Source organism: Stutzerimonas stutzeri, assembly GCF_002890915.1.
GTDB classification, from domain to species: domain Bacteria; phylum Pseudomonadota; class Gammaproteobacteria; order Pseudomonadales; family Pseudomonadaceae; genus Stutzerimonas; species Stutzerimonas stutzeri_AF.
Genome location: NZ_POUT01000003.1, coordinates 173,015 through 229,704, shown reverse-complemented (window position 1 = coordinate 229,704; position 56,690 = coordinate 173,015). Strand labels below are relative to the sequence as shown.

53 protein-coding genes, 1 tRNA gene and 1 pseudogene (2 of these 55 running past the window's edge) are annotated in these 56,690 nt (G+C 65.8%); 36 read left to right on the top strand and 19 right to left on the bottom strand.

The window, feature by feature from the left end:
• On the top strand, positions 1-800 hold the 3' portion of the coding sequence (suhB, locus tag CXK94_RS08135; protein ID WP_102893940.1) for an inositol-phosphate phosphatase. 16 nt of this gene lie to the left of the window's left edge; 800 of the gene's 816 nt are visible here — the last part of the coding sequence; the start codon falls outside the window, past its left edge; its stop codon occupies positions 798-800.
• A 77-nt stretch (positions 801-877) separates the two neighbouring features.
• On the opposite strand, the gene CXK94_RS08130 is transcribed toward suhB, so the two are convergent.
• The 6 genes from CXK94_RS08130 to queA all read right to left on the bottom strand — a co-directional run bounded on the left by CXK94_RS08130 (position 878) and on the right by queA (position 6,900).
• Positions 878-1,411 carry a glycine zipper 2TM domain-containing protein gene (locus CXK94_RS08130; protein ID WP_037038430.1) on the bottom strand — a complete coding sequence of 178 codons (534 nt, stop codon included), beginning with the start codon at positions 1,409-1,411 and terminating at the stop codon, positions 878-880.
• Positions 1,412-1,489: 78 nt separating this feature from the next.
• Complete coding sequence (secF, locus tag CXK94_RS08125) at positions 1,490-2,401, bottom strand: protein translocase subunit SecF (RefSeq protein WP_102893939.1); 912 nt, start codon at positions 2,399-2,401, stop codon at positions 1,490-1,492.
• Between the two features lie 12 nt (positions 2,402-2,413).
• Positions 2,414-4,282, bottom strand: a complete 1,869-nt coding sequence (gene secD, locus CXK94_RS08120) for a protein translocase subunit SecD (RefSeq protein ID WP_102893938.1) — start codon at positions 4,280-4,282, stop codon at positions 2,414-2,416.
• A 66-nt stretch (positions 4,283-4,348) separates the two neighbouring features.
• Positions 4,349-4,678 carry a preprotein translocase subunit YajC gene (gene yajC, locus CXK94_RS08115; RefSeq protein WP_037038428.1) on the bottom strand — a complete coding sequence of 110 codons (330 nt, stop codon included), beginning with the start codon at positions 4,676-4,678 and terminating at the stop codon, positions 4,349-4,351.
• A 42-nt stretch (positions 4,679-4,720) separates the two neighbouring features.
• A complete protein-coding gene (gene tgt, locus CXK94_RS08110) occupies positions 4,721-5,836 on the bottom strand; it encodes a tRNA guanosine(34) transglycosylase Tgt (protein WP_180984405.1) in 1,116 nt (371 codons plus the stop codon).
• A 14-nt stretch (positions 5,837-5,850) separates the two neighbouring features.
• Positions 5,851-6,900: a tRNA preQ1(34) S-adenosylmethionine ribosyltransferase-isomerase QueA gene (gene queA, locus CXK94_RS08105; RefSeq protein WP_102893936.1), complete on the bottom strand. Its 1,050-nt coding sequence runs from the start codon at positions 6,898-6,900 to the stop codon at positions 5,851-5,853.
• A gap of 114 nt (positions 6,901-7,014) precedes the next feature.
• Between queA and CXK94_RS08100 the strand changes: the two genes are divergently transcribed.
• From CXK94_RS08100 to CXK94_RS08090, 3 genes are all read left to right on the top strand, one after another.
• Positions 7,015-7,101 (top strand) — tRNA-Leu (locus CXK94_RS08100).
• A 491-nt stretch (positions 7,102-7,592) separates the two neighbouring features.
• Positions 7,593-7,805, top strand: a complete 213-nt coding sequence (locus CXK94_RS08095) for a cold-shock protein (RefSeq protein WP_003246255.1) — start codon at positions 7,593-7,595, stop codon at positions 7,803-7,805.
• Between the two features lie 96 nt (positions 7,806-7,901).
• Positions 7,902-8,399 carry an RDD family protein gene (locus tag CXK94_RS08090; RefSeq protein WP_102893935.1) on the top strand — a complete coding sequence of 166 codons (498 nt, stop codon included), beginning with the start codon at positions 7,902-7,904 and terminating at the stop codon, positions 8,397-8,399.
• Positions 8,400-8,451: 52 nt separating this feature from the next.
• Here the strand turns inward: CXK94_RS08090 and lptG are convergent, their stop codons facing one another.
• A complete protein-coding gene (gene lptG, locus CXK94_RS08085) occupies positions 8,452-9,513 on the bottom strand; it encodes an LPS export ABC transporter permease LptG (protein WP_037038423.1) in 1,062 nt (353 codons plus the stop codon).
• Complete coding sequence (lptF, locus tag CXK94_RS08080) at positions 9,506-10,627, bottom strand: LPS export ABC transporter permease LptF (protein ID WP_102893934.1); 1,122 nt, start codon at positions 10,625-10,627, stop codon at positions 9,506-9,508. Before lptF ends, lptG begins: the two co-directional genes overlap by 8 nt.
• A 267-nt stretch (positions 10,628-10,894) precedes the next feature.
• Here lptF and CXK94_RS08075 point away from each other — a divergent pair, with 267 nt between their 5' ends.
• The 9 genes and pseudogenes from CXK94_RS08075 (at position 10,895) to rlmF (ending at position 21,111) form a co-directional block, all read left to right on the top strand.
• Positions 10,895-12,382, top strand: coding sequence for a leucyl aminopeptidase (locus tag CXK94_RS08075; protein WP_102893933.1), 1,488 nt, complete (start codon positions 10,895-10,897; stop codon positions 12,380-12,382).
• Positions 12,383-12,451: 69 nt separating this feature from the next.
• A complete protein-coding gene (locus CXK94_RS08070; protein ID WP_102893932.1) occupies positions 12,452-12,871 on the top strand; it encodes a DNA polymerase III subunit chi in 420 nt (139 codons plus the stop codon).
• A gap of 73 nt (positions 12,872-12,944) precedes the next feature.
• The gene (locus CXK94_RS08065; RefSeq protein ID WP_037038419.1) at positions 12,945-13,316 is read left to right on the top strand and encodes a hypothetical protein; all 372 of its coding nucleotides are present in this window, start codon (positions 12,945-12,947) and stop codon (positions 13,314-13,316) included.
• A 118-nt stretch (positions 13,317-13,434) separates the two neighbouring features.
• On the top strand, positions 13,435-16,269 hold the full coding sequence (locus tag CXK94_RS08060; RefSeq protein WP_102893931.1) for a valine--tRNA ligase: 2,835 nt from the start codon (positions 13,435-13,437) through the stop codon (positions 16,267-16,269).
• Positions 16,270-16,641: 372 nt separating this feature from the next.
• Complete coding sequence (nhaD, locus tag CXK94_RS08055) at positions 16,642-18,024, top strand: sodium:proton antiporter NhaD (protein ID WP_037038418.1); 1,383 nt, start codon at positions 16,642-16,644, stop codon at positions 18,022-18,024.
• Positions 18,025-18,096: 72 nt separating this feature from the next.
• Positions 18,097-18,393: a winged helix-turn-helix domain-containing protein gene (locus CXK94_RS08050; protein ID WP_102893930.1), complete on the top strand. Its 297-nt coding sequence runs from the start codon at positions 18,097-18,099 to the stop codon at positions 18,391-18,393.
• A 5-nt stretch (positions 18,394-18,398) separates the two neighbouring features.
• Positions 18,399-18,704, top strand: a pseudogene (locus CXK94_RS08045) (SLC13 family permease); the annotation flags it as partial.
• A gap of 169 nt (positions 18,705-18,873) precedes the next feature.
• Complete coding sequence (locus CXK94_RS08040; RefSeq protein ID WP_102893929.1) at positions 18,874-20,049, top strand: YbfB/YjiJ family MFS transporter; 1,176 nt, start codon at positions 18,874-18,876, stop codon at positions 20,047-20,049.
• Positions 20,050-20,112: 63 nt separating this feature from the next.
• Entirely contained in the window at positions 20,113-21,111 is a 999-nt protein-coding gene (gene rlmF, locus CXK94_RS08035; protein ID WP_102893928.1) for a 23S rRNA (adenine(1618)-N(6))-methyltransferase RlmF, read from the top strand.
• Here the strand turns inward: rlmF and CXK94_RS08030 are convergent, their stop codons facing one another.
• Together CXK94_RS08030 and CXK94_RS08025 are read right to left on the bottom strand one after the other, a co-directional pair.
• Complete coding sequence (locus tag CXK94_RS08030) at positions 21,112-21,537, bottom strand: GNAT family N-acetyltransferase (protein WP_102893927.1); 426 nt, start codon at positions 21,535-21,537, stop codon at positions 21,112-21,114.
• Positions 21,537-21,728, bottom strand: a complete 192-nt coding sequence (locus CXK94_RS08025) for a hypothetical protein (protein WP_037038412.1) — start codon at positions 21,726-21,728, stop codon at positions 21,537-21,539. The genes CXK94_RS08030 and CXK94_RS08025 overlap by 1 nt, the downstream gene beginning before the upstream one ends.
• 337 nt (positions 21,729-22,065) lie before the next feature.
• Here CXK94_RS08025 and CXK94_RS08020 point away from each other — a divergent pair, with 337 nt between their 5' ends.
• Positions 22,066-23,400 (top strand): TAXI family TRAP transporter solute-binding subunit, encoded by a 1,335-nt coding sequence (locus CXK94_RS08020; RefSeq protein WP_037038411.1) that lies wholly within the window; start codon positions 22,066-22,068, stop codon positions 23,398-23,400.
• Here the strand turns inward: CXK94_RS08020 and CXK94_RS22615 are convergent.
• Positions 23,371-23,493, bottom strand: coding sequence for a hypothetical protein (locus CXK94_RS22615; protein ID WP_256046184.1), 123 nt, complete (start codon positions 23,491-23,493; stop codon positions 23,371-23,373). The two genes, CXK94_RS08020 and CXK94_RS22615, sit on opposite strands and share 30 nt — an antisense overlap.
• Entirely contained in the window at positions 23,493-24,707 is a 1,215-nt protein-coding gene (locus CXK94_RS08015; RefSeq protein WP_037038410.1) for an MFS transporter, read from the bottom strand. The genes CXK94_RS22615 and CXK94_RS08015 overlap by 1 nt, the downstream gene beginning before the upstream one ends.
• Positions 24,708-24,832: 125 nt before the next feature.
• Here CXK94_RS08015 and yejK point away from each other — a divergent pair, with 125 nt between their 5' ends.
• Genes yejK through CXK94_RS08000 form a run of 3 tightly spaced genes read left to right on the top strand, consistent with a single transcriptional unit; the run spans position 24,833 to position 27,513 of the window.
• Positions 24,833-25,840: a nucleoid-associated protein YejK gene (gene yejK, locus CXK94_RS08010; protein ID WP_102893926.1), complete on the top strand. Its 1,008-nt coding sequence runs from the start codon at positions 24,833-24,835 to the stop codon at positions 25,838-25,840.
• Between the two features lie 18 nt (positions 25,841-25,858).
• Positions 25,859-26,677 carry a hypothetical protein gene (locus CXK94_RS08005; protein ID WP_102893925.1) on the top strand — a complete coding sequence of 273 codons (819 nt, stop codon included), beginning with the start codon at positions 25,859-25,861 and terminating at the stop codon, positions 26,675-26,677.
• Positions 26,674-27,513 (top strand): DUF4344 domain-containing metallopeptidase, encoded by an 840-nt coding sequence (locus CXK94_RS08000; RefSeq protein WP_037038409.1) that lies wholly within the window; start codon positions 26,674-26,676, stop codon positions 27,511-27,513. Before CXK94_RS08005 ends, CXK94_RS08000 begins: the two co-directional genes overlap by 4 nt.
• A 9-nt stretch (positions 27,514-27,522) precedes the next feature.
• Here the strand turns inward: CXK94_RS08000 and CXK94_RS07995 are convergent, their stop codons facing one another.
• Positions 27,523-28,461 carry a glutathione S-transferase family protein gene (locus tag CXK94_RS07995; RefSeq protein ID WP_037038408.1) on the bottom strand — a complete coding sequence of 313 codons (939 nt, stop codon included), beginning with the start codon at positions 28,459-28,461 and terminating at the stop codon, positions 27,523-27,525.
• Between the two features lie 100 nt (positions 28,462-28,561).
• A complete protein-coding gene (locus CXK94_RS07990) occupies positions 28,562-28,837 on the bottom strand; it encodes a GIY-YIG nuclease family protein (RefSeq protein WP_102893924.1) in 276 nt (91 codons plus the stop codon).
• 208 nt (positions 28,838-29,045) lie between these two features.
• Here CXK94_RS07990 and mltF point away from each other — a divergent pair, with 208 nt between their 5' ends.
• From mltF to guaD, 9 genes are all read left to right on the top strand, one after another.
• Positions 29,046-30,506 (top strand): membrane-bound lytic murein transglycosylase MltF, encoded by a 1,461-nt coding sequence (gene mltF, locus CXK94_RS07985; protein ID WP_102893923.1) that lies wholly within the window; start codon positions 29,046-29,048, stop codon positions 30,504-30,506.
• 82 nt (positions 30,507-30,588) lie between these two features.
• The gene (locus tag CXK94_RS07980; protein ID WP_037038405.1) at positions 30,589-31,269 is read left to right on the top strand and encodes an SDR family oxidoreductase; all 681 of its coding nucleotides are present in this window, start codon (positions 30,589-30,591) and stop codon (positions 31,267-31,269) included.
• A gap of 156 nt (positions 31,270-31,425) precedes the next feature.
• Positions 31,426-32,781, top strand: coding sequence for an 8-oxoguanine deaminase (locus CXK94_RS07975; RefSeq protein ID WP_037038404.1), 1,356 nt, complete (start codon positions 31,426-31,428; stop codon positions 32,779-32,781).
• A 348-nt stretch (positions 32,782-33,129) separates the two neighbouring features.
• Positions 33,130-34,221, top strand: coding sequence for a BMP family ABC transporter substrate-binding protein (locus tag CXK94_RS07970; RefSeq protein WP_102893922.1), 1,092 nt, complete (start codon positions 33,130-33,132; stop codon positions 34,219-34,221).
• Between the two features lie 139 nt (positions 34,222-34,360).
• Entirely contained in the window at positions 34,361-35,335 is a 975-nt protein-coding gene (locus CXK94_RS07965) for a 2-oxoglutarate and iron-dependent oxygenase domain-containing protein (protein ID WP_102893921.1), read from the top strand.
• A gap of 162 nt (positions 35,336-35,497) precedes the next feature.
• Positions 35,498-36,946, top strand: a complete 1,449-nt coding sequence (gene xdhA / locus CXK94_RS07960) for a xanthine dehydrogenase small subunit (RefSeq protein WP_102893920.1) — start codon at positions 35,498-35,500, stop codon at positions 36,944-36,946.
• Positions 36,939-39,335 carry a xanthine dehydrogenase molybdopterin binding subunit gene (gene xdhB, locus CXK94_RS07955; protein WP_102893919.1) on the top strand — a complete coding sequence of 799 codons (2,397 nt, stop codon included), beginning with the start codon at positions 36,939-36,941 and terminating at the stop codon, positions 39,333-39,335. The genes xdhA and xdhB overlap by 8 nt, the downstream gene beginning before the upstream one ends.
• 101 nt (positions 39,336-39,436) lie before the next feature.
• Entirely contained in the window at positions 39,437-40,297 is an 861-nt protein-coding gene (gene xdhC, locus CXK94_RS07950) for a xanthine dehydrogenase accessory protein XdhC (RefSeq protein WP_102893918.1), read from the top strand.
• Positions 40,298-40,409: 112 nt separating this feature from the next.
• Positions 40,410-41,717 carry a guanine deaminase gene (gene guaD, locus CXK94_RS07945; RefSeq protein ID WP_102893917.1) on the top strand — a complete coding sequence of 436 codons (1,308 nt, stop codon included), beginning with the start codon at positions 40,410-40,412 and terminating at the stop codon, positions 41,715-41,717.
• A gap of 263 nt (positions 41,718-41,980) precedes the next feature.
• Here the strand turns inward: guaD and CXK94_RS07935 are convergent, their stop codons facing one another.
• From CXK94_RS07935 to CXK94_RS07920, 4 genes are all read right to left on the bottom strand, one after another.
• Positions 41,981-42,853: a metal ABC transporter substrate-binding protein gene (locus CXK94_RS07935; protein WP_102893916.1), complete on the bottom strand. Its 873-nt coding sequence runs from the start codon at positions 42,851-42,853 to the stop codon at positions 41,981-41,983.
• A gap of 11 nt (positions 42,854-42,864) precedes the next feature.
• Positions 42,865-43,683, bottom strand: coding sequence for a metal ABC transporter permease (locus CXK94_RS07930; RefSeq protein ID WP_043942349.1), 819 nt, complete (start codon positions 43,681-43,683; stop codon positions 42,865-42,867).
• Positions 43,684-43,724: 41 nt separating this feature from the next.
• Positions 43,725-44,399, bottom strand: coding sequence for a metal ABC transporter ATP-binding protein (locus CXK94_RS07925; RefSeq protein ID WP_102894070.1), 675 nt, complete (start codon positions 44,397-44,399; stop codon positions 43,725-43,727).
• Between the two features lie 199 nt (positions 44,400-44,598).
• Positions 44,599-45,354 carry a GntR family transcriptional regulator gene (locus CXK94_RS07920; RefSeq protein ID WP_037038398.1) on the bottom strand — a complete coding sequence of 252 codons (756 nt, stop codon included), beginning with the start codon at positions 45,352-45,354 and terminating at the stop codon, positions 44,599-44,601.
• A gap of 369 nt (positions 45,355-45,723) precedes the next feature.
• On the opposite strand from CXK94_RS07920, the gene CXK94_RS07915 reads away from it, so the two are divergent.
• Positions 45,724-47,070 carry an NCS2 family permease gene (locus tag CXK94_RS07915; RefSeq protein ID WP_102894069.1) on the top strand — a complete coding sequence of 449 codons (1,347 nt, stop codon included), beginning with the start codon at positions 45,724-45,726 and terminating at the stop codon, positions 47,068-47,070.
• A gap of 78 nt (positions 47,071-47,148) precedes the next feature.
• Positions 47,149-47,775, top strand: a complete 627-nt coding sequence (locus CXK94_RS07910) for a LysE family translocator (RefSeq protein WP_102893915.1) — start codon at positions 47,149-47,151, stop codon at positions 47,773-47,775.
• 386 nt (positions 47,776-48,161) lie between these two features.
• Here the strand turns inward: CXK94_RS07910 and uraH are convergent, their stop codons facing one another.
• Positions 48,162-48,515 (bottom strand): hydroxyisourate hydrolase, encoded by a 354-nt coding sequence (uraH, locus tag CXK94_RS07905; RefSeq protein WP_102894068.1) that lies wholly within the window; start codon positions 48,513-48,515, stop codon positions 48,162-48,164.
• Positions 48,516-48,793: 278 nt separating this feature from the next.
• On the opposite strand from uraH, the gene puuE reads away from it, so the two are divergent.
• From puuE to CXK94_RS07865, 8 genes are all read left to right on the top strand, one after another.
• Positions 48,794-49,726, top strand: coding sequence for an allantoinase PuuE (gene puuE, locus CXK94_RS07900; protein WP_102893914.1), 933 nt, complete (start codon positions 48,794-48,796; stop codon positions 49,724-49,726).
• Positions 49,723-50,238 carry a 2-oxo-4-hydroxy-4-carboxy-5-ureidoimidazoline decarboxylase gene (gene uraD, locus CXK94_RS07895; RefSeq protein ID WP_102893913.1) on the top strand — a complete coding sequence of 172 codons (516 nt, stop codon included), beginning with the start codon at positions 49,723-49,725 and terminating at the stop codon, positions 50,236-50,238. The genes puuE and uraD overlap by 4 nt, the downstream gene beginning before the upstream one ends.
• A gap of 79 nt (positions 50,239-50,317) precedes the next feature.
• Positions 50,318-51,313, top strand: a complete 996-nt coding sequence (alc, locus tag CXK94_RS07890) for an allantoicase (protein WP_102893912.1) — start codon at positions 50,318-50,320, stop codon at positions 51,311-51,313.
• A 135-nt stretch (positions 51,314-51,448) separates the two neighbouring features.
• Positions 51,449-51,961, top strand: coding sequence for an ureidoglycolate lyase (locus CXK94_RS07885; protein WP_102893911.1), 513 nt, complete (start codon positions 51,449-51,451; stop codon positions 51,959-51,961).
• Positions 51,962-52,049: 88 nt separating this feature from the next.
• Positions 52,050-53,255, top strand: coding sequence for a urate hydroxylase PuuD (locus CXK94_RS07880; protein ID WP_102893910.1), 1,206 nt, complete (start codon positions 52,050-52,052; stop codon positions 53,253-53,255).
• A 139-nt stretch (positions 53,256-53,394) separates the two neighbouring features.
• A complete protein-coding gene (locus tag CXK94_RS07875; RefSeq protein ID WP_102893909.1) occupies positions 53,395-54,741 on the top strand; it encodes a nucleobase:cation symporter-2 family protein in 1,347 nt (448 codons plus the stop codon).
• 138 nt (positions 54,742-54,879) lie between these two features.
• A complete protein-coding gene (locus CXK94_RS07870) occupies positions 54,880-56,430 on the top strand; it encodes a cation:proton antiporter family protein (protein WP_037038393.1) in 1,551 nt (516 codons plus the stop codon).
• A gap of 115 nt (positions 56,431-56,545) precedes the next feature.
• A protein-coding gene (locus CXK94_RS07865; protein WP_102893908.1) for a cation-transporting P-type ATPase crosses the window boundary here: on the top strand, positions 56,546-56,690 show its 5' end (the start). It continues 2,600 nt past the right edge of the window; 145 of the gene's 2,745 nt are visible here — the first part of the coding sequence; the start codon lies at positions 56,546-56,548; its stop codon lies off the right edge, out of view.

Below are 56,690 nucleotides of genomic sequence, written 5' to 3'. Positions count from 1 at the left end.
ATATCGCGCTGCGCGCCGCCCGCAGCGCCGGCGAACTGATTGTCCGCTCCACCGACCGCCTGGACGCAATCTCGGTCAACGAGAAAGACGCCAAGGACTATGTCACCGAGATCGATCGCGCCGCCGAGCAGAGCATCGTCAACGCGCTGCGCAAGGCCTATCCGACTCACGGCATCCTCGGCGAGGAAGGCGGGCTGCTCGAGGGCAGCGGTGAAGGCGCCGATTACCTGTGGATCATCGACCCGCTCGACGGCACCACCAACTTCGTGCGCGGCATCCCCCACTACGCCGTGAGCATCGCCTGCAAATACCGCGGGCGCCTGGAACACGCGGTGGTTCTCGACCCGGTGCGCCAGGAAGAATTCACCGCCAGCCGCGGTCGTGGCGCAGCCCTCAATGGCCGCCGCCTGCGCGTCAGCGCACGCAAGAGCCTGGAAGGCGCCCTGCTCGGCACCGGCTTCCCGTTCCGCGACGGACAGCTGGACAACCTGGACAGCTACCTGAACATGTTCCGCAGCCTGGTCGGCCAGACCGCCGGCCTGCGCCGCGCCGGCGCCGCCAGCCTCGACCTGGCCTACGTCGCGGCGGGCCGCTTCGACGCCTTCTGGGAATTCGGCCTGTCCGAATGGGACATGGCGGCCGGCGCGCTGCTGATCCAGGAAGCCGGTGGCCTGGTCAGCGATTTCAGCGGCGGCCACGATTTCCTCGAGAAGGGGCAGATCGTCGCCGGCAATACCAAGTGCTTCAAGGCGGTCCTGACCACCATCCAACCGCACCTGACGCCATCGCTCAAACGCTAAGGGCGCACAGCGACGGCTGCCAGGATGGCGGACCATAAAAAAACGCCCCATTGGGGCGTTTTTTTATGCCGCGAATCTCACTGCTGCGTCAGCACCAGCTCACCATCGCGCACCGGAATCTGGCTGCCCGGATCGCGATCCATCCGCACCCGGCCGACCTTGCCATCCAGATCGTACTTGACGTCGTAGCCGACGATCTTGTCATGGCTGTCGGTCACCGTATCGCAACGCGTCTCGGTGGTGGTATAGGTGCTGTTGGCCTGCATCCGCTCCTGCACCTGATTACCGGCATAGCCGCCGCCTACCGCGCCGGCAACCGTGGCGATCTTCTTGCCGGTGCCGCCGCCGACCTGATTGCCGAGCAACCCACCGACCACCGCACCCACCGCGGTACCGGCGATTCGATGCTGATCCTGAACGGGTTTTTGCCGGGTGACCGTCACATCCTTGCAGACTTCACGCGGCGTCCGGATCGTCTCCTTGACAGGCTCGACCGCAAGCACCTCGGCAAATTTCGGCCCCCTATCGACCAGGGTGTAGGTGGCGAAAGCCCCACCAGCCGTGGCGACCACCACGCCCAACGCCGTACCGACCAACATGGACTTGTTCACTGCGAAATCCTCTTCCTTCGGGCTGCGCCCGTTCCACGACCTTGGACCCGCCAAGGCCGTGAAAGTTGCGAGGATTAATCAGGGACGTTCGTCCGCCTCCTCCTCGACCGCCGGAGGAATCAGGTCTTCGCGGGTCAGCTTAAGCCAGACCAGCAGGATCCCGGCCACATAGATCGATGAATAGGTACCCGTGCCCACACCGATCAACAGCGCCAGCGAGAAGCCCCACAGGTTTTCGCCACCGAAGACCATCAGCGCGCCGACCGCGAGCAAGGTGGACACCGAGGTCGCCATGGTGCGCAGCAGCGTCTGGCTGGTGGAAATATTGATGTTCTCCAGCAACTCCGCCTTGCGCAGCATACGGAAGTTCTCGCGTATGCGGTCGAAGATGACGATGGTGTCGTTCAGCGAATAGCCGATCACCGCCAGCACGGCCGCCAACACCGTCAGGTCGAAGGAAATCTGGAAGAAGGAGAACACCCCGAGCACTACGATCACGTCGTGGAACAGCGACAACACGGCGCCGAGGCCGAACTTCCACTGGAAGCGGAAGGCCACGTAGACCAGGATGCCGCCCAATGCCAGCAACATGCCCAGGCCGCCCTGGTCGCGCAGTTCCTCGCCGACTGCCGGCCCGACGAACTCGACCCGCTTGACGCTGACCTGGTTGTCATCGCCGCCGTTGCGCAGCGCCTCGGCGATGCGCTCGCCGAGCAGCGGATCATCACCCGGGATGCGCACCAGCACATCGGTGGTGGCGCCAAAACTCTGCACCACCGCATCGCCGAAGCCGGACTGAACCAGCTGGCCACGCACCTGCTCGAGCTCGACCGGGCGCTCGTAGCCCAGTTCGATCAACGTGCCGCCGGTGAAATCGAGGCCGAAGTTCAGCCCTTTCACCGCCAGACTCGCCAAGGATGCGACCGTCAGCAGCACGGTGAGGGCGAAGGCCACATGGCGAACGCCCATGAAGTTGATTACGCGTTTCATCGTGCTAGCCCCTTAAATCCACAGCTTCTTCAGATCGCGGCCACCGTAGATCAGGTTGACCATGCCGCGCGTCACGATGATTGCGGTAAACATCGACGTCAGGATGCCGATCGACAGGGTGACCGCGAAGCCCTTGATCGGCCCGGTGCCCATGGCGAACAGGATGCCACCGACCAGCAGCGTGGTCAGGTTGCCGTCGACGATCGCCGAGAAGGCCCGATCGAAGCCCTCGTGAATGGCCCGCTGGACCGACATGCCGTTGGCGATTTCCTCACGAATACGCGAGAAGATCAGCACGTTGGCATCCACCGCCATACCCATGGTCAGCACGATACCGGCGATACCCGGCAGGGTGAGCGTGGCATTGAGCATCGACATCAGCGCAGTGAGTACCACCATGTTGAACAGCAGCGCGATGGTCGCCAGCACGCCGAAGAACTTGTAGATCAGCACCATGAACAGGGCGACGAAAAGGAAGCCCCACATGGCCGCCTCGACACCCAGCTTGATGTTTTCCGCGCCCAGGCTCGGACCGATAGTGCGCTCTTCGGCGAAGTACATCGGCGCCGCCAGACCACCGGCACGCAGCAGCAGGGCCAGCTCCGAGGATTCGCCTTGGCCGTCGAGACCGGTAATGCGGAACTGGCTGCCGAGTGGCGACTGGATGGTCGCCAGGCTGATGATCTTCTTCTCTTCCTGGAAGGTCTCGACCCGGACCTCCTGCTCGACACCCTCGACCACCTGGCGCACATAACGCGTCAGCGGCCGCTGCTCGATGAAGATCACCGCCATGCTGCGCCCGACATTGTTGCGCGTGGCGCGGTTCATCAGGTCGCCGCCGTGCCCATCGAGACGGATATTGACCTGCGGCCGGCCGTTCTCGTCGTAGCTGGCCTGGGCATCGGTCACCTGGTCACCGGTGATGATCAGCGTACGCTCCAGTTGGACGGGCGGACGCCCCGCCTCGCGGAACTCGAAGCTCTCGGTGGACGCACGCGCCGCATCGGCCTCGGCAGCCAGGCGGAATTCGAGGTTCGCCGTCTTGCCGAGAATGCGCTTGGCCTCGGCGGTGTCCTGCACGCCGGGCAGCTCCACGACGATGCGGTTGGCACCCTGGCGCTGGACCAGCGGCTCGGCCACACCCAGCTCGTTGACGCGATTGCGCACCGTGGTCAGGTTCTGCTTGATCGAATACTCGCGAATCTCCGCCAGCTTGGCCTCGGTCAGCGCCAGGCGCAGCACCTGCTGCCCGTTGCGCTCGCTGGCGGTCAGCTCGAAGTCGTTGAAGTTCTTGCGGATCAGCGACTGCGCCGCGGCCAGGGTGGCCTCGTCGGCGAAGCCCAGCTGCACGGCATTCTTCAGGGCGGGCAGACTGCGGTAGCGTACGCGCTCCTTGCGCAGCAGGCTCTTCACCTCGCCTTCGGAGACGTTCAGCCGCGTTTCGACCGCCTTCTCCATATCGACTTCCAGCAGGAAGTGCACACCGCCGGAAAGGTCCAGGCCGAGCTTCATCGGGCTCGCAGCGAGGTTGCGCAGCCAGTCCGGGGTCGTCGGCGCCAGGTTGAGCGCGACGACATAGGCGTCGCCGAGCGTGCGCCGGGCGATGTCCTTGGCCGGCAATTGATCATCCTGGCTCGCCAGGCGCAGCAAGCCGCCGCGGCCCTGTTCGTCCAGCGAGGCGGATTTCACCGGGATGCCGCCATCCTCGAGCGCCTTGCTGAGCCGGTCGAGATCGGCCTGCCCGATCTCCTGCGCCGTACTGGCGCCGGTGATCTGGATCGCCGGGTCATCGGGATAGAGGTTGGGCGCCGAGTAAACGAAGGCAATCGCGAGCACTGCCAGTATCAGCAGGTATTTCCAGAGAGGGAATCTATTGAGCATGACGCAGCCCGTTTAATGACGCGGGGCGCCTTGCGCGCCCCGTCGTTGGTGTTGAATGAAGTCAGCTCAGATGGCTTTCAGAGTGCCCTTGGGCAACGTTGCGGCAATCGCCACTTTCTGGAACTTCAGTTCAACGTTGTCGGATACTTCGATCACCACGAATTCATCGGCAACCTTGGTGACCTTGCCGGCGATGCCGCCGGAGGTAACCACCTCATCGCCCTTCTGCAGGCCGGCGACCAGGTTCTTGTGCTCCTTGGCACGCTTGGACTGGGGACGCCAGATCATCAGGTAGAAGATGACCAGGAAACCGACCAGGAAAACCCACTCGAAACCAGTGCCGGCAGGACCAGCGGCAGCCTCCTGGGCATAGGCGGCGGGAATCAGAAAGCTCATGTAGCACTCCTGTTGCAGAAAGGATTGTTTTGTACTGGCACGTCACGCAAGCGGCGGCGTTGGCAGACCGCGCTTGGCATAAAAGGCGTCGACAAAGGCCGCCAATGTACCCTGTTGAATGGCGTCGCGTAAACCAGCCATCACCCGCTGGTAATGCCGCAGGTTATGAATGGTATTCAACATGCTACCCAGCATTTCGCCGCATTTATCCAGATGATGCAGATAGGCCCGGGAGAAGTGTTTGCAGGTGTAACAATCGCAATCCGGGTCCAGCTGGGAATTGTCGTGCTTGTGCACCGCGTTGCGGATCTTGATCACCCCGCTATCGGTGAAAAGATGGCCGTTACGGGCATTGCGCGTCGGCATCACGCAGTCGAACATGTCGACCCCGCGCCGCACGCCCTCGACCAGATCCTCGGGCTTGCCCACGCCCATCAGGTAGCGCGGCTTGTCGGCCGGCATCAGCGGCGGGAGGAAATCCAGCACGCGGATCATCTCTTCCTTGGGCTCGCCCACCGAAAGCCCGCCGATCGCCAGGCCATCGAAGCCGATCTCGCACAACCCTTCCAGCGAGCGCATGCGCAGTGACTCGTGCATGCCGCCCTGGACGATACCGAACAGTGCCGCCGGATTGTCGCCATGGGCGACCTTCGAACGCTTGGCCCAGCGCAGCGACAGCTCCATGGAGCGCCGCGCCACCTCCTCGTCGGCCGGATAGGGCGTGCACTCGTCGAAGATCATCACGATGTCCGAGCCCAGGTCACGCTGGACCTGCATCGACTCCTCCGGCCCCATGAACACCTTGGCGCCATCGACCGGCGAAGCGAAATAGACGCCCTCCTCCTTGATCTTGCGCATCGCCCCCAGGCTGAACACCTGGAAACCGCCCGAGTCGGTGAGGATCGGCCCTTGCCACTGCATGAAATCATGCAGATCGCCATGCTGCCGGATCACTTCCGTTCCGGGGCGCAGCCAGAGGTGGAAGGTATTGCCGAGGATGATCTGCGCGCCGATGGCCTCGACGTCGCGCGGCAGCATGCCCTTGACGGTGCCGTAGGTGCCCACCGGCATGAAGGCCGGCGTCTCCACGGTGCCACGCGGAAAGGTCAGACGCCCCCGGCGCGCCTTGCCATCGGTGGCAAGCAGCTCGAAGGACATATGGCAGGTGCGACTCATTGGGTTTCCTCGGGTCCGCGCGGGGCGGGATTGCGCGTGATGAACATGGCATCGCCGTAGCTGAAGAAGCGGTAGCCCTGCGCCACGGCTTCGGCGTAGGCCGCCATCGTCTCGGGATAACCGGCGAAGGCGCAGACCAGCATCAGCAGGGTCGACTCGGGCAAATGAAAATTGGTCACCAGGGCATCGACCACATGGAACGGCTTGCCCGGGTAAAGGAATATGTCGGTATCGCCACTGAACGGCCTGAGCACGCCATCGCGCGCGGCCGTCTCCAACGAGCGGACGCTGGTGGTGCCCACCGCGATCACCCGGCCGCCACGGGCGCGACAGGCCGCGACCGCATCGACCACATCCTGGCCGACCTCGAGCCATTCGCGATGCATATGGTGTTCTTCGATGCACTCCACGCGCACCGGCTGGAACGTGCCGGCACCGACATGCAACGTGACATAGGCCGTCTCGACGCCCTTGTCGCGCAGCGCCGCCAGCAACGCCTCATCGAAGTGCAGCCCGGCGGTCGGCGCGGCCACGGCCCCGGCGCGCTGCGCATAGACCGTCTGGTAGCGCTCGCGATCGGCCGCCTCGTCCGGCCTGTCTATATAAGGAGGCAATGGCATGTGCCCGATGCGCTCGAGCAGCGGCAACACCTCGTCGGCGAAGCGCAATTCGAAGAGCGCATCGTGGCGGGCGAGCATCTCGGCCTCGCCTCCGCCCTCGAGCAGGATCTGCGTTCCCGGCTTCGGCGACTTGCTCGAACGCACGTGCGCCAGTACGCGATGACCATCCAGCACCCGTTCGACGAGGATCTCCAGCTTGCCGCCGCTGGCCTTGCGGCCGAACAGCCGCGCGGGGATCACCCGGGTATCGTTGAATACCATCAGGTCGCCGGGGTGCACCTGCTCGAGCAGGTCGGCGAAACGCCGGTGCGACAACTCGCCGGACTCGCCTTCGAGCACCAGCAGACGGCTGGCCCGGCGCTCGGCCAGGGGGTGCCGGGCAATCAGGGCATCCGGCAACTGGAAGGAAAAATCGGCGACTTGCATGCGAGTCATTCAAGGGATACGAAAAGGGCGCAAAGCTTATCCGAAAGACGTCGGCCTGACCACGCCAAACGATTGACCGCCCAGCCACGCATCCCTATACTGCGCCGCCACTGTGCCTCGATGGCGGAATCGGTAGACGCAGCGGATTCAAAATCCGCCGTTGGTAACAACGTGAGAGTTCGAGTCTCTCTCGGGGCACCATCAGTGAATCGCTACGACGCAGCGAGCTGTGCGCCTCAGCAACGAGGCAATCGCGTTGCGAACGAAGCCGGCACGCCGTAGCGCAGTTTCGTCGACACCAGGCGCAGCCGAATCGGCGATCGCCTGACTCGAACGCTTCATTCGCAAGACGATCTGGCATCACCGCGTTTTTCGCAGGCTGTCGCAGCGATATCGACACAGCCGACCCATGGCATCGACCGCTCGAATCAGCGGGTCGCAGCCACCTAAAATGCGCCGAAATGGCGCCGCCCGGACAGGGCAAATTCTATGGCTCCGAGGGGTTGGCATTCCCCGGCGAGTTATCGTAGAGTGTGCCCACTGTGTTTGCATGGGTCGCTGTTGAATCGTGACCTGGTGCAGTAGATCTTCAGATCCGCTACTCCGCTCGACTCTCTTACTCTTTGCAACCAGTTCCAGCTTCCTGCCATTGCAGGGGCAATTCTACTTTTGAGTTTCAAGGATACAAAGACATGTCGAATCGTCAGAACGGTACCGTCAAGTGGTTTAACGACGAGAAAGGTTTTGGTTTCATCACTCCCGAGAGCGGTCCGGATCTGTTCGTGCACTTCCGCGCGATCGAAGGCAACGGCTTCAAGAGCCTGAAAGAAGGCCAGAAAGTCAGCTTCATCGCCGTGCAAGGTCAAAAGGGCATGCAGGCCGACCAGGTTCAGATCCTGGGCTAAGCGCCGCTCCGAAAAGCCCCTGATGGCAACATCAGGGGCTTTTTTATGCGCGCAATTCCGTAGAATGCCCACCCCGCCCCATCATCGAGACACGCAATGCGCAAACACCTGCTGAGCCCGCAGGGGCAATTTCCCGCCGCCGGCCTGGTGCGCCGATTCGCCGCCATCTTCTACGACAGCCTGCTGTGCATCGCCCTGATGATGGTGGTGACACTGTTCTACCAGCAGGTCCTGCTGCGCCTGCTATATGGCAGCGATCAGCTGAAGACCCTGGCCGAGACCGGCGGCCTGGACATCGACCCCCTTCTCTCGACGCTGCTGCTGTTCAGCCTGTTCGGCTTCTTCGCCAAGTTCTGGACCCACAACGGCCAGACCCTGGGCATGCAGGTCTGGGGCATCCGCATCCAGAACGCCGACGGCAGCGCCATCGATCTATGGCAGGCATTGCTGCGCTTCCTGATCGCCATCCTCTCCTGGCTGTGCCTGGGACTAGGCTACTGGTGGATGCTCTGGGACAAGCGCAAGCGGACCTGGCACGACATCTATTCCGAAAGCCAGGCCGTGCAGTTGCCGAAGAACATCCACAAGAAATAGCGACAGACCACAAGCCGGGATGCGCTCCCGGCGTTGCAGCTTGCTGCTGCCCTTAGCCCGCCCGCCGCAGCAGCCAGACGCCGATCAGCGCACAGACACCCGCCGGCAGCACCACGGCGAGCAGCGGCGAGAAGCCGAACACCTGGCTCGCCGGCCCGAGCAGATCCTGGATGATGCGGAAGACGAAGCCGACCACCACGCCGGTGAAGATCCGCTGCCCGAGCGTGACCGAACGCAGCGGCCCGAAGATGAACGATATCGCCAGCAGCACCAGCGCGACGGTCACCGCCGGCTGCAGGACCTTGGTCCAGAAGGCGAGCCAGTAGCGACCGTTGTTCAATCCCTGCTCACCCAGGTAGTGGATATAGCGCCACAGCCCGGTGATGGACAACGCCTCCGGCTCCATCACCACGGTGCCGAGCAATTGCGGCGTCAACTGCACGTCCCAGCGCTCCTCCGGCGCCCGCACCACCTCGGTGTGGTCGCCGCGAAAATGCGTGGTCGACAGGGTTTGCAATTGCCAATGATCGCCCTGGTAGCTGGCGCGTCGGGCGAAACTGGCCGACAGCAGCCGACGTTCGTCGTCGAAGCGGTAACGGGTCACCCCCACCAGCACGCCGCCCGGCTGCACCGCATTGACGTGCACGAACTCGTTCTCCTGCCGATGCCACAGGCCGCGCTTGCTGCTCTGCGCCTCACCGGCGCCCTGCGCCAGCGAGCGCTTGGCCTGGGCGATGTCCTCGGTCCAGGGGGCGACGTATTCGCCGATCAGGATGCCCGCCACCAGCAGGATCAGCATCGGCTTCATCACCGCCAGGACGATGCGCCCCAGCGAGACCCCGGCCGCGCGCATGATGGTCAGTTCGCTGCTGCTGGCCAGCGTACCGAGGCCGATCAGGCAGCCGATCAGCGCCGCCATCGGCAGCATCTCGTAGAGCCGGCGCGGCGAGGTCAGCAGCACGTATTGCAGCGCGTCGAACAGCCCATAGCTGCCCTCGACGTCGCCCAGCTCGTCGATGAAGGCGAACAGCAACGCCAGCCCGACGATGATGCCCAGCACGCTGAGGATGGCGAGAAAGACATGGATACCGATGTAGCGATCGAGCTTAACCACGGGCCACCTCCAGCTGCGCGCGGCGCCTGTTCATTCGCAGCCTGATGGGCTCCCAGAACAGCATCAACAGACCGATCGCCAGGAACAGCCCGTGCACCCACCACAACCCCAGCGCCATCGGGATGCGCCCCTTGTCCAGCGCGCCGCGGGCCGCGATCAACAGGGCGAGATAGGTCATGTACAGCAGGATCGCCGGCAACAGCTTGAGAAAACGCCCCTGCCGCGGATTCACCTTGGCCAGCGGCACGGCGAGCACGGTGACGACGAACACCAGCAACGGCAACGAGAGGCGCCACTGCAGCTCGGTCCGGTAGCGCAGGTTGTCGCTGCCCAGCAGTTCGCGGGTCGGCAGCGCCTCACGCTCGCTCAGCTCCATGCTCACTTCCGGCTTGGGCAGCAGCACGCCATAGGTGTCGTACTGGATCGCCCGGTAGTCCGCTTCCCCGGGATTGCCGTCGTAACGGTAGCCGTTCTCCAGGATCAGGTAGCGGCTGCCGTCGGGCTGGATTTCCTGCCTGCCACTCTCGGCGACCAGCACCGAGAGGCTGCCCTCCTTGCCGGTCTGCCGCGACACGTTGGTCTCGGAAATGAACACCCCGGCCAGTTCGCTGCGGTCGGCCGACAGCTCGCGGGTATAGGTCACGCGCGAGCCGCCGCGCAGGGTCTGGAAGCGCCCCGGCACCAGGGTGTCGAACTCGGTCAGCGAATCCTGCTGGTTGAGGATGCGGTCCACCTCGGCGATGCCCTGCGGCGCCAGGCCAAGGCTCAGCCAGCCGACCAGCGCGGCGACCAGCGCCGCCGGTGCCAGGCTGTAGGCCAGCAGGCGGCGCTGGCTCATGCCGGTGGCGGAGAGCACGGTCATCTCGCTTTCCAGGTAGAGCCGCCCATAGGCCAGCAGGATGCCGAGGAACAGCCCGAGCGGCAGGATCAGCTGCAGGAAACCCGGCAGGCGGAAGCCCATGATCAGCAGCAACACGCCCGGATCGAGCACGCCTTGGGCGGCCTGGGCCAGGTATTTGATGAAACGGCCGCTCATGATGATCACCAACAGCACGGCGCTGACCGCGCTCATGGTGATCAGCAGCTCTCGGGACAGGTAACGAAAGACGATCAAACCAGACACTCCAGGGTTGTCAGGCTCCGGCGGCAACGCTCAAACTAACCGCCAGTTGCCGGCCCGCCGCAGCAGACCGATGAAAACAGGTATCGACGAACCGGTCGGCCGCGGCGGGCCGCGTCGAAGCGATCGCCGGCAGACGCGGTCGATTGCAACGTTTCCAGCCTGGCGCAGTCGTTAGCAACGACCGAACAGGCGAGCCACCGGAAAACAAGCCCGGCATTATCCTGCAAACCCGACTCTTTGTCTTGGGGACACCACGTCATGGAATTCGTTGTCAAAAGCGCCAAAGCAGCCACCCAGAAGACCGCCACCCTGATCCTGCCGCTGGGCGAGGACCGCAGCCTCGACAGCGTCGCCCAGAGCGTCGACAGCGCCAGCGGCGGCGCCCTCGGCGCGGCGCTCAAGCGTGGCGACATCCAGGGCAAGGCGGGCCAGACCCTGCTGCTGCACGGCCTGCCCAATCTCAAGGCCGAGCGCGTGCTGCTGGTCGGCATCGGCAAGGCGGACGAGCTCGACAGCCGCCAGTGGCGCAAGGTGGCCAATGCCGCACTGGCGGCGATCAAGAACCTCGGCGGCGGCGACGCCGCGTTCGCCCTGCAGGACGTGCAGGTCAAGGGCCGCGACAGCTATGCCCGTACCCGCCTGCTGGTGGAAATCCTCGCCGACGGCCAGTACGTGTTCGATCGTTTCAAGAGCAAGAAGGCCGACCCGCGCGCGCTGCAGAAGATCGTCCTGCTCTGCGACAAGGCCGAGCAGGCCGCAACCGAACGGGCTACGCGCGAAGCCACGGCAATCGCCACCGGCATGGCCTTCACCCGCGACCTGGGCAACCTGCCGCCGAACGTCTGCCACCCCAGCTACATCGCCGAGCAGGCCAGGCAGCTGGGCAAGGCCTACAAGGGCCTCAAGGTCGAGGTGCTCGACGAGAAGAAACTGCGCGAGCTGGGCGCCGGCGCGTTCCTCGCCGTCTCCCAGGGCAGCGACCAGCCGGGCTGCATCGTCGCCCTGCAGTACAACGGCGGCAAGAAGGGCGACAAGCCCTACGCGCTGGTCGGCAAGGGCATCACCTTCGACACCGGCGGCATCAGCCTCAAGCCGGGCCTCGGCATGGATGAGATGAAGTACGACATGTGCGGCGCCGCCAGCGTGCTCGGCACCCTCAAGGCCGTGCTCGAGCTGCAGCTGCCGATCAACCTGGTGTGCCTGCTGGCCTGCGCCGAGAACATGCCCGGCGGCGGCGCGACCCGCCCGGGCGATATCGTCACCACCATGAGCGGCCAGACCGTGGAGATCCTCAACACCGACGCCGAAGGCCGGCTGGTGCTGTGCGATACCCTGACCTACGCCGAGCGCTTCGAGCCGCGTGCGGTGATCGACGTGGCGACCCTGACCGGCGCCTGCATCGTCGCCCTGGGCAGCAATACCTCGGGTCTGCTGGGCAATAACGACGAACTGATCCAGCAGTTGCTGCAGGCTGGCGAAAGCACCACCGACCGCGCCTGGCAACTGCCGCTGTTCGACGAATACCAGGAACAGCTGGACAGCCCCTTCGCCGACATCGCCAACATCGGCGGGCCGAAGGCCGGCACCATCACCGCCGCCTGCTTCCTCTCGCGCTTCACCAAGAAGTTCGCCTGGGCCCACCTGGACATCGCCGGCACCGCCTGGATCAGCGGCGGCAAGGAGAAAGGCGCCACCGGCCGCCCCGTGCCGCTGCTGACCCAGTACCTGCTGGACCGGGCCAACTGAGATGCGGGCGATCGTCGCACATGCACCCCATGGCCGGCGCAGACTGCCCGGCCATGACGAGGCCCGGCGATGACGCGCGTCGAGTTCTACGTGCTGCCGGACACCAATCCGCTCGGCCGCCTGCGGGCGGCCTGCCAGCTCGCGGCCAAGGGCTGGCAGCACGGCCTGCGGGTCTTCGTCCGCTGCAGCGACGAGGCCCAGGCCAGCCAGCTCGACGAACTGCTCTGGTGCTTCCGTGACGAGCGCTTCATTCCCCACGAGCTGCACGCCGACGATCCGCAGGCGCCGGTGGTCATCGGCCTGGAACAGACACCGCAGGCCCCCCAGGGCCTGCTGGTCAACCTGGCGCCGACACTCTCGCCACACATCGACCAGTTCAGCCGGATCATCGAAATCGTCAATCAGGAACCGCAGCTGCTGACCGCCTGCCGGGACAATTTCCGCCTCTATCGGCGCCAGGGCTATGATCCACAAAGGGTCGAGCTCTAGCCGCTCCAATCTTTAGACAGCAAGGGATACCCCCTGGCAAACAGCCGGGATGCACCAGCCCGGAACCACACAGATGACACCGAAAACCCCGAACAAGCCCGCCGAACTGCTCAGCGACCTGGAATCCATCCGCGCCCTGCTGGGTGACGATTTCCCGGATGCCAGCGAGGCACTGGACCCCGATAGCATTCCGCTGCTGTCGGATATCGTCGAGCCCGCCCCGGCCGTCTCCACCGGCACCCCGGCCGACGGCGAGCCGCGCGAGCCCAGCGTGCGCACCGCCTTCCGTTCTCTGGCCGAACGACACATCGACCACGAACTGCGCACCGCGGCCAACCTGATCCTGCAGGAAGTGATCGACGACTTCGTGCCGCAGATCGAGGCCGAGCTCAAGCGCCGCCTGGAAAGCCGGCTCGACAAGCTGACCCGCTCACCCCGGCCCTGAGGCCGCAGGCCGATCGGCAGAACCATTCGCAGTAAAAATGCGCCGCCGTAAAACCTTGCGACCGTTTGCCTTTATACTTGCCCGTTTTTCCGACCAGCCGTTCTAAGGGTCCCGCCGCATGGACAAGACCTACCAGCCGCACGCCATCGAGACTTCCTGGTACCAGACCTGGGAATCGAACAACTATTTCGCCCCGCAAGGTGCCGGCGAGCCCTACACCATCATGATCCCGCCACCGAACGTCACCGGCAGCCTGCACATGGGCCATGGTTTCAACAACGCCATCATGGACGCGCTGATCCGCTTCCGCCGCATGCAGGGCCGCAATACCCTCTGGCAGCCGGGCACCGACCACGCGGGGATCGCCACGCAGATGGTGGTCGAGCGCCAGCTGGCCGCCCAGGGTGTCAGCCGCCACGATCTGGGCCGCGAGAAATTCCTCGAGAAGGTCTGGCAATGGAAGGAAGAATCCGGCGGCAACATCACCCGGCAGATTCGTCGCCTGGGCTCCTCGGTGGACTGGTCGCGCGAACGCTTCACCATGGACGAAGGCCTCTCCGAGGCGGTCAAGGAAGCCTTCGTACGCCTGCATGAAGACGGGCTGATCTACCGCGGCAAGCGTCTGGTCAACTGGGACACCAAGCTGCACACCGCCATTTCCGACCTGGAAGTGGAGAACCACGACGAGAAGGGCCACCTCTGGCACCTGCGCTATCCGCTGGCCGACGGCTGCAAGACCGCCGAGGGCCTGGATTACCTGGTCGTCGCCACCACCCGCCCGGAAACCATGCTCGGTGACGCCGCCATTGCCGTGCACCCCGAGGACGAGCGCTACAAGAGCCTGATAGGCCGCCACGTCATGCTGCCGCTGGTCAACCGCCTGATCCCGATCGTCGCCGACGACTACGTCGACCGCGAGTTCGGCACCGGCTGCGTGAAGATCACCCCAGCCCACGACTTCAACGACTACGAGGTCGGCAAACGCCACCACCTGCCGCTGATCAACATCTTCGACCAGAACGCCTGCGTGCTGGCGCGCGCCCAGGTGTTCAACATCGACGGCTCGCCGAACGACAAGGTCGACGGCCGCCTGCCCGACGGCTACGCGCACATGGACCGCTTCGACGCGCGCAAGGCCATCGTCGCCGAGTTCGAGGCCATGAGCCTGCTGGAGAAGATCGACGACCACGCGCTGAAGGTGCCGCGCGGCGACCGTTCCGGCACCGTCATCGAACCCTGGCTGACCGACCAGTGGTACGTCTCCACCAAGCCGCTGGCCGAGAAGGCCATCGCCGCGGTGGAAAGCGGCGAGATCCAGTTCGTGCCCAAGCAGTACGAGAACATGTACTTCAGCTGGATGCGCGACATCCAGGACTGGTGCATCAGCCGCCAGCTCTGGTGGGGCCACCGCATCCCGGCCTGGTACGACGAGGCCGGCAACGTCTACGTCGGCCGCGACGAGAGCGAGGTGCGCAAGAAGTACGACATCCGCAACGACGAATCGCTGCGCCAGGACGAGGACGTGCTGGACACCTGGTTCAGCTCCGGCCTGTGGACCTTCTCCACCCTCGGCTGGCCGCAGCAGACCGAGTTCCTCAAGACCTTCCACCCCACCGACGTGCTGGTCACCGGCTTCGACATCATCTTCTTCTGGGTCGCCCGGATGATCATGCTGTCCACCCACCTGACCGGGCAGATCCCGTTCAAGACCGTCTACGTCCACGGCCTGGTGCGCGACGGCCAGGGCCAGAAGATGTCCAAGTCCAAGGGCAACGTGCTCGACCCGCTGGACATCGTCGACGGCATCACCCTCGACGAACTGCTGGACAAGCGCACCAGCGGCATGATGCAACCCAAGCTCGCCGAGAAGATCGCCAAGCAGACCCGCGCCGAGTTCCCCGAAGGCATCGCCAGCTATGGCACCGACGCCCTGCGCTTCACTTTCTGCTCGCTGGCCTCCACCGGCCGTGACATCAAGTTCGACATGGGCCGGGTCGAGGGCTACCGCAACTTCTGCAACAAGCTCTGGAACGCCGCCAACTTCGTCTTCGAGAACACCGAAGACAAGGACACCGGTGCCAACGACGAGCCGGTGGAGCTCTCGTCGGTGGACCGCTGGATCATCTCCGCGCTGCAGCGTACCGAGGCCGAGGTGACCCGCCAGCTGGAAGCCTTCCGCTTCGACCTGGCCGCCCAGGCGCTCTACGAGTTCATCTGGGACGAGTACTGCGCCTGGTACCTGGAGCTGGTCAAGCCGCTGCTGTGGGACGAGAGCGCCAGCGTCGAACGCCAGCGCGGCACCCGCCGTACCCTGGTGCGGGTACTGGAGACCACGCTGCGCCTGGCGCACCCGTTCATGCCGTTCATCACCGAGGAAATCTGGCAGCGCGTCGCGCCGCTGGCCGGCAAGTCGGGCCCGACGCTGATGCTGCAGCCCTGGCCGGAGTTCAACCCCGAGCGTCTCGACGAGGCCGCCGAGGGCGACATCGAGTGGGTCAAGGCCTTCATGCTCGGCATCCGCCAGATCCGCGGCGAGATGAACATCTCCATGGCCAGGCGCATCGACGTGGTGCTGGGCAACGTCTCGGCGCTCGACCAGCGTCGCCTCGACGAGAACGAGCCACTCCTGAAGAAGCTGGCCAAGCTGGAAAGCGTACGCATCCTCGCGGGCGGCGAAGAGGCACCGCTGTCGGCCATCGCCCTGGTCGGCGACATGCAGGTGCTGGTGCCGATGGCCGGGCTGATCGACAAGGATGCCGAACTGGCACGTCTGGACAAGGAAATCGGCCGGCTGGACGGCGAGGTCAAGCGCGTCGGCGGCAAGCTCGGCAACGCCGCCTTCGTCGACAAGGCGCCAGCCGAGGTGATCGACAAGGAACGCGCCAAGCTGGCCGAAGCCGAACAGGCCAGGGCCAGGCTCCTGGAACAACGCGAGCGTATCGCGACGCTGTAAACGAAAAGGCCAGCATCCAAAGATGCTGGCCTTTTTGCTGATGCGTCTCCTCTTGATTGATGACAAGTTATTGCCGTCAACGCTGATACACTATGTCGCACACGAAACACCCATTTACAAACTGGCAGGCCGTTAGAAGCCAACACGAACAGCTCGACGATACGAAATGAGCCCCCTGCAGCGAAGCGGAATGCCCGTTGGCATCCCCGCCGTACGCGCAACCGTCCCCTTGCGGCAGGCAACTGCCGCGCCCTGCGGTTCCCGACTTGTTTCACCTCGCACAGCCAATCGTCCTCGGCAGCCTGCCAGCCGCTGAGCCTGCGTCATCGCGCCCGCAAGCCCGGCAAGATTCCCCAAGATGGAGTCCCTCCGATGTATGCACTCATGGCTGTCGTGTTCGTCATAGGCTACCTATGCATAGCCTTCGAACATCCCCTGAAAATCGACAAGGCCGCCGCCGCGATCCTCACCGCGGTACTCACCTGGACCATCCTGGTGCTGGGCGCCGACCATATCCTGCCGCTGCTGCAACATGGCAGCCATGACCCGGCCGACTCCTCTGCGGTGGTGGTCGAAGCGCTGCGCCATCACCTCGGCGAAGTCTCGGAAATCCTCTTCTTCCTGCTCGGCGCGATGACCATCGTCGAGCTGATCGACTCCCACGAAGGCTTCAAGGCGATCACCGATCGCATCCAGACGCGCAAGCGCGTGCACCTGCTGTGGATCGTCGGCTTCCTGACCTTCTTCCTCTCCGCGGCGCTGGACAACCTGACCACCACCATCGTCATGGTTTCCCTGCTGCGCAAACTGATCCGCGGCCGTCCGGAGCGCTGGCTGTTCGTCGGCGTGGTAGTGATCGCCGCCAACGCCGGCGGCGCCTGGTCGCCGATCGGTGACGTGACCACCACCATGCTCTGGATCGGCAACCAGATCAGCGCCTCCGGCGTGATCACCGGGCTGTTCCTGCCAAGCCTGGTGTGCCTGCTGGTACCGCTGCTCATCCTCAGCCTCCGCCTGCACGGAGAAGCCCCGCGGCCCCGGGCACGGGCGCACCTGGCGGAAAAATACCCGCCGGCTACCACGCCGTTCGAACGCAACCTGGTGCTGTGCCTCGGGCTGGGCTCGCTGCTGTTCGTCCCGGTATTCAAGACCATCACCCACCTGCCGCCCTACATGGGCATCCTCTTCGGCCTCGGCGTGCTCTGGGTAACCACCGAGTTCATCCACCGCAACAAGAATGCCGAAGACAAGCACCCGCTTTCGGTGGTCGGCGTCCTGCGCAAGGTGGACACGCCCAGCGTACTGTTCTTCCTCGGCATCCTGCTGGCCGTCTCCAGCCTCGCCACCGCCGGCCATCTGACCCAGGTCGCCACCGCGCTGCGCGAATCGCTCGGCAACATCTACGCGATCAACTATGCCATCGGCCTGCTTTCGGCCGTGGTCGACAACGTGCCCCTGGTAGCCGGTGCGATGAAGATGTATCCGCTGGTCAGCCAGAAGATGCTCGCCGCGGCGGCCGCCGAAGAAACCGGCTGGCTGACGCAGTTCATCGTCGACGGCAATTTCTGGGAGATGCTCGCCTACTGCGCCGGCACCGGCGGCAGCACGCTGATCATCGGCTCGGCAGCCGGTGTGGCCGCCATGGGCATGGAGAAGATCAGCTTCACCTGGTACGTCAAGCGGGTCAGCCTGCTGGCCTTCCTCGGTTACACTGCGGGCGCAGCGACCTACATCGGCATGCTCGCCCTGCGCTGATCGGCATCGGCCGTCCTGCCAGGTCGTCGAAGCCCGTGCGGCGCTTCCCAATGACCTGGCAAGGACTCCGGCATGACCATCAGCAAGACCAAAACCAGCTTCTACCGTCGGCTTTACGTCGCCTGGCTGATCGATAGCGGCAGCGCCACCAGCGTTCCGGCGCTGATGGCCGCGACCGGCATGCCGCGGCGCACCGCCCAGGACACCCTCGCCGCCCTGGCGGAACTGGATATCGACTGCGCCTTCGTCCAGGATGACGGCGAGCGGCACAATGCCGGCCACTACGCCATTCGCGACTGGGGCGCCATCGACAAGGGCTGGATCGAGCGCCAGCTGCCGCGGATCAAGTCCACTCTCGATTACCCCTGATCGCCATGAACGGCGACCTGCTGCTGGTGCTGGCGCTGCTGGCCGGCTGCGTCGGCCTGTTCATCGCCAACCGGCCGCGCATGGACGTGGTCGCGTTGCTGGCGATGGTCGCCCTGCCGCTGTCGGGCGTACTCAGCGTGCAGGAAGCCCTGGCGGGCTTCAGCGACCCGAACGTGGTGCTGATCGCCGCGCTGTTCGTCATCGGCGACGGCCTGGTACGCACCGGCATCGCCTATCGCCTGGGCGACTGGCTGCTGCGCACCGCCGACAGTAACGAAACCCGCCTGCTGATCCTGCTCATGCTCTCGGTGCTGCTGATACCGCTGCTGTTCCCGTTCTAGCGCCGGCGGCCGATCCCGCAGAGAGAACGCGGCGACGCCCCATCGAGGAGGCAGGCGAGGCGGGCCCCGGCTAAAAGTGGCATGGTCGCGAACGGCACCAGCGGCTAAGCTCGGGCCCTCATTCCAAAAAGAACTTACCATGTCCCACCGCCCTGCCTTGTTTCCGGTCCTGCTGGCCGGCGCCATCCTGCTGCTGGTCGTCCACGGCCTCGGCCGCTTCGTCTATACCCCGCTGCTGCCCTGGCTGGTCGAGGACGGCCTGCTCAACGTGCAGCAGGGCGCCAGCATCGCCAGCTGGAACTACCTCGGCTATCTGCTCGGCGCGCTGCTCGCGCTGCGCTGGCACCGCGTCACGCAAATCCGCCGCAGCCTGCCCTGGGCGCTGGCGCTGCACGTGCTGAGCAGCCTGCTGCAGACCCAGGCCGAATCCGCCGACGCCCTCGCCGCACTGCGCCTGCTCAACGGCATCAGCAACGGCCTGGTGTTCGTCCAGGCGCCGTCGCTGATCCTCGAATGGCTGGCGCGGCACCAGCGCGTCTCGTCCAGCGGCCTGGTCTATCTCGGCGTGTGCGTGGGGTTGATCCTCTCCAGCCTGCTGGTCAGCCTGAGCGACGGCATGCTGCAGGGAGCCGATCGCTGGTGGCCAGCGGCGATCCTTTCGCTACCGCTGGCCTGGTGGGGCTGGCGCCAGCTGGCACGACTGGACATGCCGCCCGAAGAGCCCCACGGGACACCGGCGACCCCGCCCAGCGGCCGGCTGTTCGATCGCGCCAGCACCCCGCTGTTTCTCTCCTATGCCGGCGCCGGCATGGGCTACATCCTGCCGATGACCTTCCTGCCGATGGTCGCGCGCCTGCAGGTCGAACCCGGCGACTTCCTGGTCGGTGGCAGCTGGCTGGTGGTGGCCCTGGCGACACTGCCCTCGCCCTGGCTGTGGAACCGGCTCGGCGTGCGCATGGGCGACGACATCGCCCTGCGCCTGAGCTATCTGGCCCAACTGATCGGCGTGCTGGCCGCACTGCTGCTGCCCGGCGCCAGCGGCATCCTGCTCTGCGCGGTGCTGGTCGGCGGCACCTTCCTCGGCACGGTGTTGCTGACCCAGCGCCTGGCGCGCACGCTGCATCCGCACCAGGGCCCGCGCCTGTCGGCGGCGCTGATTGCGCTCTACGGGCTGACCCAGCTTGCCGCGCCCTGGCTGACCAGCGTCTGGATGGGCATGGGCGGCAGCCTGCACAGCGCCTTCTGGCTGGGCGCCGGGGCCTTGCTCTGGGGGCTGCTGTGGATGCTGGCGGTGCCGCGCCACCGTTCGCCGTAGGCGCACGATAATCCCCGCTGGTTGTGGGACAATGCGCGCCTGAACCGCCACTGTCCCGCCCCCATGTCGAGCAGAACCCCGAACAGACGCCCCCGCCCCGCCGACGGCGCAACGGCGACCGCCGTGCTGCACCCGCGCAACCGCCACAGCGGCCGCTACGACTTCCCGGCCCTGATCGCCGCCAGCCCGGAACTGGCCGATTTCGTCATCGTCAACCCGTACGGCAAGCAGAGCATCGACTTCGCCGACCCGGATGCGGTCAAGGTGTTCAATCGCGCGCTGCTCAGGCAGTTCTACGGCATCGAGCACTGGGACATTCCGCCGGGCTACCTGTGCCCGCCGGTTCCCGGCCGCGCCGACTACCTGCACGGCCTGGCCGATCTGCTCGCCGAGGACAACGGCGGGACGATTCCGCGCGGCCTGCGCATTCATGCGCTGGACATCGGCACCGGCGCCAACTGCATTTATCCGTTGATCGGCCAGCGCGAATACGGCTGGCGCTTCACCGGCTCGGACATCGACGCCACCGCACTGGCCTCGGCGCGCACCCTGGTCGCGGCGAACGGGCTCGACAAGGCCATCGAACTGCGGCAGCAGGCGGCGCCGCGGCAGGTCTTCACGGGCCTGGTGCGGCCCGAGGACCGTTTCGACATCAGCCTCTGCAACCCGCCCTTCCATGCCTCCCAGGCCGAAGCCAGCAGCGGCAGCCAGCGCAAGTGGCGCAACCTCGGCAGGCTCGATCCCGCACGCAAATTGCCGACGCTGAATTTCGGCGGGCAGGCCGCGGAACTCTGGTGCGAGGGCGGCGAAGCGGCGTTCATCGCGCGCCTGGCCGAGCAGAGTGCGACCTTCGGCACGCAGGTCTACTGCTACAGCACGCTGGTCTCCAAGGGCGGCAACGTCGCGCCGCTGCACAAGCGGCTGCAGCGTCTCGGCGCACGGCGCATCCGCGTGGTGGACATGGCCCAAGGGCAGAAGCGCAGCCGCTTCGTGGCCTGGACCTTCCTCTGCGAGGCCGAGCAGGCCGACTGGCGGGCGCAACGCTGGGGCAACAGCTCCTGATCAGCGCAACGACTTGCGGAAATACTTCGGCGCATCCTCGTAGCCGAGGCGCGCATAGAAGCCATGGGCGGCAACCCGGCGGCTGTCGCAGTGCAGCTCCATGCGATCGCAACCGCGCTGCTCGGCAAGCCGCTGTGCCGCCTCCAGCAGTGCCGCACCGATGCCGCCGGCACGCACAGCGGCATCGACACACAGATAGCTGACGCGGCAGAAATCGCCGGCCAGGGCCAGTTGCACGATGAAGTGCAGCGAGATCAGCCCTACCACGCGGCCATCCTGCTCGGCCACCAACAGCGCGGCATCGGGGTGCGCCCCCTGCTGCGCCAGGCGCTCGGCGAGAAAGGTTTCGGTGTCGGCGTAGCCCAGCTGCTCGAGCAAGGAGCCGATGGCAGGCAGGTCTGCCGGGCGGGCGTCGCGAATCCGCATCAGACGGCGAGGTCCCAGACCTGCTTGTCCTTCAGGGCCAGGGTCTGGATGTAGCGCGGCTCACCGTTGATTTCTTCCAGCTCGGTCATGCCGGCCAGTTCGCCAACCACGCGATAACGCTTGCCGACTCGCTTGTCCTGCAGGGGGTAGAGCTTGGCGATGTGCTGGGCGAGTTCGGTGAGTGTGGACATGTACTTATGGCTCCATTGGCTGCGTGCGGCAGGTATTTACCAAGTGTTGATGACGGTTAGGCGACAACCGCGCCATCGCTCGATGCCGATGGCAGCCGCCCGCTTGGCGAACACACACGCACAAATTCCGATAGCCGCGGCTAAAAACCGGCGATTTGTCGTTAACTTCCTGAACGCCGCTTCGCTCTTTGAGCAAGGATTCGCGATTTGATTCCCTTGTTTCTGCAATCTTCGCCAGCCCACGCCGGTCGCCCCGTCGCAGAGCCCTGCTCTCGCCATCCGCGGTGGCGCTGGTTATGGTGGTCGTCCAGACAGCCACACGGAACAGGCACAGCGCATGCACCGTCTCAACGACCTGAAGATCGTCATCCGGGCCCATCTGTGGCTGATCCCCCTGTTCGCCGTACTGGTCGGCCTGTTCGTCTGGGCGCTGGACCCGGCGCCACCGACCCGTCTGCGCATGGCCACCGGCAGCGAGGGCGGCGGCTATCATGATTTCGGCCGGCGCCTGCAGGCCCGCCTCGAGCAAGAAGGCATCGAGCTGGAACTGCAGACATCCAAGGGCTCGATGGACAACCTCAGGCACCTGCTGGCAGGCGACGCCGTGCAGTTCGCGCTGGTCCAGAGCGGCACCGAGCTGCTGCTGGAGGACAGCCAGCGGCGGCGCCTGAAGGGCCTCGGGGTGATGTACAGCGAGCCGTTGTGGCTGTTCGCCCGCCAGGGCCTGGTCCTGGCCGATCTGCGCCAGCTGCGCTCGCTGCGCCTGGGGCTCGGCAGCGAGGGCAGCGGCACGCTCGCCGCGGTTCAAGACATACTCGCCGCCAGTGTCGAGCAGCCCGGCGCCGACTGGCAGCCACTGGGCGGGCGCCGCGCCCTGGAAGCGCTGCTGGCCGGCGAACTGGACGCGGCCTTCTTCGTCGGCCCGCCGAACAACGACATGATCCGTGAGCTGGCCGCACATCCCCAACTGCAATTGCTGGAAATCCCGCGCACCGCCGCGCTGCAGGCGCACTTCCCCTTCCTGAGCGCGCTGCGGATACCACAGGGCCTGCTCGATCTGGCCCGCGACACGCCGCAGCGGGACCTGCAGACCCTTTCGCCGCTGGCAACCCTGGTCGCCAACGACAGCCTGCACCCGGCGCTGACGCCGATGCTGCTGGAAGCCGCGCGCGATGTGCTGCGCGACGGCAACCTGCTCGACCCACCGAACGGCTTCCCGCGCGCCGAACCCATGAGCCTGCCGCTGACCGCCGAGGCCGCCGGCTACTACCGCAACGGCCCGCCGTATCTGCAGCGCTATCTGCCGTTCAGCATCGCGTCCTGGGTCGACCGCTACATCCTCCTGCTGCTGCCGTTCATCGCCATACTGCTGCCGCTGTTCAAGTCGGTCTCGCCGCTGTACCAGTGGCGCATGCGCTCACGGATCTTCAAGTGGTATCGCTACCTGCACGAGACGGACGAGAAAATCCACGACGGCAGCATCGGCGCGGAACTGGACGAACAGATCCGGCGCATGGAGCAGCTGGACAACGAACTGCGGGTGGTGGAGGTGCCACTGTCCTACTCCCACGAGCTGTTCACCCTGCACCTGCACGTGCGCTACATGATCGACCGGCTGCGCGCCCTGCAGTCGCCCGATGACTCAGCAGCTGCCCAGCCCCAACTGCAATAACGCCAGCCCTCCGCGCTGCCAACCCCACCAGGCGAGCAGCGCCAGCAGGCCGAGCAGCAGCGCGGCGCCCCCGCCCAGCCAGAGGCGCCGCATCAGCCGACCTCCGCCACGGCGCGCAGGCGCTCGACCGGCTGCTCGCGGATCGGCCAGTTGAGTAGCGCGGCCATCAGGCTGAGGGCGATCGCGATCTGCCAGACCAGGTCGTAGCTGCCGGTACGGTCGTACAGCCAGCCGCCCAGCCAGCCGCCGAAGAACGAGCCCAGTTGGTGGAAGAGAAAGGCGATGCCGCCGAGCATGGACAGGTTGCGCACGCCGAACATGGTCGCCACCGTACCGTTGGTCAGCGGCACCGTGGACAACCACAGCAGGCCCATGGCGATGCCGAAGGCATAGGCGCTCCAGACGCTCAACGGCGCCAGCAGGAAGGCGCTGATCACCACCCCACGGATCAGGTACAGCCCGGCCAGCAGCTTCGGCTTCGAATAGCAGCTGCCCAGCCAGCCGGCGGTATAGGTACCCACCACGTTGAACAGCCCGACCAGCGCCAGCACGGTGGTACCGACCTGGGCCGGCAGATGCTGGTCGACCAGGTAGGCCGGCAGGTGCAGGCCGATGAACACCACCTGGAAGCCGCAGACGAAGAAGCCCAGCGCCAGCAGGCGGAACCCGGAATGCCCGGCCGCCTCGCGCAGCGCCTCGCCGAGCGACTGCTGCGCGCCGACCGCCACCGGTGCCTGCTCGGGACCGCGCATCATCCCGGCGAGCGGCACGATCAGCGCCACCAGCAGCCCCAGCGCCAGCAACGCCGAAGACCAGCCCAGCCATTCGATCAGCCCCAGGCTGCCCGGCAGCATGATGAACTGGCCGAAGGAACCCGCGGCACTGGCGATGCCCATCGCCATGCTGCGCCTTTCCGGCGGTACGGCACGACCAACCGCGCCGAGGATCACCGAGAACGAGGTCCCCGACAGCCCCAGCCCGATCAGCAACCCGGCGCTCAGCGTCAGCGTGGCCGGCGAATCGGCAATCGCCATCAGCGCCAGCCCGACCGCATAGAGCACCCCGCCAACGACCACCACGCGCGCCACGCCGAAGCGATCCGCCAGCGCCCCGGTCACCGGCTGCACCAGGCCCCAGATGAGGTTCTGCACCGCGATGGCGAAGGCGAACACTTCGCGCCCCCAGCCGAACTCGGCGCTCATCGGCGGCAGGAACAGGCCGAAACCATGGCGTACCCCCAGCGATATGGCGAGGATCAGCGAGCCACCGAAGAGCATCCAGGCGCAGTTGCGCCACGCAGCAGTCATGAGCGTCATTCCTTGGGGAAAAGGCGACCAGTTTACTCAGCTACCCCCGAACCTCTGCAACTGCTCATCGGACTGTTACGCTCGGTTAAACTGCAGCTGTTCAGCCACCCCTTGACGAGTTCCCCATGCCGATTCGCCACTGCATTGTTCATTTGATCGAGAAAAAGCCGGACGGCACCCCAGCCGTGCTCCATGCCCGCGATTCGGAGCTGGGCGCGTCACAGGCCATGGAAAACCTGCTGGCCGACCTCAACGAAAGCTACAACGCCAAGCAGGGCAAGGCCTGGGGCTTCTTCCACGAGGAATCGGGGGCCTACCCCTTCAGCGGCTGGCTCGGCCAGTACCTGGAGGGCAACCAGGACTTCACCACATTCAGCCGCCAGGCCGTCGAGCACCTGCAGAAGCTGATGGAGGAATCCAACCTCTCCACCGGCGGCCACGTGCTGTTCGCCCACTACCAGCAGGGCATGACCGACTACCTGGCCATCGCCCTGCTGCACCACAGCGAAGGCGTGGCCGTCACCGAATCGCTGGACGTGGCCCCGGCCAAGCACCTGGACCTCGGCCAGTTGCACCTGGCCGCGCGGATCAACATCTCGGAGTGGCGGAACAACCAGCAGTCGAAGCAGTACATCTCCTTCATCAAGGGCAAGAACGGCAAGAAGGTCTCGGAATACTTCCGCGACTTCATCGGCTGCCAGGAAGGTGTCGACGCCCCCAGCGAGACGCGCACGCTGCTCAAGGCCTTCAGCGACTACGTCGAGAGCGAGGACCTGCCCGAAGAGCAGGCCCGCGAGAAGACCAGCGCCCTGGTCGACTACGCCAGCACCCAGGCCCGGCTCGGCGAGCCGATGACCCTGGAAGAGCTCTCCGGGGTGATCGACGAGGAACGCCCCAAGGCCTTCTACGACCACATCCGCAACAAGGACTACGGTCTGTCGCCGGAGATTCCGCCGGACAAGCGCACCCTCAACCAGTTCCGCCGCTTCACCGGCCGCGCCGGGGGGCTGTCGATCAGCTTCGAATCGCACCTGCTGGGGTCGAAGATCGAGTACGACGAGGCCCGCGACATGCTGATCATCCGCCAGCTGCCGACCCAGCTGAAGGACCAGCTCAAGCGCCGCAAGGACTGACGCAGCCGAGGAGCCGCCATGCGCCTGCCGGACACCGTTCTCGACGATTGCCTGTGCGATCCCGCGGCGCCGCTGGCGCGCGACCCGGCCCGCCGCTACGGCCTGGAAAAGCCGCAGGCACAGGCCCGGCTGGCGGCGCTCAAGGGTTGGTTGCGCGAGCGGCAGACCATGCTCTGGGCCAACCGCCGGGATGCCCTGCTGCTGGTGCTGCAGGGCCCGGATTGTGCCGGCAAGAACGGCGTCATCCGCCGCGTGCTCGGCGGCCTCGACCCGCTCGGCCTGGCGCCTTGCAGTTTCCAGGCGCCGAGCGCCGATGAGCGCCGCCACGATTTTCTCTGGCGCTACCGGCAGCGCCTGCCCGCCCCGGGCATCCTCGGCGCGTTCAATCGCAGCTACTACGAGGCACTGGTCAGCGACCTGCGCGACGGGCTGTGCGGCGCCGCGGATATTCCCGCGCGGCAGGTGGCGATCGCGGACTTCGAGCGGCAACTGCCGGCGCTACGGGTCCGGCCGTTGAAGTGCTATCTGCAGCTATCCGTCGACGAGCAGAAACACCGGCTGCACCAGCGCCTCGAACGGCCCGACAAGCGCTGGAAACTGACCCTGGACGACCTGCAGGGGCATCGCCACTTCGCCGAGCGCCAGGCCAGCTGGGCCGACGTGCTGAGCGTCAGCCACGGCAACGCGGCTCCCTGGTACGTGATCCCCGCTGACCACCGCTGGCTGCGCGACCTGATCGTCGCCAGCCTGCTGGCGCGCGAATTCGAACGCCTGGCCCTCGACTGGCCGGCGCATCCGGCGCCGTTCAGCCATGCCGATCTGGAGCGCATGCGATGAACCGGCGACGCCTGTTGCTCCTGCTGCTGTCGTTCCTGCCGCTGGCGGCAACGGCGCAGGACCGGGAGACGCCGGCCCCGCCCGCGATGGACGCGGTTCGCTTTACCGTCGCCAATGCCGAATTCACGCTGATGCACGAGATGGGGCACCTGCTGATCAGCGAACTGCAACTGCCGATCCTCGGCCGTGAGGAAGATGCCGCCGACCAGCTCGGCTTCATGGGGCTGTTCCTGCTGCAGCAGGAACAGCACAGCGCCGAGTTCTACGCCAAGCTGATGGATGTCGCCGACTACTGGCGGCTGGAGTGGAAGAACGCCGAGCAAGCCGGCACGCCGGTGCCCGTCTGGGACAGCCACGCGCTGGATGCCCAGCGCTTCTACAACATCGCCTGCCTGGCCTACGGCAGCGACCCGGACCGCCTGGACTGGGTGCTGGAGATGAGCGGGCTGCCGGTGGAACGTGCGCTCTACTGCCCCGAGGAATACCAGCAGGTCGCCCATGCGGTGGGCTGGTTTCGCGAACACTTCAAGCGGCGCGACGAGCAACCACTGCGCCATCGCATCCAGGTGGTCTACGACACCCCGCCCGGCCACTTGCCCGGCGGGGCCGAACTGCTGAGGAAAATCCGCGCCAGCGGCGAACTCGAGGCCGTCGCGAGAAAGGCCAGCGAAGCCTTCGACCTGCCCCGCGACCTGACCCTGCGCATGACCACCTGCGGCGCGCCGGATGCCTGGTTCAACCGCATCGGCGGCGAGCTGACGCTCTGCTACGAACGCCTGGCCTATTTCCGCGAACTCGCCGAGGAGCTGCCGCGCCTGCGCGAAAGCAGGCCATGACACGCGCGGTCAGCACGCCTCGATGCGATAGCCGATGCGTGGGAAATGCACATGCACGACGCCCGCGCGATCGTCGGTGCGGCGCAGGATCGACTCCTCGACACCGGCGAAGACCAACTCCCCTTCGACCGGATCGGCACCGTAGTCCACCGCGCTGATCGCCACCCGCTGCCCCTCATGGAAGCCATTGGGCTCGGCGAACGGTTCCTCCGGCACGGCCACGGGGTCCGCCTCGCGCGCCATGCGCAGCGCATCCTCGGCGGAGAGCTCGCTGTGGGAGCCGTGGCCGACGCCCAGCACCTTGTCCAGCCATGCCTTGACCTCCGGGTAGTCGTCCACCAACGGCGCGGTCACCGGCGTGGCACGCAGGAACCACAGGCACGGCGCTACCGCGAAGTCGGCCAGCGAAGGCGCGGCACCGAACAGGAATTCGCCCTCCTCACGGGCCAGTTGCTGCTGCAGACGCGCCATCAAGGTGGGCCAGTCGTTCTTCGCCTGCTCCAGCGGCACGCGGGTCACCGTACCGTTGCTGAACAGCTGCGCGCGGTCCTTGCTGAACGCCTGGACGAACTCCTTGGGTGCCTGGGCGAAGCGCAGGGCCATGGATTCGGGCTGGAAGACCAGGCTCACCGCATTGAGGAACAGCACCGAATCGGCCCACTGCGCGAGCACCGCGACGTTGAACTCCTGGCCTTCGGGGAACAGCGCCGGCGTGACCTTCTCCGCCTCCAGGCGACGGGCGATCAGCGCGGTGTCGCAATAGATGTCGGCGCCGACCTGCAGCACCGGCGTACGCCGGTAGCCGCCGGTCAGCGCGGTCAGATCCGGCTTGGGCATGACCGGTGGGATCATCACCGAACGCCAGGACAACTGCTTGAACCCCAGCAGCAGGCGGGCCTTCTCGGCGAACGGCGAGGTGGGATAGTGGTGCAGGATCAGCTCGTGCATGACAGGGCTCCGCCAGGTTTTCGGGTAGAGGATCGGGGTTCGAACGCCATCAGCTTAGACGGTCCCTGCGAACGAGCCCACCGGCTGATTGAGCCGTCATTCACGAGACCTCGGCGGCACGGGCGACCAGCCGCTCCTTGGCACGCTTGTTCAGCCGCTTGATGGCGATCTCCCGGCGCAATGCATCGCCCTTGCTCGCGCAGGCCTCGACATACACCAGGGCCTGCGCCGGGCTGGAATGGAAGAACCGCGCGCCCCGCCCACGCTGGTGCTCGGCGAAGCGCCGTTGCGCATCGTCGCTGATACCGCAGTACAGCGCGCCATTGGCGGCACGCACCAGATAGACGAACCAGGGCTTGGGCTCGAGGTCGGACATTGGGTAAAGATCTCCAGGGCCCGGCATTATGCCGGACTCGCTGCGAACATCCAGGCTGCAGGGCCCCGCTCGTTCTGCAACCGCGCGAGACAGGGCCACGAACGCGCCGCCGGCCACTCGATCGCGCATCCGGACAGGCCGTCGCTTAACAGAGAGCCGCTTCGCTGTCCAGATATGGTGGCGGTTCGCCTTTGCGTATACTGCGCCGATGTTTGCCCAAACCGTGTTCCGCAAGCGCTGCGCCATCTGGCTGTTGGCGACCGGAATCTTCCTGATGCTCGGCAGCTGTGCGAAAAAGCCCAGCGAGCTCGAGCGCATACAGGAGGAAGGCGTCCTGCGCGTGATCACCCGCAACAGCCCCTCCACCTATTTCCAGGACCGCAACGGCGAAGCCGGCTTCGAGTACGAACTGGTCAAGCGCTTCGCCAGCACCCTGGACGTCGAGCTGCAGATCGAAAGCGCCGACAGCATCGAGGAAATCTTCACTCGCCTGAACCGCCCCGGCGGCCCGGCCCTCGCGGCAGCGGGGCTGGTGGCCAGCGAGGGCCGCCAGGCGCTGGCGCGCTTCACCCATTCCTACCTCGACGTGACCACCCAGGTCGTCTACCGCAACGGCCAGCGCCGGCCGACCCGCCCCGAGGACTTGGTCGGCAAGCGCATTCTGGTGCTCAAGGGCAGCAGCCAGGCGGAGAAGCTCGCGGCCCTGCAGGCCGAGCTGCCGGAGCTGCGCTACGAGGAATCCGATGCGGTCGAGGTGGTCGACCTGCTGCGCATGGTCGACGAAGGCCAGATCGACCTGACCCTGGTCGAATCCAACGAACTGTCGATGAACCAGGTGTACTTCACCAATATCCGCGCCGGTTTCGACCTTGGCGAGCAGAACAGCCTGGCCTGGATCGTCGCCAAGGGCGAGGACGACAGCCTGCTGCAGGCGGCCAACGCGTTTCTCGACCAGGCCCAGCAGAACGGCACCCTGCAGCGTCTGCGCGAACGCTACTACGGCCATGTCGACGTGCTCGGCTACGTCGGCGCCTACGCCTTCGCCAAGCATCTGCAGCAGCGCCTGCCACGCTACGAGAAGACCTTCCGCGAAACCGCCAGGCAACACGGCCTCGACTGGCGGCTGCTGGCGGCGATCGGCTATCAGGAATCCCACTGGCAGCCCGAGGCCACCTCCAAGACCGGCGTGCGCGGCCTGATGATGCTGACCCTGCGCACGGCCAATGCCATGGGCGTCACCAACCGCCTGGATCCGGTACAGAGCATCCAGGGTGGCGGCAAATACCTGCTCCAGGTGCATGCGGGCCTTCCGCAAAGCATTCTGGAACCCGACCGGACCTGGTTCGCCCTGGCCGCCTACAACATCGGCGGCGGCCATCTGGAAGATGCCCGCAAGCTGGCCGAGGCCGAAGGGCTCGATCCCAACAAGTGGTTGGACGTGAAACAGATGCTGCCGCGCCTGGCGCAGAAGCAGTGGTACAGCAAGACCCGCTACGGCTATGCCCGTGGCGGCGAGCCGGTGCACTTCGTCGCCAACATCCGCCGCTACTACGACATCCTCACCTGGGTGACCCAGCCGCAGATGGAGGGCCAGCAACTGGTGCAGAGCGAACTGCACATCCCCGGCATCTACGCCACCGACCTGGCGGAAGACCTGCCGCCGCTCTGAGTCGTCGCACGCTAAGACAGCGCGCCCCCACGCCCATCACGCGCTATCCTTGCCCTTTCGCCGCCCGCTTGAGGACATCTCCATGAGCAAGACCGCACTCGTCATCGGCGCCTCCCGTGGCCTGGGCCTTGGCCTGGTCGAACAACTGAACGATGCGGGCTGGCAGGTGATCGCCAGCGTGCGCGAGCCACAGCGTGCGCCGCACCTGCAGACCTTGGCCGGCGTACGGATCGAGGCGCTGGATATCACCGACGCCGCCGGCATCGAGGCACTGGCCGAGCGCCTGGCCGGCACGCGGCTCGACCTGCTGCATATCAACGCCGGCATCACCGGGCCGAAGGACAAGCCGGCGAGCCAGGCCAGCCGCGACGAGATCGGCGAGCTGTTCGCCACCAACGCCGTGGCGCCGATCCGCCTGGCCGAGCGCCTGCTGCCGCTGGTGGACCCGCATGCCGGGGTGATCGCCTTCATGAGTTCGATCATGGGCAGCGTGGAGTCCGGGCCGGGCATGGGCATGTCGCTCTACGGCGCCAGCAAGGCGGCCCTCAACCACCTGACGCGCAGCTTCGTCGCCGAACTGGGCGAGACCGGCATCAGCGTGCTGTCGCTGCATCCCGGCTGGGTACGTACCGACATGGGCGGCGACGAAGCGCCGCTGGACGTGGCGACCAGTTGCAAGGGGCTGGTCGAGCAGGTCACCCGGGCGGCCGGCCAGGGCGGGCATCGTTTCATCGACTACCAGGGCGACCCGCTGCCCTGGTAGCGGCTGCAGCCAGCGCCGGCGCATGCTGGCAAAATCCAGCGAATGGGTTATCTTTCCAGCCGCGCCGCGTCCCCCGACCGGGCGCCCCCTGGATCAGCAGACAGGGCATAACTGAGCTGGCTACTCTGAACCCAACCCTTCAGGAGAAAGCCGGCCATGCCTGCTGAGCGCATCTGGATCAAGAACCCCCTCGCCCTTTTCACCGCCAACGACCAACCGGCCCCCGGCGGGCTGGTGGTCGAGAACGGCGTCATCGTCGAGCTGCTCGCCGCTGGCACTTCCCCTGCCCGGCCGGTCGATGAGACCTTCGACGCCCGCGAACACGTGGTGCTGCCGGGGCTGGTCAACACCCATCACCACTTCTACCAGACCCTGACCCGCGCCTGGGGGCCGGTGGTCAACGAGCCGCTGTTCAACTGGCTGCTGACCCTCTACCCGGTCTGGGCGCGGCTGACGCCGCAGGCGTTGCAGCTGGCGAGCAAGGTGGCGCTGGCCGAGCTGCTGCTGTCCGGTTGCACCACGGCGGCGGATCACCACTACCTGTTTCCGGGCGGGCTCGAGGACGCCATCGACATCCAGGTCGGGGCCGTCCGCGAACTGGGCATGCGCGCCATGCTCACCCGCGGTTCGATGAACCTGTCCAAGGAGAACGGCGGTCTGCCCTGCAAGAGCGTGGTGCAGGACGCCGAGGCCATCCTCGCCGACAGCGAGCGGCTGATCGACCGCTACCACGAACGCGGCGACGGCGCGCAGATCCAGATCGCCCTGGCGCCCTGCTCGCCGTTTTCGGTCACCACCGACATCATGCGGACCTGCGCGGAGCTGGCCGAAGCACGCGACGTGCGCCTGCATACCCATCTGGCCGAGACCCTGGACGAACAGGAGTTCTGCGCGAAACGCTTCGGCATGCGCACCGTGGACTACCTGCAGAGCGTCGGCTGGCTCGGCCCGCGAACGTGGCTGGCCCATGGCATCCATTTCAACCAGGTGGAAATTCACCGCCTGGGTGCAGCCGGTGTCGGTATCTGCCATTGCCCGAGTTCCAACATGCGCCTGGCCTCCGGCATCTGCCACACGCTTGAGCTCGAGGACAAGGGCGCCATCATCGGCCTGGGCGTGGACGGTTCGGCCTCCAACGACGCCTCCAACATGATGCTCGAGGCGCGTCAGGCGCTGTTCATCCAGCGCCTGCGCTACGGCGCTGAGAAGATCACCCCGCAGAAGGTACTCGGCTGGGCGACCCGCGGCTCCGCGCGCCTGCTCGGGCGCAGCGACATCGGCGAGTTGGCGGTCGGCAAGCAGGCCGATCTGGCCCTGTTCAAGCTCGACGAACTGCGCTTCTCCGGCAGCCACGACCCCATCGCCGCATTGCTGCTATGCGCCGCCGACCGTGCCGATCGGGTAATGATCGGCGGCAAGTGGCGCGTGATCGAGGGCCAGATCGAAGGGCTGGACGTCGCCGGGCTGATCGCCGATCACCAGCAGGCAGCCCGGCAGCTGGTGGCCGGCTGAAGCGATGGTTTTGCGTGGCGTCCCGCGTGGAAAATCGCTTCGCGAGTTTTTCACCCTACGGTTCCGCACGCGCCATGCTGAACGTAGGGTGGATGGCCGAAGCCATCCACGCGGAGACACGCCTCATCGTGCACCGCGGACGGCCCCTCCGCGCCCACGGCTGCACCCTCTCGGGGCGTGACGGGCGGCCGGCGCACCAAAGGCGAATCCCCGTACCGCATCGGGCGCAAGCTACATGCCACGCATTTCCGCACACCGAAGGTTTTTGTCTAGTTGGTCAGCTTTTTGCTACTACGCTTCAAGCCAAAACCATGCTTTGCCAGCAAAGCCAGAAGGAGCGTCACCCCCATGCAGAAACACACACGGAAAAACATGCTGCGCGCCCTTGCCGCAGCGATCGGCTTCAGCGCCGCTCTCACCACGGCCGCCGCTTCGGCCGCCGATCCGCTGAAGGTCGGCTTCGTCTATATCGGTCCGATCGGCGACCACGGCTGGACCTACCAGCATGAGCAGGGTCGCAAGTACATGGAAGAGAAGCTGGGCGACAAGGTGAAGACCAGCTTTGTCGAGAACGTGCCGGAAGGGGCCGATGCCGAGCGGGTCATCCGCAACATGGCCAAGAGCGACTATGACCTAATCTTCACCACCTCCTTCGGCTACATGAACCCCACGCTGAAGGTCGCCAAGCAGTTTCCCAAGGTCACCTTCGAGCACGCCACCGGTTACAAGCAGGCGAAGAACGTCGGCACCTACCTGACCCGTTCCTATGAAGGCCGCTACGTCGGCGGCTTCCTCGCGGCGAAGATGACCAAGAGCAAGAAGGTCGGCTACATCGCCTCCTTCCCGATTCCGGAAGTGATCCGCGACATCAACTCGATCCAGCTGGCGCTGGACAAGTACAACCCCGGCACCGAGATCAAGGTGGTGTGGGTCAACACCTGGTTCGATCCGGGCAAGGAAGCCGATGCCGCCAACGCGCTGATCGACCAGGGCGTGGACGTGATCTTCCAGCACACCGACAGCCCGGCACCGATCCAGGCCGCCGAGCGCCGTGGCGTCTATTCCGTCGGTTACGCCTCGGACATGCAGCACTTCGGGCCCAAGGCCGTGCTGACTTCCATCGTCAACGACTGGGGCCCGCACTACACCAAGTCCGCCGAAGCGGTAATGGCCGGCAACTGGAAATCCGAGGACTTCTGGGGCGGGCTGGCACAGGACAGCATCAGCCTGCCGATCAGCGATCTGGTGCCTGCCGACGTCAAGGCCGAGGCCGAGCAGATCATCGCCCGCATCAAGAGCGGTGAATTCCATCCGTTCACCGGCCCGATCAAGGACCAGGCTGGCGAAGTGCGCATCGCCGAGGGCGAGACCGCCAGCATCAAGGACCTCGCCTCGATGAATTACTACGTCGAAGGCGTCAAGGCTGAAATGCCGAAGTAAGCGTCACCCGCGCCGGCCCCACCGGCGCACTGCGGAATCTCGCGTGCCGTCCCGCCTTCGGGCGAACCGCACGCAGGGGGCATTGCCCTCGAAGGCCGCCGGTACGAGAAGACCGGCGGCGCCGTACCCGGAGTCAGCCATGAACTCACTGCCCATCATCGATATTGCCCCGCTCTATAACGCCGACGAAGCCGGCCATCTGGCCGTCGCCGAGGCCATCGACCGCGCCTGCCGCGAGTGGGGCTTCTTCTATATCAAGGGTCACCCGATCAGCGCCGAGCGCATCGCCACCCTCACCGACCATGCCAAGCGTTTCTTTGCCCTGCCCGCCGACGAAAAGCTGAAGATCGATATCACCAAGAGCCAGCACCACCGCGGCTACGGTGCCGTCGCCACCGAGCAGCTGGACCCGAGCCAGCCGTGCGACCTCAAGGAAACCTTCGACATGGGTTTCCATATGCCTGCCGATCATCCGGAGGTGCTGGCCGGCAAACCGCTGCGCGGACCCAACCGTCATCCGCTACAGATCGAAGGCTGGACCGAGCTGATGGAAGGGCACTACCGCGACATGCAGGACCTTGCCTGCACGCTGCTGCGTGCCATCGCACTCGCCCTGGGCATCGAGCGCGACTTCTTCGACAAGCGCTTCGTCGAGCCCATCAGTGTGTTTCGCATGATCCACTACCCGCCCCGGCAGACGGCCACCAGCGCCGATCAGCAAGGCGCCGGCGCGCACACCGATTACGGCTGCGTCACCCTGCTCCATCAGGACCAGGCCGGCGGCCTGCAGGTGCAGAACGTCAAGGGCGAGTGGATCGACGCACCGCCCATCGAGGGCACCTACGTGGTCAACATCGGTGACATGATGGCGCGCTGGAGCAACGACCGTTACAAGTCGACGCCCCATCGCGTGATCAGCCCGCTGGGCGTGGACCGCTACTCCATGCCGTTCTTCGCCGAACCGCATCCGGACACCGAGATCGCCTGCCTGCCCGGTTGCTACGACGAAACCAACCCGCCGAAATACCCGAGCACCACCTGCAGCCGGTACATGCTCTCGCGCTTCGCCGAGACCTACGCCTATCGTCGCGACATGCAGGCCGAGAACGCCTGAAGCAACTTAACTTGAAGTAAAGACCCCGGACGGCAGCCGCGGTGTTTCCGTCCGGAAGGTGCGCTCGTCGGCCACATTGACTTTTGAGTCAGGAATTAGTTGACCGAAAAGTCAGATGCCGCTAGTTTTCGCTTCACAAGAAGAACAGCCGGAGGCCTCGCCTTGATCCAGTTTCTCCTCAACCGGGAAGTGCGCAGCGAAAGCGCGCTCGATCCCAACACCACGGTGCTCGAATACCTGCGCGAATACCGCGGCAAGACCGGCACCAAGGAAGGCTGCGCCTCCGGCGATTGCGGCGCCTGCACCGTCGTGGTCGGCGAACTGGTGGGCGACCGCCTGCGCTATCGCACCCTCAACTCGTGCCTGACCTTCGTCTCCGCGCTGCACGGCAAGCAGCTGATCAGCGTCGAAGACCTCAAGGACCAGGGCCGGCTGCACAGCGTCCAGCAGGCGATGGTCGACTGCCACGGCTCGCAGTGCGGCTTCTGCACGCCGGGCTTCGTCATGAGCCTGTTCGCCCTGCAGAAGAATACCGACGCGGTCAATGAATACGATCCGCACCAGGCCCACGAAGCCCTGGCCGGCAACCTCTGCCGCTGCACCGGCTACCGGCCGATCCTCGAAGCCGCCGAACAGGCCTGCTGTGCCAAGCAGCCGGACCAGTTCGACGCCCACGAAGCCGAGACCATCGCCCAACTCAAGGCCATCGAACCGCGTGAGACCGCCGAGTTGAACAGCGGTGACAAGCGTTGCCTGTCGCCGCTGACGGTAGGCGACCTGGCCGACATCTACAGCGCTAACCCGGACGCCCGGCTGCTGGCCGGCGGCACTGACCTGGCCTTGGAAGTCACCCAGTTCCATCGCGAATTGCCGGTAATGATCTACGTCGGCCACATCGCCGAGATGAAAAAGGTCGAGGTGACTGACAGCAGCATCGAGATCGGTGCAGCCGCCCCGCTGACCGACTGCTACGCTGCGCTGGCCGCCGAGTACCCGGATTTCGGCGAGCTGCTGCAGCGCTTCGCCTCGCTGCAGATCCGCAACCAGGGCACGCTCGGTGGCAACATCGGCAACGCCTCGCCGATCGGCGACTCGCCGCCGCTGCTGATCGCCCTGGGTGCCGAAGTTGTCCTGCGCAAGGGCGCCAGCAGCCGCACCCTGCCGCTCGAGGATTACTTCATCGACTACAAGGTCACCGCGCGCCAGCCCGGGGAATTCATCGAGAAGGTACGGGTGCCCCGCGCCACACCGGATCGCCTGTTCCGCGCCTACAAGGTTTCCAAGCGACTGGACGACGATATCTCCGCTGTCTGCGCCGCGTTCGACCTGCAGATCACCGATGGCGTGGTCGCCGATGCCCGGGTCGCCTTTGGCGGCATGGCGGCGATTCCCAAGCGCGCCGCGGCCTGCGAGGCGACCCTGAACGGCGCGCCCTGGAACCAGCAGACCGTGGAGGCGGCCTGCGATGCCCTGGCCGAAGACTTCACGCCGCTGACCGACTTCCGCGCCAGCCGCGAGTATCGCCTGCTGGTCGCACAGAACCTGCTGCGCAAGTGCTTCCTCGAACAACATGCACCGAAGACCGAGACGAGGGTGACCGCTTATGTCTAACCACGTAACCACCCGCACCCAGGAAGAAATCGCGGCGCTGTTCACCCAGGACCTGGTCACCGGCGTCGGTCGCAGCGTCAAGCACGACAGCGCGCCCAAGCATGTCTCGGGCGAGGCGGTCTACGTCGACGACCGGCTGGAGTTTCCCAATCAGCTGCACGTCTATGCCCGCATGAGCGAGCGCGCCCACGCCCGCATCGTCCGCATCGACACCGCGCCCTGCTACCAGATTCCGGGCGTAGCCATCGCTATCACGGCGAAGGACGTGCCGGGCCAGCTGGACATCGGTGCCGTGATGCCCGGCGACCCGCTGCTGGCCGACGGCAAGGTCGAGTTCATCGGCCAGCCGGTGATCGCCGTGGCTGCCGACAGCCTGGAAAGCGCACGCAAGGCAGCGATGGCCGCGATCATCGAATACGAGGATCTGGAGCCGGTGCTCGACGTGGTCGAGGCGCTGCACAAGAAGCACTTCGTGCTCGACAGCCACACCCACAAGCGCGGCGACTCGGCCACCGCCCTGGCCAGCGCGCCGCGTCGGCTGCAGGGTTCGCTGCACATCGGCGGGCAGGAGCACTTCTACCTGGAGACACAGGTGTCCTCGGTCATGCCCAGCGAAGATGGCGGCATGATCGTCTATACCTCGACGCAGAACCCCACCGAGGTGCAGAAGCTGGTGGCCGAAGTGCTCGGCGTACCGATGAACAAGATCGTCATCGACATGCGCCGCATGGGCGGCGGCTTCGGCGGCAAGGAAACCCAGGCCGCGGGACCTGCGTGCCTGTGCGCGGTGATCGCGCACCTCACCGGCCGGCCGACCAAGATGCGCCTGCCGCGCATGGAAGACATGACCATGACCGGCAAACGCCACCCCTTCTACGTCGAGTACGACGTCGGCTTCGACGATGACGGTCTGCTGCACGGCATCGAGATCGATCTCGCCGGTAACTGCGGCTACTCGCCGGACCTTTCCGGCTCGATCGTCGATCGCGCCATGTTCCACTCCGACAACGCCTACTACCTGGGCGACGCCACCATCAATGGCCATCGCTGCAAGACCAACCTCGCCTCGAACACCGCCTACCGCGGCTTCGGCGGCCCACAGGGCATGGTCGCCATAGAGGAAATCATGGACGCGGTGGCCCGCGAGCTGGGCAAGGACCCGCTCGAGGTGCGCAAGCGCAACTACTACGGCAAGACCGAGCGCAACGTCACCCACTACTACCAGACCGTCGAGCACAACATGCTCGAGGAGATGACCGCCGAGCTGGAAGCCAGCAGCGACTATGCAAAGCGACGCGAAGCGATCCGCGCGTTCAATGCCGCAAGCCCGATCCTGAAGAAGGGCCTGGCGCTGACGCCGGTGAAGTTCGGCATCAGCTTCACCGCCAGCTTCCTCAACCAGGCCGGCGCGCTGGTGCACGTCTACACCGACGGCAGCATCCACCTGAACCACGGTGGCACCGAGATGGGCCAGGGCCTGAATACCAAGGTGGCGCAGGTGGTGGCCGAGGTGTTCCAGGTGGATATCGAGCGCATCCAGATCACCGCCACCAACACCGACAAGGTGCCTAACACCTCGCCGACGGCGGCCTCCAGCGGCGCCGACCTCAACGGCAAGGCGGCGCAGAACGCGGCGCAGACCATCAAGCAGCGGCTGGTGGAGTTCGCCGCACGCAAGTGGCAGATCTTCGAGGAAGACGTCGAGTTCAAGAACGGCCAGGTGCGCCTGCGCGACCACTACATCAGCTTCGAGGAGCTGATCCAGCAGGCCTATTTCGGCCAGGTCTCGCTGTCGTCCACCGGCTTCTACCGCACGCCGAAGATCTACTACGACCGCAGTCAGGCGCGCGGGCGGCCGTTCTACTACTTCGCCTATGGCGCGGCCTGCTCGGAAGTGATCGTCGATACCCTGACCGGCGAATACAAGATGCTGCGCAGCGACATCCTGCATGACGTCGGCGCCTCGCTGAACCCGGCCATCGACATCGGCCAGGTCGAGGGCGGCTTCGTCCAGGGCCTGGGCTGGCTGACCATGGAAGAGCTGGTCTGGAACGACAAGGGCAAGCTGATGACCAACGGCCCGGCCAGCTACAAGATCCCGGCGGTGGCGGACATGCCGCTGGATCTGCGGGTCAAGCTGGTGGAGAACCGCAAGAACCCCGAAGACACCGTGTTCCACTCCAAGGCCGTGGGCGAGCCGCCGTTCATGCTCGGCATTTCGGTCTGGTGCGCGATCAAGGATGCGGTGGCGAGCCTGGCCGACTACCGGGCGCAGCCGCAGATCGATGCTCCGGCGACCCCCGAGCGCGTGCTCTGGGGCGTGGAACAGATGCGCAGGTTGAAGCAGGCGGCGAGCAAGTCTGCGGCAACGGAGACCACCCCGGCCTGACGCAGGGTGGACAACGCTTTGCTTGTCCACCGTTAGCGCAACACGAACGTCCCGGTGGCGACGCTTTGCACTCGCCACCGGGCGATACGAAGGACAGAACCATGAGCAACACGGCCTGGATCGAAGCACTCGCCGACCTGCAACAACAAGGCGAACCCTGCGTACTGGTGACCATCATCGAGGAACGCGGCTCCACGCCGCGCAATGCCGGCTCGAAGATGGTGGTCAGCCGTGAGCGCCTGTACGACACCATCGGCGGCGGCCACCTGGAGTACAAGGCCCGGCAGATCGCCCGTGAAATGCTGGAAAAGCGCAGCCGTGACACCCGCCTCGAGCGCTTCTCCCTCGGCGCCAGCCTCGGCCAGTGCTGCGGTGGCGCCACGGTGCTGCTGTTCGAGCCCATGGGCCAGCCGCAGGCGCATATCGCCGTGTTCGGTGCCGGGCATGTCGGGCGCGCGCTGGTGCCGCTGCTGGCCAGCCTGCCGTGCAAGGTGCGCTGGATCGATTCGCGCGATAACGAATTTCCCGCCGAGATTCCGCGCGGCGTGGAAAAGGTGGTCAACGACGATGTGCTCGAGGAAGTGGATAACATGCCCGCCGGCAGCTACTTCATCGTCATGACCCACAATCATCAGCTCGACCTGGAACTGACCGCCGCGATCCTTTCGCGCAACGATTTCACCTACTACGGGCTGATCGGCTCCAAGAGCAAACGCGCCAGGTTCGAACACCGTCTGCGGGACCGCGGCTTCCAGCCGGAGACCGTGCAGCGCATGCGCTGCCCCATGGGCATCGCCGAAGTGAAGGGCAAGCTGCCGGTGGAGATCGCCGTGTCCATCGCCGGCGAGGTGATCGCCACCTACAACGCGCATTTCGGTGAAAAGGGTGGGGAGAAGACCGCAGACGGCGAAAAACCCGTGCCGATGCTGATACCCGCCTCGCGGCGCTCTCAGGCTAGCTGATCACCCGGCCATTCTCCTTCCCGTGGGAGGCGAAACGGGCTGAAAAGCTCGCCCCGAGGTCGGGCCTCCCACAATGCCGCACCGTATTCATACAACGATTCCGAGAACCGTCATGCCCCAAGCCAAAGCCTACCGTGCCGCCCTGCTCCACTGCCTCGCCGACCCGCGCGAAGTGGGCATCGAGCAATCCCATGAATACTTCGAGGACGGCCTGCTGGTCGTCGAGGACGGCAAGGTCGCGCGCATCGGCCACGCCGCCGAGCTGCTGCCGACCCTGGCGGCCGGCACCGAGGTTGTCGAATACCCGGACGCGCTGATCACTCCGGGTTTCGTCGACACCCATATCCACTACCCGCAGGTCGGCGTCATCGGCTCCTACGGCGCGCAGCTGCTGGATTGGCTCGAAACCTACACCTTCCCCAACGAGGGCCGCTTCAGCGACATGGCCCACGCCCGCCAGCAGGCCGAGCTGTTTCTCGGCGAGCTGCTGCGCAACGGCACCACCACCGCGCTGGTGTTCGGCACGGTGCACAAGCAGTCGGTGGACGCCTTCTTCGAGGCGTGCGAGAAGCGCAATCTGCGGATGATCGCCGGCAAAGTGCTGATGGACCGCAACGCCCCGGAGTTCCTCACCGACACCGCCGAGTCCGGCCACGCCGACAGCCGCGAGCTGATTGAGCGCTGGCACGGCAAGGGCCGACTGCACTATGCCGTCACCCCGCGTTTCGCCCCGACCAGCACGCCGGAGCAGCTCACCCTGGCCGGCAAGCTGTTCGCCGAATTTCCCGAGCTGTACATGCACACCCACATCTCCGAGAACAAGCAGGAGGTCGAGTGGGTCAAGGAGCTGTTCCCCGAGCGCAAGGGCTATCTGGACGTCTATGACCACCACGGCCTGATCGGCCCGCGCTCGGTGTTCGCCCACGGCATCCACCTGTGCGACGACGAGTGCAAACGCCTCGGTGAGACCGGCTCGGCGGTGTCGTTCTGTCCGACCTCCAACCTGTTCCTCGGCAGCGGCCTGTTCGATCTGGCCAAGGTGGAAGGCTTCGGTGTGCGCGTCGGCCTGGGCACCGATGTCGGCGGCGGCACCAGCTTCTCGCAGCTCGCCAGCCTCAACGAGGCATACAAGGTGCTGCAGCTGCAGGGCCAGAAGCTCGACGCGTTCAAGGCACTCTATCTCGCCACCCTTGGCGGCGCGCGGGCGCTCTATCTGGACGACCGGATCGGCAACCTGCAGCCGGGCAAGGAGGCCGACTTCGTGGTGCTCGACTACAAGGCGACGCCGCTGATCGACTATCGCCTGAGCCAGGCGACGACCCTGCAGGAAAAGCTCTTCGCCCTGATGATCCTCGGCGACGACCGCGCGGTGAAGGAAACCTTCGCCGCCGGCGTCTCGGTGCATCGCAAGGCTGGCTAGGGTCTGTTGCCGTTTCATTCGCGGCCGCGCCGGAGCCTGTTTTACCGCGAGGCAAGGCACGAGATGCGAAGTTTAGTCGGCTAAATGAGCCATCGAGTAACGCCGCATCGCGGTAAAACAGGCCCGGCCCTTCGGGTTGCGCGGGAAATAGCCCCCGCTGTCGTTGCAGGACTTGGCAAGGGAATGACCATTACCTGCGTCCTGCGCCTAACCGGGGGCTATTTCTCGCAGCAACGCGGCTCGCGATGAAACGGCAACAGACCCTAGGGCTGCAACGCCTGCATCAGCGTATCGAGGTTGTGCTCGAACATGCCGAGGTAGGTGCTGGCCGGCCCTGCGCTGGCCAGCGCATCGGAGTACAGGGTGCCGCCGACCGTGGCGCCCGCCTCTTCGGCGATCTGCTCGATGAGCCGCGGATCACGAATGTTCTCCACGAACACGGCCCTCACCCCTTCCTCGCGGAGCTGGCGGATCAACGCGGCCACGTCGGCGGCCGAGGGTTCGTCATGGGTCGACAGCCCCTGCGGCGCGATGAACCGGAGCTGCCAGGCCTGCCCCAGATAGCCGAAGGCGTCATGGCTGGTCACGACCTTGCGCTGGCTGGCCGGCAGGCTGCCGATACGGGTATCGGCCTTCTTCAGCAGCGCGTGTAGCCGGCTCAGGTAGGCGTCACGACGCCGCTCATAGTCGTTGCGATGCGCCGGATCGAGCGCCATGAGCGCCTTGGCGATATTGCGCACGTAGATTTCGGCATTGGTCAGGCTCTGCCACGCATGAGGGTCAGGCACCGCCTCGCCCTCCTCTTCCAGCATCAGAGGCACGACACCCGCACTGGCATCGATCCGCTTGCCCTTGGGCTCGCTGCTGGCCAGCAGGCGCTCCAGCCAGGGTTCGAAGCCCAGCCCGTTGGCGATGATCAGGTCGGCGCGGAGCAAGGCCTGGGCATCATCCGGGCTGGGTTCATAAAGGTGCGCGTCGGCGTCGGGACCGACCAGATTGGTCAGTTCAATATGCTCTCCACCGACCTCCCGCGTCATGTCGGCAAGGATGCTGAAGCTGGTCACGACGCTGATCTTTTCGGCCGCCTGCAGGGAAAGGGGCAGCCAGAGGGCCAACAATAGAAACAGGTAACGCATGGGTTGATACCTCAGACGGTCTGGATTGAAGCGCGCGAACGCAGCAGGCCATATACCGGGCCCGCAACGACTGAAATCAGGTAGAACGCCCCCGCGAGCAGGACGATGCACGGCCCGCTGGGCAGGCTGGCGTAGAACGACAGCAGCAGCCCCAGCCATACGCACAGGGCGCCCAGCAGCGCAGCCAGCGGCAACAGGACGGGCAGGCGTCGGCTCCAGAAGCGCGCGGCCGCAGCCGGCAGCATCATCAGCCCCACCACCATCAGCGCACCGATGGCCTGGAAGCCGATCACCAGGTTGAGCACCACCAGTGTCAGAAAGCCCGCATGGGCGAGTGGCCCGATTCGGCTGACGCTGCGCAGGAACAACGGGTCCAGGCTGTCCAGCGCCAGGGCGCGGTAGATCAGTGCCAGCACCAGCAGGCTGAACGCCGCCGTGGCGAGCATGCCGCTGAGGGTGTCGGCGTCCACGGCCAGCGCGGAGCCAAACAGCAGGTGCAAGAGGTCGAGCTTGCGTCCCGCCAGGCCGAGCAGCAGCACGCCGCTGGCCAACGAAATGGGATAAAGCGCGGCGAGGCTGGCGTCTTCGCGCAAGCCGGTACGGCGGCTGACCCAGGCCGCTGCGCCGGCCATGCCGAGCCCGGCGGTCAGCCCACCGAGCGTCAGGGCCGGCAGGCTGAGACCGAACAGCCAGAATGCCAGCGCCGCACCCGGCAGGATGCCGTGGGCGATGGCATCGCCGATCAGACTCATCCGCCGCAGGATCAGGAAGACACCCAGCGGCGCCGCGCTGCAGGCCAGCGCCACGCCGCCGAGCAGCGCGCGGCGCATGAAGGCGAACTCGGCAAAGGGGCTCCAGAGCAGATCGGCCGTCACGCCACTCGCCCGAGCGGATCACGATCGAGTAGCTGATCGATCGGCGCTGCGACGCAGCCGCTGCGCGCGATACGCAGTGCGTTGCAGCGCTTCTCCCGAAGGAGGTCGAGGTTGTGGCTGACCAGCACCAGCGTTCTGCCTTGCTGCTGCCAGCGTCGGAGGTGCTGCCAGAGCAGATCGAGACCGGTCTCGTCGAGTGCCGCCTCGGGTTCGTCGAGCAGCAGTACCTGCGCATCGGTCAGGTTCATCCGGGCCAGCAGCGCCCGCTGCAGCTCCCCACCGGACAGCGCGTGCAGGCCCTGGGTCTGCAGATCGAGCAAGCCCCAATCGGCCAATACCTGACGTAGCCGAGCCTGGCGTTCGCTACGGCCGAGCCGACTGCCCCAGAAACCGCCCCTGACCAGCTCCAGCAGACGTATCGGAAACTGCCGGTCGATCTGTTGCTGCTGCGGCAGATAGGCCACACCGCCCGGACGCGCCACGCTCATTCGAATGTGACCGGCCAGGGGGCGATCCAAACCGGCCAATGCCCTGAGCAGGCTGCTCTTGCCCGAACCATTGCTGCCGATCACCGCCGTCAGACTGCCGGCAGGCAGTTGCAGGTTGAGAGGCGGTGTGAGCGCACGCCCGCCGGCGCCCCACTGCAAGTCATGGCATTCGATCACGATCACAAACTCCATCTCCGCGCCGTCCGATACGACGTGTGGCAAGGTTCACCGCCAGAAGATAGAAGTTATAACATAACATTACGAACAAAGCGTACTACCGTGAAGCGGCGCGGCGGGAAGCTGATGCGAAGCGGCTACCCGATGAATCCGGAGCACCGCGATGAATTCGCGGAGGCTCCGAGGAGGAACCGCGGAGAGCGGGCTAGCGGGCCGTCCGCGCCTTCTTCTTCATCAGGGTCAGGTGCGAGAAGACCGCGTGCAGGTCGTTCGAGGCGCTGTCTTCCTCGAGGTTGAGCTTGCTGTCGATGTGATCCATGTGATGCATCATCAGGCTCACCGCCCGGTCGCTGTCGCGCGCGGCGATGGCATCGATCAGCTCGTTGTGCTCGTCGTAGGAACAATGCGAGCGGCTACCGCTCTCGTACTGGGCGATGATCAGCGAAGTCTGCGACACCAGGCTGCGCTGGAAACTCACCAGCGGTGCATTCTTCGCCGCCTCGGCGAGCTTGAGGTGGAACTCGCCGGACAGGCGGATGCCCGCGCCGCGGTCGCCGCGGGCGAAGCAGTCGCGCTCGTCCGTCACCATCTGCCGCAGCTCGGCGAGCTGTTCGTCGCTGGCATGCTGCACCGCCAGCTCGGTGATCGCACGTTCCACCAGGCGGCGGGCGAAGAAGATCTGCCGCGCCTCGTCGACGCTCGGGCTGGCGACCACCGCGCCACGATTGGGCCGCAGCAGCACCACGCCCTCATGGGCCAGGCGCGACAACGCGCGGCGGATGATGGTGCGGCTGACGCCGAAGATTTCCCCCAGCGCTTCCTCGCTGAGCTTGGTGCCCGGTGCCAGGCGCTGCTCGAGGATGGCGTCGAAGATGTGCGCATAAACGATATCGTCCTGCGTCCCGGTGCGAGTCTTGCCGGTCTTGCCCGGCTTCTTCAGGGGCTGCAATTGTTCGTTCATCGGGGGCTCGCATATGAGGTATCGGCAAGGCAGAACTTTACTGCGTTCACGCAGCGACGGGCAGTTCGCCGAGCAAAATAAAGCGAAGAAAAGCCGCATACATTGTGCACAATCAACTTTTTACGCCTTCCTGGGACTTCCGCTAAAGCCCCTGAATAGCTGCCGCATGTCGACTCGACACCAGTGTTTCCGACAAAACGGCTGCTTATTCCGTTTCATCGTTTGCATTTTTTGTATACAAACGCATAATCCAGTGAGCATTTCTGACCTTTCGGTCAACTACCGGAACAGGATGCGCCTACCATCACCCGCCCCTCGGGAGTACTTGCGCTCCGGGTGATCGACAACAAGAACGATGAGGAACACCCAGTGGAAAGCATCAAGCAGGAACACAAGGCTGCGCACCTGCAGCACAAGGCACCCGGCTGGCTCGACCGCTTCTTCAGGCTCAGCGAGCACCGCACCAGCATCCGCACCGAGCTGCTCGCCGGCCTGACGACCTTCGTCACCATGGCCTACATCATCTTCGTCAATCCCAACATCATGGCCGACGCCGGCGTCGATCACGGCGCGGCGTTCGTCGCCACCTGCATCGGCGCCGCGCTCGGCTGCTTCCTCATGGGCCTGTACGCCAACTGGCCGGTGGGCCTGGCGCCGGGCATGGGGCTGAACGCCTTCTTCACCTACACGGTGGTCGGCGAGATGGGCTACAGCTGGCAGATCGCCCTCGGCGCGGTGTTCATCTCCGGCGTGCTGTTCATGATCATGAGCCTGTCGCGCATCCGCGAATGGCTGCTCAACAGCATCCCCATGAGCCTGCGCTTCGCCATGGGCGCCGGGGTCGGCCTGTTCCTCGGGCTGATCGGCCTGAAGACCGCCGGCATCGTCGTCGACAGCTCGGCCACGCTGCTGACCATGGGCTCGTTCGGCGAACCCTCGGCGCTGCTGGCGGCGATCTGCTTCCTGCTGATCGCCGTGCTCAGCCACCGCAACGTGTTCGGCGCGATCCTGGTCAGCATGCTCGCGGTCACCGGCATCGGCTGGGCGCTGGGGCTGGTGGAGTACAACGGCCTGGTGTCGATGCCGCCGAGCCTGGCACCGACCTGGCTGGCGATGGACATCGCCGGCGCGCTCGACGTGGCGATGATCAGTGTGATCCTCGCCTTCCTCTTCGTGAACATGTTCGACACCGCCGGCACGCTGATGGGCGTGGCGCACCGTGCACAGCTGGTCGACGAGGACGGCAAGATCCAGAATCTGTCCCGCGCACTGAAAGCCGACAGCACCTCCAGCGTGGTCGGCGCCTTCGTCGGTTGCCCGCCGGTGACCAGCTACGTGGAAAGCGCCTCGGGCGTCGCCGCCGGCGGGCGCACCGGGCTGACCGCGATCACCGTCGGCGTGCTGTTCCTCGCGGCGATGTTCTTCGCCCCGCTGGCCGGCATGATCCCCGCCTACGCCACCGCCGGCGCGCTGATCTACGTGGCGATGCTGATGATGAGCGGCATGGCGCACATCGACTGGGAAGACCTCACCGACACCATCCCGGCGATCGTCACCGTGGTGATGATGCCGCTGACCTTTTCCATCGCCAACGGCATCGCCCTGGGCTTTCTCACCTATGCGACGCTCAAGCTGCTGACCGGCCAGCGCGACAAGGTGTCGATCAGCCTGTATGCGCTCTGTGTCATATTCATCGCCAAGTTCGCGTTTCTCTGAACCGGGCCGGCAGCGCCCGGCTCACCACGGCCCCACAGCCTTGCGGTGGGGCTTTTGCTTTGGCTATAGGAGGCCCTCATGGCCCTGGAGATGTGGCTGTTGTTCGCGGGTGCGGCGCTGGTGGTGATCCTCATCCCCGGCCCGCTGTCGCTGTTGATGATCAGCAACAGCCTGAACTACGGGGTGCGCCGCTCCTGGCCGGCCTTCCTCGGCGGCGTGACAGCCTCCATCGCCCTGCTCAGCGCCTCGGCGCTGGGCCTCGGCGCGCTGTTGCTGGCCTCGGAGCGGCTGTTCAGCGCGCTCAAGCTGGTCGGTGCGCTGTACCTGTTCTACCTGGCCTGGCAGAGCTGGCAGGAGGCGCGCCAGGCACCCGCGGCGCGCGAGATCGAGAGCCCGGCGCAGGCCCCGCGCTTTGGTCGGCTGTTCGGCCGGGCCTTCATTCTCGGTGGCAGCAACCCGAAGGACATCCTGTTCTTCGCCGCCTTCCTGCCGCAGTTCCTCAGCGCGGGGCAGCCGTTGCTGTCGCAGCTGCTGGTGATGATCGTGACCTGGGCAGTGCTGGACCTGTGCTGCAAGCTGGCCTACGGGTTCGGCGCGCAGGGAGCGGCGCGCTATCTGCGCACCGGCAAGGGGCAGGCCTGGTTCAACCGCATCAGCGCCGCCCTGTTCGGGGGCGCGGGAACGGCGTCGTTGTTGAGCCGGTAAAGCCCGCTACCTGGCACGGCCCGAAAAGGCGCCTTCCTTCCCCCCAAAAAGGCCGTGTCCCACTTGCGTGTTGCCTGGGCGCCATACCCGGGCGCGCAGCCTGAGGAGCGTAGGGTGGGTCGGGGTTCGTAGGTTGGGTTGAGGAGCGAAGCGACGAAGCCCAACAGGTTCCTACCGGTGCCTGTTGGGCTTCGCTGCGCTCAGCGCCAACCTACCTGCGCCAGCCTACCGGCGTGCGCCCGATCGAACATCGAGCGGTTGCACACACGTCCGGGGCAGACACTTCCAACCAGCCCCTGCAGCACGTAACGGGAACATCGCCACAAAAAACCCGCCACGCGGGCGGGTAAAGGGACTCAGGGAGAGTCGTTGCACGGTAAACGGATTCAACTACCCCGGTAGGTGGAATAGCTGTAAGGCGAGATCAGCAGCGGCACGTGGTAATGCTCCTGCCCGGCATCGATGCCGAAACGCAGCACCACCACGTCGAGGAACGCCGGCTCGGCCAGTGCGGTTCCACGGCGGCGGTAGTAGTCGCCCGCACTGAACTGCAGCTGGTAGACACCCGAGCGATAGGCGTCGCCTTCGAGCAGCGGACTGTCGCAACGACCGTCGGCATTGGTTTCGCGCGTGGCGACCAGTTCCAGGCCCTGCGCCTCGACGCGATACAGCTCGACCTTGATACCGCTGCCCGGACAACCGTGGGCAGCATCCAGTACGTGTGTGGTCAAACGGCCCACGGGCACCTCCGCTTCGATGGATGGAATGCGCTGGAGCATAGCATGCGCGCGCAACCATTCAAGACAATTTCACAATAATCTTGTACACAATAATAAAGACACAAGCTGGCCCGCTTCCTGCTGGGCCTTCCGGCGGAGGACGACGTGGATTGGCGCGCCTCGCCGGACAAGCGGAGGCAACGGGCGGTAAATTTCTTATTTACAAAGCGCAAATCGTTTTGTATACAATCTTAACATCCGGTCGCCCCTTCACGACCCGCCACACAGGAAGCATCACAGTGAGCGCCGACTACCCACGCGATCTCATCGGTTACGCCAGCAACCCTCCCCATCCGCATTGGCCGGGCGAGGCCCGCATCGCCCTGTCCTTCGTGCTCAACTACGAGGAAGGTGGCGAGCGCTGCGTGTTGCACGGCGACAAGGAGTCCGAGGCGTTCCTCTCCGAGATGGTCGCCGCGCAGCCGCTGCAGGGCGTGCGCCACATGAGCATGGAGTCGCTCTACGAATACGGCAGCCGCGCCGGCGTCTGGCGCCTGCTCAAGCTGTTCGAGCGCCACGATATCCCGCTGACCATCTTCGCCGTGGCCATGGCCGCCCAGCGTCATCCGGAGGTGATCCGCGCGATGGCCGCCGCCGGCCACGAAATCTGCAGCCACGGCTACCGCTGGATCGACTACCAGTACATGGACGAGGCCACCGAGCGCGAACACATGCTCGAGGCCATCCGCATCCTCACCGAGCTGACCGGCGAGCGCCCGGTCGGCTGGTACACCGGGCGCACCGGCCCCAACACCCGGCGCCTGGTGCGCGAGGAAGGCGGCTTCCTCTACGACTCGGACACCTACGACGACGACCTGCCCTACTGGGACCCGGAATCGACCCCGGACAGGCCACACCTGGTGATCCCCTACACGCTGGACACCAACGACATGCGCTTCACCCAGGTGCAGGGCTTCAACAGCGGCGACGACTTCTTCACCTACCTCAAGGACGCCTTCGACGTGCTCTACGCCGAAGGCCGCGACGGCGCGCCGAAGATGCTCTCGATCGGCATGCACTGCCGCCTGCTCGGCCGCCCGGCACGCATCGCCGCGCTGGCGCGCTTCATCGACTACGTGAAGGGCCACGACGGCGTCTGGTTCGCCCGCCGCGCCGATATCGCCCGCCACTGGCACGCCACCCACCCGTTCAAGCAAGAGGGCGCGCAATGAGCCGCTTCCAGACCCTGACCCCGTCCCAGCTCGGCCGCGACGAATTCGTCGCCGCCTTCGCCGACATCTACGAGCACTCGCCCTGGGTCGCCGAACAGGCCTACGACCGCGGCGTGGACGCCAGCCTCGACGACATCGACGCCTTGCACCGACGCATGGCCGACGTCCTCCTCGGCGCGCCGCACGAGGCCCAGCTGACGCTGATCAACGCGCACCCGGACCTCGCCGGCAAGGCCGCCATCCGCGGCGAGCTCACCGCCTCCTCCACCTCGGAACAGGCCGGCGCCGGCATCCATGAGTGCAGCGCCAAGGAATTCGCCCGCTTCACCGAACTCAACGACGCCTATAAGGCCCGGTTCGGCTTCCCCTTCATCAAGGCGGTGAAAGGCAGCAACCGGCACCAGATCCTGGCCGCCTTCGAGGAGCGTATCCACAACACGCCCGCGCAGGAATTCGCCACGGCGCTGGCCGAGATCAACAAGATCGCCCTGTTCCGACTGCAGGCCATGTAGCCGGCATGGGCAAACAGGCAACACCGCAACACAGGCAATAAAGGCAGAAGCCGCTCCACTCAATTCAAGGCAGATCGCGATGAAAGCTTACGCCGTACCCTTCGAGAAATACGTCAACCTGGCCGACGCCCGCCTGGGCACCCGCGCCATTTCCGTCACCGACGACTGGTTCGCCGACGTCAACCGGCTGTTCCAGCCGACGCCGGCCGTATGGAAGGAGGGCGTGTTCGATGACAACGGCAAGTGGATGGACGGCTGGGAGTCGCGCCGCAAGCGGTTCGAGGGCTACGACCATGCGGTGATCCGCCTGGGCGTGCCGGGCTGGATCAAGGGCGTGGACATCGACACCAGCCACTTCACCGGCAATTTCCCGCCGTCGGCATCGCTGGAGGCCTGCTTCGTCGCCGAGGGCGACCCGAGCGACGCCACCGTCTGGACCGAAATCCTCCCGGCCGTCGAGCTCCAGGGCAACAGCCACCACTACCACGAGATCGCCTTCGAGCAGCCGGTCAGCCACCTGCGCTTCAACATCTACCCGGACGGCGGCGTCGCCCGCCTGCGCGTGCACGGCATCCCGTTCCGCGACTGGAGCGCCATCGGCGACAACGAGCAGGTCGATCTGGCCGCCGCGCTCAACGGCGGTCGCGCGCTGGCCTGCTCCGACGAGCACTTCGGCCGCATGAGCAACATCCTCAACCCGAACCGCGGCGAGAACATGGGCGACGGCTGGGAAACCGCCCGCCGTCGCACGCCCGGCAACGACTGGGTCATCGTTGCCCTCGGCCATCCGGGCGAGATCGAGCGCATCGTCGTCGACACCCTGCACTTCAAGGGCAACTACCCGGACAGCTGCTCGATCCAGGCGGCCTACGTCAAGGGCGGCACCGACAGCCAGATCGAGACCCAGAGCCTGTTCTGGCGCGAACTGCTGCCGAGCCAGAAGCTCTCGATGCACGCCGAGCACGCGTTCGCCGAACAGATCGCCAGGCTCGGCCCGGTGACCCACGTGCGCCTGAACATCTTCCCGGACGGCGGCGTCAGCCGGCTGCGCCTGTTCGGCAAGGTGGCGCGGTAACTGCAACGGCGGCACCGGCCAGGTGCCGCCCCTGGCATAGACACATAGCCCCGTAGGAGCGAGCCTGCTCGCGAATGACACACCCCGGGATCGCGAGCAAGCTCGCTCCTACATTCTCCGGACAACGAGAACAGCATGCGCACACTGACCATCGAACCGCTGACCAAGGACGCCTTCGCCCCCTTCGGCGACGTCATCGAAACCGAAGCCAGCGAGTATTTCATGATCAACAACGGCTCCACCCGCCGCTACCACAAGCTGGCGACCGTGGAGACTACGCAGCCGGAAGACCGCGCGATCATCAGCATCTTCGCCGCCGAGGCGCTGGAGATGCCGCTGGCCATCCGCATGCTGGAGCGCCATCCGCTGGGCAGCCAGGCCTTCGTGCCGCTGCGCGGCAACCCCTTTCTGGTCGTGGTCGCGCCACCTGGCGATGCACCTGTACCGGGCCACGTCCGCGCCTTCGTCAGCAATGGCAGGCAGGGCGTCAATTACCACCGCGGCGTCTGGCACCACCCGGTGCTGACGATCGAAAAGCGGGATGAATTCCTGGTGGTCGATCGCAGCGGTTCCGGCAACAACTGCGACGAGTACTTCTTCACGGAGAGTGAACAGCTTCTCCTCGACCCCCAATCGGAATCGCGCTGAGCATCTGCCGCGTCCGCGACATGCTCGAGCCGGTTCCCACAAGAAGAAACAGCGGCCGCTTCGCCGGCCGTGCGAGAGGTAAACACAAGTGGACGCACATCTGACCGAATGGCTGAACCTGGGTATTCGCTGGATTCACATGATCGTCGGCATCGCCTGGATCGGTGCCTCCTTCTACTTCGTCTGGCTGGAGAACAACCTCAACCGCAGCAACCCGCGCGAAGGGCTCTCGGGTGATCTGTGGGCCATCCACGGTGGCGGCATCTACCACCTGGAGAAATACAAGCTGGCCCCGCCGCAGATGCCGGAGAACCTGCACTGGTTCAAGTGGGAGGCCTATACCACCTGGCTCTCGGGCGTCGCCCTGCTGATGGTGGTCTACTACCTCAACCCGGGCCTGTACCTGATCGCGCCGGGCAGCCAACTGAGCCCGGCCGCCGCCATCGCCATCGGCTTCGGCTCGCTGATCGTCGGCTGGTTCGTCTACGACCTGCTCTGCGACTCGCCGCTGGGCAAGACGCCGGCGCTGCTCGGCCTGGTGCTGTTCGTGCTGGTGATCGCCGCCTGCTGGGGCTATTCGCAAGTGTTCAGCGGCCGTGCGGCCTACATCCACACCGGCGCGCTGATCGGCACCATCATGGTCGGCAACGTGTTCCGCATCATCATGCCGGCCCAGCGCGCGCTGGTGGCGGCCATCGAGCAGAATCGCACGCCCGATCCGCTGCTGCCGGCCAAGGGCCTGCTGCGCTCGCGGCACAACAACTACTTCACCCTGCCGGTGCTGTTCATCATGATCAGCAACCACTTCCCGAGCACCTACGGCAGCCAGTACAACTGGCTGATCCTCGCCGCCCTCGGCGCGCTGTCGGTGCTGGCGCGCCACTACTTCAACACCCGCCACGACAGCAACCGCTTCGCCTGGGCGCTGCCGGCCGCCGCGGTGGGCATGGTCTGCCTGGCCTTCATCACCTCGCCCGCGCGCCAGCCCGCCGCGCCGGATGTCGCCGCCGGCAGCGCGCAGCAGCAGGGCAGCGACGACTTCGCCAAGGTCAGCCAGGTGATCCACGAGCGCTGCACCGTCTGCCACTCGGCGCAGCCGAGCAGCCCGATGTTCAGCGCCGCGCCGGCCGGGGTGATGTTCGATACGCCGCAGCAGATCCGCCAGTTGGCACCGAAGATCCACGCGCAGAGCGTCGCCAGCCAGATCATGCCGCTGGGCAACATCACCCAGATGACCCAGGACGAGCGCGACCTGCTCGCCAGCTGGATCGCCAAGGGCGCCAGCATCGACTGACGCCGCCGGGCCGTTCCCCCACGGGTACGGCCCGCCCCATTCCAACAAGAGCCAACACGACCGCACAACGAAATACCCGGCCCCTCCGAGAGGGGGCTATCGCGACCGCCAACAACAAGAATCGCCCGAGGTGTTTTGCATGAACGACGTCAACGAGCCGGCCGGCGCCTCGCGCCGGCTGCCGCCCCTGCAACTGCTCCTGGTGAGCCTGCAGCACGTGCTGCTGATGTACGGCGGCGCCGTCGCCGTCCCACTGATCGTCGGCCAGGCGGCCGGCCTGCCCCGCGAGGACATCGCCCTGCTGATCAACGCCGACCTGCTGGTGGCCGGCATCGCCACGCTGGTGCAGTCGCTGGGCATCGGCCCGGCCGGCATCCGCATGCCGGTGATGATGGGCGCCAGTTTCGCCGCGGTGAGCAGCATGGTGGTCATGGCCGGCATGCCCGGCGTCGGCCTGCCCGGCATCTTCGGCGCCACCATCGCCGCCGGGCTGTTCGGGCTGCTGATCGCGCCCTTCGTCTGCAAGATCGTGCGCTTCTTCCCGCCGCTGGTGACCGGCACGGTGATCACCTCGATCGGCCTCTCGCTGTTCCCGGTAGCGGTCAACTGGGCAGGCGGCGGCAGCGGCGCGGCGCAGTTCGGCGCCCTGCACTATCTCGGCATCGCCGCGGCGGTGCTGCTCACCATCCTGCTGATCAACCAGTTCCTGCGCGGCTTCTGGGTCAACGTCTCGGTGCTGATCGGCATGGTGCTGGGCTATGTGCTGGCCGCCAGCCTGGGCATGGTCGATCTCTCGGGGCTGGCCCAGGCACCGAGCCTGCAGGTGGTGGCGCCGAACCACTTCGGCGCGCCGACGTTCTCGCTCGCGCCGATCCTGTCGATGTGCCTGGTGGTGGTGATCATCTTCGTCGAGTCGGCCGGCATGTTCCTCGCGCTCGGCAAGATCACCGGCGAGAGCATCGATCCCAAACGCCTGCGCCGCGGCCTGCTGTGCGACGCCGGCGCCACCTTCCTGGCCGGTTTCATGAACACCTTCACCCATTCCTCGTTCGCGCAGAACATCGGCCTGGTGCAGATGACCGGCGTGCGCAGCCGCTACGTCACCGCCCTGGCCGGGGTGATCCTCGTCAGCCTCAGCCTGTTGCCCAAGGCCGCCTTCCTGGTCGCGTCGATTCCGGCTGCCGTGCTCGGCGGCGCCGGCATCGCGATGTTCGGCATGGTGGCGGCCACCGGCATCAGGATCCTGCAGGAAGCCGACATCGGCGATCGCCGCAACCAGCTGCTGGTCGCCGTGAGCATCGGCCTGGGCATGGTGCCGGTGGTGCGCCCGGAATTCTTCGCCCAGCTGCCGCACTGGATGGAACCGATCACCCACAGCGGCATCGCCGTGGCCACCCTCAGCGCGGTGACCCTCAACCTGCTGTTCAACGTGCTCGGCGGCGCCGAGCGCGGCGCGCTGACGGGCGCCAGCGCGGGTCATCGCTGAGGCTGCGCATTCGTCGCAGGCCAGAGGCCCGCCATCGCGCGGGCCTCTGGCTTTTTTACCGGGCCGACTGCGTTCGATCGCCCGTTGCCATGCCGGCTTGGCTAAAATGCGCCGCCCCTGCCCTGCCGGATGCCACCGATGTTAGAAGCCAGCTGGATCGCCTTCGCCTTCACCCTGGGCCTGTTCGCCCGTGCCATCGGCCTGCCGCCGCTGATCGGCTATCTGGGCGCCGGCTTCGCCCTGGCCGCGATCGGCGAACATGTCGGCGTGGGCAAGCAGGACGGCGTGATCCTCCAGCACCTGGCGCACCTCGGCGTGCTCCTGCTGCTGTTCACCGTCGGCCTCAAGCTCAAGCTGGGCAACCTGGTGCGCCGCGAGGTGATCGGCGGCAGCCTGCTGCACTTCGCCATTTCCAGCGTGCTGGTGCTGCCGGCGATCGTGCTGTTCTTCGACGCCAGCTGGCAGGACAGCCTGCTGCTGGCCATCGGCCTGTCCTTTTCCAGCACCGTACTGGCGGCCAAGGTGCTGGAGGGCAAGCGTGAACTGCGTGCCTTCCACGGCCGGGTGGCGATCGGCGTACTGATCATCCAGGACCTGATCGCCCTGGTGGTGATGAGCCTGGCCAGCGGCAAGACGCCGTCGGCCTGGGCGCTGCTGGTGTTTCTGCTGCCGCTGCTGCGGCCGCTGCTGTTCCGCCTGCTCGACCACAGCGGCCACGAGGAACTGCTGGTCCTGCTCGGCCTGATGCTGGCGCTGGTGGTCGGCGGCGCGGGATTCGAGGCGGTCGGGCTGAGCTCGGAACTCGGCGCCCTGGCCTTCGGCGCCATGCTCGCCAAGCATCCGCGCGCCACCGAGCTGTCCAATTCGCTGTGGGCGATCAAGGAAGTCTTCCTGGTCGGGTTTTTCCTGCAGATCGGCATCGGCGGCCTGCCGGATGCCAACGCGATGATCTTCGCCGCCGTGGTGGCACTGCTGCTTCCGCTCAAGGGCGTGCTGTTCTTCTTCCTCTTCCTCAGCTTCCGCCTGCGTGCGCGCAGCGCCTTCCTCAGCGCCGCGAGCCTGACCAACTACAGCGAGTTCGGCCTGATCGTCGCCAGCGTGGTGCTGCCGCAGTGGCTGACGCCGCTGGCGATCAGCGTGGCACTGTCGTTCGTGATTTCGGCGCAGCTCAACCGCGTCGCCCACCCACTGTACGAGCGCCTGGCCAAGCGGCTGATCCCACTGGAGCGCGACATCCGCCACCCCGACGAACAGCCGGTGTCGCTGGGCTGCGCGCAGATCCTGGTGATGGGCATGGGCCGTACCGGACGCGCCGCCTACGATCACCTGCAGCGCAAGGGCTTCCGCCTGGCCAGCCTGGACTCCGACCCGGTGATGGTGGAGCGCAACGCCAAGGAAGGCCGCAACGTGTTCTTCGCCGATGCCGAAGACCAGCTGTTCTGGCAGAACCTGGCGATGAACGACGTGCAGGCCGTGGTGCTGGCGATGAACGATCCCGAGGCCAAGATCATTTCCACCACCAAGCTGCGCGCCATCGGCTTCAAGGGCCTGATCGTGTCCCATGCCATGTACGAGGACATCGCCCTGCGCATCCAGGCCGCCGGCGCGGACCACACCTACCTGACCATGACCGAGGCCGGCACCGGCCTGGCCGAGAACGTCGCCCGGGAGCTGCAGCCGCAGGCCTGAGCGCCGCGCCGGGACGATTGCATTGTTCGGAAACACAACGGCGGCCGCAGATCGTGCCGGCCGGCAAGCGCTTGGGTAAGCTTCGACGGCATCGGACCATCCAGAGGCACCAGCCATGCCCGACCGCTCGACCATCCACCCCAGCGAACATTCGCAACCGAACTGGCACACCCTGCCGGCCGCCGAAGTCGAAACGCAGTTGCAAAGCAGCCCGGGCGGGCTGGCGGACGACGAAGCGGCGCGGCGCATCGCCCAGTACG

Coding starts and splice junctions, on each gene's coding strand:
- secD (WP_102893938.1), bottom strand. CDS start 4,282: ATGCTCAATAGATTCCCTCTCTGGAAATACCTGCTGATACTGGCAGTG.
- CXK94_RS07875 (WP_102893909.1), top strand. CDS start 53,395: ATGAACGACGTCAACGAGCCGGCCGGCGCCTCGCGCCGGCTGCCGCCC.
- CXK94_RS08005 (WP_102893925.1), top strand. CDS start 25,859: ATGCGCCTGCCGGACACCGTTCTCGACGATTGCCTGTGCGATCCCGCG.
- xdhC (WP_102893918.1), top strand. CDS start 39,437: ATGAGCAACACGGCCTGGATCGAAGCACTCGCCGACCTGCAACAACAA.
- CXK94_RS08090 (WP_102893935.1), top strand. CDS start 7,902: ATGCGCAAACACCTGCTGAGCCCGCAGGGGCAATTTCCCGCCGCCGGC.
- CXK94_RS08025 (WP_037038412.1), bottom strand. CDS start 21,728: ATGTCCACACTCACCGAACTCGCCCAGCACATCGCCAAGCTCTACCCC.
- alc (WP_102893912.1), top strand. CDS start 50,318: ATGAAAGCTTACGCCGTACCCTTCGAGAAATACGTCAACCTGGCCGAC.
- xdhB (WP_102893919.1), top strand. CDS start 36,939: ATGTCTAACCACGTAACCACCCGCACCCAGGAAGAAATCGCGGCGCTG.
- yejK (WP_102893926.1), top strand. CDS start 24,833: ATGCCGATTCGCCACTGCATTGTTCATTTGATCGAGAAAAAGCCGGAC.
- CXK94_RS07995 (WP_037038408.1), bottom strand. CDS start 28,461: ATGCACGAGCTGATCCTGCACCACTATCCCACCTCGCCGTTCGCCGAG.
- CXK94_RS07870 (WP_037038393.1), top strand. CDS start 54,880: ATGTTAGAAGCCAGCTGGATCGCCTTCGCCTTCACCCTGGGCCTGTTC.
- CXK94_RS08095 (WP_003246255.1), top strand. CDS start 7,593: ATGTCGAATCGTCAGAACGGTACCGTCAAGTGGTTTAACGACGAGAAA.
- CXK94_RS07990 (WP_102893924.1), bottom strand. CDS start 28,837: ATGTCCGACCTCGAGCCCAAGCCCTGGTTCGTCTATCTGGTGCGTGCC.
- yajC (WP_037038428.1), bottom strand. CDS start 4,678: ATGAGCTTTCTGATTCCCGCCGCCTATGCCCAGGAGGCTGCCGCTGGT.
- mltF (WP_102893923.1), top strand. CDS start 29,046: ATGTTTGCCCAAACCGTGTTCCGCAAGCGCTGCGCCATCTGGCTGTTG.
- CXK94_RS07965 (WP_102893921.1), top strand. CDS start 34,361: ATGAACTCACTGCCCATCATCGATATTGCCCCGCTCTATAACGCCGAC.
- CXK94_RS07910 (WP_102893915.1), top strand. CDS start 47,149: ATGGCCCTGGAGATGTGGCTGTTGTTCGCGGGTGCGGCGCTGGTGGTG.
- queA (WP_102893936.1), bottom strand. CDS start 6,900: ATGCAAGTCGCCGATTTTTCCTTCCAGTTGCCGGATGCCCTGATTGCC.
- CXK94_RS07885 (WP_102893911.1), top strand. CDS start 51,449: ATGCGCACACTGACCATCGAACCGCTGACCAAGGACGCCTTCGCCCCC.
- CXK94_RS08060 (WP_102893931.1), top strand. CDS start 13,435: ATGGACAAGACCTACCAGCCGCACGCCATCGAGACTTCCTGGTACCAG.
- CXK94_RS08065 (WP_037038419.1), top strand. CDS start 12,945: ATGACACCGAAAACCCCGAACAAGCCCGCCGAACTGCTCAGCGACCTG.
- uraD (WP_102893913.1), top strand. CDS start 49,723: ATGAGCCGCTTCCAGACCCTGACCCCGTCCCAGCTCGGCCGCGACGAA.
- CXK94_RS22615 (WP_256046184.1), bottom strand. CDS start 23,493: ATGCGGCGCCTCTGGCTGGGCGGGGGCGCCGCGCTGCTGCTCGGCCTG.
- nhaD (WP_037038418.1), top strand. CDS start 16,642: ATGTATGCACTCATGGCTGTCGTGTTCGTCATAGGCTACCTATGCATA.
- tgt (WP_180984405.1), bottom strand. CDS start 5,836: ATGTCCTTCGAGCTGCTTGCCACCGATGGCAAGGCGCGCCGGGGGCGT.
- CXK94_RS08040 (WP_102893929.1), top strand. CDS start 18,874: ATGTCCCACCGCCCTGCCTTGTTTCCGGTCCTGCTGGCCGGCGCCATC.
- secF (WP_102893939.1), bottom strand. CDS start 2,401: ATGAAACGCGTAATCAACTTCATGGGCGTTCGCCATGTGGCCTTCGCC.
- CXK94_RS08020 (WP_037038411.1), top strand. CDS start 22,066: ATGCACCGTCTCAACGACCTGAAGATCGTCATCCGGGCCCATCTGTGG.
- CXK94_RS08075 (WP_102893933.1), top strand. CDS start 10,895: ATGGAATTCGTTGTCAAAAGCGCCAAAGCAGCCACCCAGAAGACCGCC.
- CXK94_RS08070 (WP_102893932.1), top strand. CDS start 12,452: ATGACGCGCGTCGAGTTCTACGTGCTGCCGGACACCAATCCGCTCGGC.
- rlmF (WP_102893928.1), top strand. CDS start 20,113: ATGTCGAGCAGAACCCCGAACAGACGCCCCCGCCCCGCCGACGGCGCA.
- CXK94_RS07930 (WP_043942349.1), bottom strand. CDS start 43,683: ATGCGCCGCGCGCTGCTCGGCGGCGTGGCGCTGGCCTGCAGCGCGGCG.
- CXK94_RS07980 (WP_037038405.1), top strand. CDS start 30,589: ATGAGCAAGACCGCACTCGTCATCGGCGCCTCCCGTGGCCTGGGCCTT.
- CXK94_RS07935 (WP_102893916.1), bottom strand. CDS start 42,853: ATGCGTTACCTGTTTCTATTGTTGGCCCTCTGGCTGCCCCTTTCCCTG.
- CXK94_RS08050 (WP_102893930.1), top strand. CDS start 18,097: ATGACCATCAGCAAGACCAAAACCAGCTTCTACCGTCGGCTTTACGTC.
- CXK94_RS08015 (WP_037038410.1), bottom strand. CDS start 24,707: ATGACTGCTGCGTGGCGCAACTGCGCCTGGATGCTCTTCGGTGGCTCG.
- guaD (WP_102893917.1), top strand. CDS start 40,410: ATGCCCCAAGCCAAAGCCTACCGTGCCGCCCTGCTCCACTGCCTCGCC.
- CXK94_RS07920 (WP_037038398.1), bottom strand. CDS start 45,354: ATGAACGAACAATTGCAGCCCCTGAAGAAGCCGGGCAAGACCGGCAAG.
- CXK94_RS08000 (WP_037038409.1), top strand. CDS start 26,674: ATGAACCGGCGACGCCTGTTGCTCCTGCTGCTGTCGTTCCTGCCGCTG.
- CXK94_RS07970 (WP_102893922.1), top strand. CDS start 33,130: ATGCAGAAACACACACGGAAAAACATGCTGCGCGCCCTTGCCGCAGCG.
- CXK94_RS07975 (WP_037038404.1), top strand. CDS start 31,426: ATGCCTGCTGAGCGCATCTGGATCAAGAACCCCCTCGCCCTTTTCACC.
- CXK94_RS08030 (WP_102893927.1), bottom strand. CDS start 21,537: ATGCGGATTCGCGACGCCCGCCCGGCAGACCTGCCTGCCATCGGCTCC.